Annotated in this window: 38 protein-coding genes and 2 rRNA genes (1 of these 40 cut by a window edge); 29 read left to right on the top strand and 11 right to left on the bottom strand. The window is 52.6% G+C overall.

The annotated features are described in order from the left end of the window. Together JTI85_RS03255 and JTI85_RS03250 are read right to left on the bottom strand one after the other, a co-directional pair. A 23S ribosomal RNA gene (locus tag JTI85_RS03255) occupies positions 1-544 on the bottom strand; it reaches 2,363 nt to the left of the window's first position. A 233-nt stretch (positions 545-777) separates the two neighbouring features. Continuing rightward, a 16S ribosomal RNA gene (locus tag JTI85_RS03250) occupies positions 778-2,319 on the bottom strand. Together the 16S and 23S rRNA genes form the textbook arrangement of a ribosomal RNA operon. Before the next feature lie 613 nt (positions 2,320-2,932). Between JTI85_RS03250 and JTI85_RS03245 the strand changes: the two genes are divergently transcribed. The 5 genes from JTI85_RS03245 to JTI85_RS03225 all read left to right on the top strand — a co-directional run bounded on the left by JTI85_RS03245 (position 2,933) and on the right by JTI85_RS03225 (position 9,897). Next, positions 2,933-4,564 carry a sensor histidine kinase gene (locus tag JTI85_RS03245; protein WP_048213859.1) on the top strand — a complete coding sequence of 544 codons (1,632 nt, stop codon included), beginning with the start codon at positions 2,933-2,935 and terminating at the stop codon, positions 4,562-4,564. After that, a complete protein-coding gene (gene dcuR / locus JTI85_RS03240; protein ID WP_048213860.1) occupies positions 4,561-5,280 on the top strand; it encodes a two-component system response regulator DcuR in 720 nt (239 codons plus the stop codon). The genes JTI85_RS03245 and dcuR overlap by 4 nt, the downstream gene beginning before the upstream one ends. Positions 5,281-6,033: 753 nt before the next feature. Beyond that, entirely contained in the window at positions 6,034-7,374 is a 1,341-nt protein-coding gene (gene dcuB, locus JTI85_RS03235; RefSeq protein WP_048213861.1) for an anaerobic C4-dicarboxylate transporter DcuB, read from the top strand. 96 nt (positions 7,375-7,470) lie between these two features. Continuing rightward, entirely contained in the window at positions 7,471-9,117 is a 1,647-nt protein-coding gene (fumA, locus tag JTI85_RS03230; RefSeq protein WP_061067059.1) for a class I fumarate hydratase FumA, read from the top strand. A gap of 147 nt (positions 9,118-9,264) precedes the next feature. Then, the gene (locus tag JTI85_RS03225; protein WP_048213863.1) at positions 9,265-9,897 is read left to right on the top strand and encodes a DUF2238 domain-containing protein; all 633 of its coding nucleotides are present in this window, start codon (positions 9,265-9,267) and stop codon (positions 9,895-9,897) included. 54 nt (positions 9,898-9,951) lie between these two features. Here JTI85_RS03225 and JTI85_RS03220 read toward each other — a convergent pair whose 3' ends face one another. After that, entirely contained in the window at positions 9,952-11,307 is a 1,356-nt protein-coding gene (locus JTI85_RS03220; protein WP_105242140.1) for an alpha-glucosidase/alpha-galactosidase, read from the bottom strand. Between the two features lie 268 nt (positions 11,308-11,575). Here JTI85_RS03220 and melR point away from each other — a divergent pair, with 268 nt between their 5' ends. The 7 genes from melR to pmrB all read left to right on the top strand — a co-directional run bounded on the left by melR (position 11,576) and on the right by pmrB (position 21,134). Continuing rightward, the gene (gene melR, locus JTI85_RS03215; RefSeq protein ID WP_061067057.1) at positions 11,576-12,508 is read left to right on the top strand and encodes a transcriptional regulator MelR; all 933 of its coding nucleotides are present in this window, start codon (positions 11,576-11,578) and stop codon (positions 12,506-12,508) included. Positions 12,509-12,783: 275 nt separating this feature from the next. After that, positions 12,784-15,051, top strand: coding sequence for an arginine decarboxylase (gene adiA / locus JTI85_RS03210; protein WP_101742870.1), 2,268 nt, complete (start codon positions 12,784-12,786; stop codon positions 15,049-15,051). 315 nt (positions 15,052-15,366) lie between these two features. Beyond that, complete coding sequence (locus JTI85_RS03205) at positions 15,367-16,128, top strand: AraC family transcriptional regulator (RefSeq protein ID WP_048213867.1); 762 nt, start codon at positions 15,367-15,369, stop codon at positions 16,126-16,128. Between the two features lie 127 nt (positions 16,129-16,255). Continuing rightward, on the top strand, positions 16,256-17,593 hold the full coding sequence (gene adiC / locus JTI85_RS03200) for an arginine/agmatine antiporter (RefSeq protein ID WP_219352109.1): 1,338 nt from the start codon (positions 16,256-16,258) through the stop codon (positions 17,591-17,593). A gap of 147 nt (positions 17,594-17,740) precedes the next feature. Next, a complete protein-coding gene (gene eptA, locus JTI85_RS03195; RefSeq protein ID WP_115601122.1) occupies positions 17,741-19,378 on the top strand; it encodes a phosphoethanolamine transferase EptA in 1,638 nt (545 codons plus the stop codon). 4 nt (positions 19,379-19,382) lie between these two features. Next, entirely contained in the window at positions 19,383-20,051 is a 669-nt protein-coding gene (gene pmrA, locus JTI85_RS03190) for a two-component system response regulator PmrA (protein WP_048213870.1), read from the top strand. A 9-nt stretch (positions 20,052-20,060) separates the two neighbouring features. Then, a complete protein-coding gene (gene pmrB / locus JTI85_RS03185) occupies positions 20,061-21,134 on the top strand; it encodes a two-component system sensor histidine kinase PmrB (RefSeq protein ID WP_086523823.1) in 1,074 nt (357 codons plus the stop codon). On the opposite strand, the gene pmrR is transcribed toward pmrB, so the two are convergent. Next, on the bottom strand, positions 21,128-21,217 hold the full coding sequence (gene pmrR / locus JTI85_RS03180) for an LpxT activity modulator PmrR (RefSeq protein ID WP_003826741.1): 90 nt from the start codon (positions 21,215-21,217) through the stop codon (positions 21,128-21,130). The genes pmrB and pmrR overlap by 7 nt on opposite strands. A gap of 156 nt (positions 21,218-21,373) precedes the next feature. Then, positions 21,374-22,876: a glycine betaine/L-proline transporter ProP gene (gene proP / locus JTI85_RS03175; RefSeq protein ID WP_048213872.1), complete on the bottom strand. Its 1,503-nt coding sequence runs from the start codon at positions 22,874-22,876 to the stop codon at positions 21,374-21,376. Between the two features lie 699 nt (positions 22,877-23,575). Here proP and kdgT point away from each other — a divergent pair. Further along, positions 23,576-24,574, top strand: a complete 999-nt coding sequence (gene kdgT, locus JTI85_RS03170; RefSeq protein ID WP_048213873.1) for a 2-keto-3-deoxygluconate transporter — start codon at positions 23,576-23,578, stop codon at positions 24,572-24,574. Positions 24,575-24,598: 24 nt separating this feature from the next. On the opposite strand, the gene JTI85_RS03165 is transcribed toward kdgT, so the two are convergent. Together JTI85_RS03165 and crfC are read right to left on the bottom strand one after the other, a co-directional pair. Beyond that, the gene (locus JTI85_RS03165; RefSeq protein WP_115601123.1) at positions 24,599-25,492 is read right to left on the bottom strand and encodes a diguanylate cyclase regulator RdcB family protein; all 894 of its coding nucleotides are present in this window, start codon (positions 25,490-25,492) and stop codon (positions 24,599-24,601) included. Next, the gene (gene crfC / locus JTI85_RS03160) at positions 25,489-27,846 is read right to left on the bottom strand and encodes a clamp-binding protein CrfC (RefSeq protein ID WP_115644025.1); all 2,358 of its coding nucleotides are present in this window, start codon (positions 27,844-27,846) and stop codon (positions 25,489-25,491) included. The genes JTI85_RS03165 and crfC overlap by 4 nt, the downstream gene beginning before the upstream one ends. Before the next feature lie 542 nt (positions 27,847-28,388). Here crfC and JTI85_RS03155 point away from each other — a divergent pair. The 16 genes from JTI85_RS03155 to phnP all read left to right on the top strand — a co-directional run bounded on the left by JTI85_RS03155 (position 28,389) and on the right by phnP (position 40,299). Then, positions 28,389-28,724: a zinc ribbon domain-containing protein YjdM gene (locus JTI85_RS03155; protein WP_003031835.1), complete on the top strand. Its 336-nt coding sequence runs from the start codon at positions 28,389-28,391 to the stop codon at positions 28,722-28,724. Between the two features lie 140 nt (positions 28,725-28,864). Then, positions 28,865-29,314 (top strand): VOC family metalloprotein YjdN, encoded by a 450-nt coding sequence (gene yjdN / locus JTI85_RS03150; protein ID WP_061067053.1) that lies wholly within the window; start codon positions 28,865-28,867, stop codon positions 29,312-29,314. Between the two features lie 132 nt (positions 29,315-29,446). Then, positions 29,447-30,235 (top strand): phosphonate ABC transporter ATP-binding protein, encoded by a 789-nt coding sequence (phnC, locus tag JTI85_RS03145; protein WP_115644026.1) that lies wholly within the window; start codon positions 29,447-29,449, stop codon positions 30,233-30,235. 155 nt (positions 30,236-30,390) lie between these two features. Next, a complete protein-coding gene (gene phnD / locus JTI85_RS03140) occupies positions 30,391-31,407 on the top strand; it encodes a phosphonate ABC transporter substrate-binding protein (RefSeq protein WP_048213878.1) in 1,017 nt (338 codons plus the stop codon). Positions 31,408-31,511: 104 nt separating this feature from the next. Beyond that, positions 31,512-32,291 carry a phosphonate ABC transporter, permease protein PhnE gene (gene phnE, locus JTI85_RS03135; protein WP_016155398.1) on the top strand — a complete coding sequence of 260 codons (780 nt, stop codon included), beginning with the start codon at positions 31,512-31,514 and terminating at the stop codon, positions 32,289-32,291. 20 nt (positions 32,292-32,311) lie between these two features. Beyond that, positions 32,312-33,037, top strand: coding sequence for a phosphonate metabolism transcriptional regulator PhnF (gene phnF / locus JTI85_RS03130; protein ID WP_199975306.1), 726 nt, complete (start codon positions 32,312-32,314; stop codon positions 33,035-33,037). After that, positions 33,038-33,490: a phosphonate C-P lyase system protein PhnG gene (gene phnG / locus JTI85_RS03125; protein WP_219352107.1), complete on the top strand. Its 453-nt coding sequence runs from the start codon at positions 33,038-33,040 to the stop codon at positions 33,488-33,490. It begins immediately after the preceding gene. Then, a complete protein-coding gene (gene phnH / locus JTI85_RS03120) occupies positions 33,487-34,071 on the top strand; it encodes a phosphonate C-P lyase system protein PhnH (protein ID WP_048213881.1) in 585 nt (194 codons plus the stop codon). Before phnG ends, phnH begins: the two co-directional genes overlap by 4 nt. Beyond that, a complete protein-coding gene (locus JTI85_RS03115) occupies positions 34,071-35,138 on the top strand; it encodes a carbon-phosphorus lyase complex subunit PhnI (protein WP_219352105.1) in 1,068 nt (355 codons plus the stop codon). The genes phnH and JTI85_RS03115 overlap by 1 nt, the downstream gene beginning before the upstream one ends. Positions 35,139-35,184: 46 nt before the next feature. Then, positions 35,185-35,976 (top strand): alpha-D-ribose 1-methylphosphonate 5-phosphate C-P-lyase PhnJ, encoded by a 792-nt coding sequence (gene phnJ, locus JTI85_RS03110; RefSeq protein ID WP_232034721.1) that lies wholly within the window; start codon positions 35,185-35,187, stop codon positions 35,974-35,976. Then, complete coding sequence (gene phnK / locus JTI85_RS03105) at positions 35,973-36,731, top strand: phosphonate C-P lyase system protein PhnK (protein WP_048213884.1); 759 nt, start codon at positions 35,973-35,975, stop codon at positions 36,729-36,731. Before phnJ ends, phnK begins: the two co-directional genes overlap by 4 nt. A 9-nt stretch (positions 36,732-36,740) precedes the next feature. Next, positions 36,741-37,421 (top strand): phosphonate C-P lyase system protein PhnL, encoded by a 681-nt coding sequence (gene phnL / locus JTI85_RS03100; RefSeq protein ID WP_199982601.1) that lies wholly within the window; start codon positions 36,741-36,743, stop codon positions 37,419-37,421. After that, positions 37,418-38,554 (top strand): alpha-D-ribose 1-methylphosphonate 5-triphosphate diphosphatase, encoded by a 1,137-nt coding sequence (gene phnM, locus JTI85_RS03095; protein ID WP_219352104.1) that lies wholly within the window; start codon positions 37,418-37,420, stop codon positions 38,552-38,554. Before phnL ends, phnM begins: the two co-directional genes overlap by 4 nt. Before the next feature lie 2 nt (positions 38,555-38,556). Beyond that, entirely contained in the window at positions 38,557-39,111 is a 555-nt protein-coding gene (gene phnN / locus JTI85_RS03090) for a ribose 1,5-bisphosphokinase (protein WP_124021052.1), read from the top strand. After that, positions 39,098-39,532: an aminoalkylphosphonate N-acetyltransferase gene (phnO, locus tag JTI85_RS03085; RefSeq protein WP_219352103.1), complete on the top strand. Its 435-nt coding sequence runs from the start codon at positions 39,098-39,100 to the stop codon at positions 39,530-39,532. The genes phnN and phnO overlap by 14 nt, the downstream gene beginning before the upstream one ends. Positions 39,533-39,540: 8 nt before the next feature. Next, entirely contained in the window at positions 39,541-40,299 is a 759-nt protein-coding gene (phnP, locus tag JTI85_RS03080) for a phosphonate metabolism protein PhnP (protein ID WP_219352102.1), read from the top strand. 52 nt (positions 40,300-40,351) lie between these two features. On the opposite strand, the gene JTI85_RS03075 is transcribed toward phnP, so the two are convergent. The 4 genes from JTI85_RS03075 to JTI85_RS03060 all read right to left on the bottom strand — a co-directional run. Then, on the bottom strand, positions 40,352-40,693 hold the full coding sequence (locus JTI85_RS03075; RefSeq protein WP_048213890.1) for a HigA family addiction module antitoxin: 342 nt from the start codon (positions 40,691-40,693) through the stop codon (positions 40,352-40,354). 26 nt (positions 40,694-40,719) lie between these two features. Continuing rightward, positions 40,720-41,022 carry a type II toxin-antitoxin system RelE/ParE family toxin gene (locus JTI85_RS03070; RefSeq protein ID WP_142879156.1) on the bottom strand — a complete coding sequence of 101 codons (303 nt, stop codon included), beginning with the start codon at positions 41,020-41,022 and terminating at the stop codon, positions 40,720-40,722. Positions 41,023-41,177: 155 nt separating this feature from the next. Further along, positions 41,178-41,507 carry a DDRRRQL repeat protein YjdP gene (gene yjdP, locus JTI85_RS03065; protein WP_048213892.1) on the bottom strand — a complete coding sequence of 110 codons (330 nt, stop codon included), beginning with the start codon at positions 41,505-41,507 and terminating at the stop codon, positions 41,178-41,180. Between the two features lie 69 nt (positions 41,508-41,576). Then, positions 41,577-43,202: hybrid sensor histidine kinase/response regulator (locus tag JTI85_RS03060; RefSeq protein ID WP_255575062.1), on the bottom strand; the 1,626-nt coding region annotated here is incomplete at its 5' end.

Below are 43,202 nucleotides of genomic sequence, written 5' to 3'. Positions count from 1 at the left end.
AGAGGCTCCCACTGCTTGTACGTACACGGTTTCAGGTTCTTTTTCACTCCCCTCGCCGGGGTTCTTTTCGCCTTTCCCTCACGGTACTGGTTCACTATCGGTCAGTCAGGAGTATTTAGCCTTGGAGGATGGTCCCCCCATATTCAGACAGGATACCACGTGTCCCGCCCTACTCTTCGAGTTCACAACCTGTGCATTTTGGTGTACGGGACTATCACCCTGTACCGTCGGACTTTCCAGACCGTTCCACTAACACACAAGCTGATTCAGACTCTGGGCTGCTCCCCGTTCGCTCGCCGCTACTGGGGGAATCTCGGTTGATTTCTTTTCCTCGGGGTACTTAGATGTTTCAGTTCCCCCGGTTCGCTTCATTACGCTATGGATTCACGTAATGATAGTGTGTCGAAACACACTGGGTTTCCCCATTCGGAAATCGCCGGTTATAACGGTTCATATCACCTTACCGACGCTTATCGCAGATTAGCACGTCCTTCATCGCCTCTGACTGCCAGGGCATCCACCGTGTACGCTTAGTCGCTTAACCTCACAACCCGAAGATGTTTCGTAAAACACCACCGTGTTGCGAAAATTTGAGAGACTCGAACACACCATTTTTCATTTCTTATTACGGAGAAATGAAACAGTGTGTCGTTTCAATTTTCAGCTTGATCCAGATTTTTAAAGAGCAAAACTTCTTAATGCACTCGAAAGTACATTCAGAAGTTCATCATTCATCAGACAATCTGTGTGAGCACTTCAAAGAACGCTTCTTTAAGGTAAGGAGGTGATCCAACCGCAGGTTCCCCTACGGTTACCTTGTTACGACTTCACCCCAGTCATGAATCACAAAGTGGTAAGCGCCCTCCCGAAGGTTAAGCTACCTACTTCTTTTGCAACCCACTCCCATGGTGTGACGGGCGGTGTGTACAAGGCCCGGGAACGTATTCACCGTGGCATTCTGATCCACGATTACTAGCGATTCCGACTTCATGGAGTCGAGTTGCAGACTCCAATCCGGACTACGACGCACTTTATGAGGTCCGCTTGCTCTCGCGAGGTCGCTTCTCTTTGTATGCGCCATTGTAGCACGTGTGTAGCCCTACTCGTAAGGGCCATGATGACTTGACGTCATCCCCACCTTCCTCCAGTTTATCACTGGCAGTCTCCTTTGAGTTCCCGGCCGGACCGCTGGCAACAAAGGATAAGGGTTGCGCTCGTTGCGGGACTTAACCCAACATTTCACAACACGAGCTGACGACAGCCATGCAGCACCTGTCTCACGGTTCCCGAAGGCACCAAGCCATCTCTGGCAAGTTCCGTGGATGTCAAGAGTAGGTAAGGTTCTTCGCGTTGCATCGAATTAAACCACATGCTCCACCGCTTGTGCGGGCCCCCGTCAATTCATTTGAGTTTTAACCTTGCGGCCGTACTCCCCAGGCGGTCGACTTAACGCGTTAGCTCCGGAAGCCACGCCTCAAGGGCACAACCTCCAAGTCGACATCGTTTACGGCGTGGACTACCAGGGTATCTAATCCTGTTTGCTCCCCACGCTTTCGCACCTGAGCGTCAGTCTTTGTCCAGGGGGCCGCCTTCGCCACCGGTATTCCTCCAGATCTCTACGCATTTCACCGCTACACCTGGAATTCTACCCCCCTCTACAAGACTCTAGCCTGCCAGTTTCGGATGCAGTTCCCAGGTTGAGCCCGGGGATTTCACATCCGACTTGACAGACCGCCTGCGTGCGCTTTACGCCCAGTAATTCCGATTAACGCTTGCACCCTCCGTATTACCGCGGCTGCTGGCACGGAGTTAGCCGGTGCTTCTTCTGCGAGTAACGTCAATCACTAAGGTTATTAACCTTAATGCCTTCCTCCTCGCTGAAAGTACTTTACAACCCGAAGGCCTTCTTCATACACGCGGCATGGCTGCATCAGGCTTGCGCCCATTGTGCAATATTCCCCACTGCTGCCTCCCGTAGGAGTCTGGACCGTGTCTCAGTTCCAGTGTGGCTGGTCATCCTCTCAGACCAGCTAGGGATCGTCGCCTAGGTGAGCCGTTACCCCACCTACTAGCTAATCCCATCTGGGCACATCCGATGGCAAGAGGCCCGAAGGTCCCCCTCTTTGGTCTTGCGACGTTATGCGGTATTAGCTACCGTTTCCAGTAGTTATCCCCCTCCATCGGGCAGTTTCCCAGACATTACTCACCCGTCCGCCACTCGTCACCCAAGGAGCAAGCTCCTCTGTGCTACCGTTCGACTTGCATGTGTTAGGCCTGCCGCCAGCGTTCAATCTGAGCCATGATCAAACTCTTCAATTTAAGTTTGATGCTCGTGAATTAAACTTCGTAATGAATTACGTGTTCACTCAGAGACNNNNGTATTCATTTTTCGTCTTGCGACGTTAAGAATCCGTATCTTCGAGTGCCCACACAGATTGTCTGATAAATTGTTAAAGAGCAGTTGCGACGCGCTTTAGCGCTCTGTCGCGAGGTGGCGTATATTACGCTTTCCTCTTTCAGAGTCAACCCTCATTTTCAGGTTTYTCTCTTCAACCGGCCCGGCTGTTTGTGTGAAGTGATTCACATCCGCCGTGTCGATGGAGGCGCATTATAGGGAGTTTCCCTCAGCCCGCAACCCTTAAATGACAGAAAAATGACTGACTGCTGCAWTCCMCAGCARAMCCCCGCCTTATACCYATTTACRCACAGAGTTATCCACAAAGCCGTCAATATTTCCTGCATCACATCCCGGAAAAAGAAGAAACCAACATTGAATCCTCTTTTCTATATAGAAAGAAAATAACGGATGCCCATTTTCTACTACATATATAAGAAGGGATGGCGGCGGGAATGCCCGAATCCCCCTACTACCTTTGAATTACGTACCTCATCGGGCGATAATACCCGCACAAACAGTGATTCCAGGACGGCGATGAGACACCCTCTGCAACGAACGGCTATACGCAAACGCCCGATGAAACTCGGCACAACCGTGATCCTCATGGTCAGCGCGGTCCTCTTCTCTGTGCTGCTCGTCGTTCATTTGATTTACTTCTCGCAAATCAGCAACACGACACGTGATGCCTTAGCAGACAAAGCGCTTGCGGTCGCGCGAACGTTGGCAAACTCTCCTGAAATCCGCGAGGGGCTCAAGAAAAAGCCTGAGGACAGCGGCATCCAGGCAATTGCTCAAGCGGTAAATAAGCGCAACGATTTTTTATTCATCGTTGTCACGGATATGAAAAGCATTCGTTATTCGCACCCTGAAGCACAACGTATCGGCCAACCGTTTAAAGGCGACGATATCCTGTTGGCGTTACAGGGCAAAGAGAACGTTGCCATTAATCGCGGCTTTCTGGCTAAAGCGCTACGCGTTTTCACCCCTATTTATGACGATCATCACCAGCAGATTGGGGTTGTGTCGATCGGTCTCGAGTTAAGCAGGGTCACCGAACAGATCAATAACAGCCGCGGCAGTATCTTTTGGTCTATCTTATTTGGCGTTCTGGTTGGGTTACTAGGTACCTGGGTATTGGTGAAGGTTCTCAAACGCATTCTGTTTGGTCTGGAGCCTTATGAAATATCCAACCTGTTCGAACAGCGCCAGGCGATGCTGCACTCTATAAAGGAGGGGGTCATTGCCGTTGATGATAGTGGTGAAGTCACGCTAATAAACCAGGCCGCCCAGGAGCTATTGGATTACCGAAAGTCGCAGGATGATGCCCAACTCTCCACACTCAGCCATGCATGGTCTCAGGTAGTTGATCTTTCGCAGGTGCTACGTGATGGAACACCACGCCGCGATGAGGAGATCACGGTGAAGGACCGGCTGCTTTTAATCAACACCGTTCCAGTACTCAGCAATGGCAGAATCATCGGGGCAATTTCAACGTTCAGAGACAAGACGGAAGTCCGAAAACTCATGCAACGTCTGGACGGTATGGTTAACTATGCCGATGCACTTCGTGAACGATCCCACGAATTCATGAACAAGTTACACGTGATTCTGGGATTATTGCACCTGAAAAGTTATAAGCAGTTGGAAAATTATATCATTAAGACGGCCAACAATTATCAGGAAGAGATTGGCTCACTGTTAGGCAAAATAAAATCACCGGTGATCGCGGGCTTTTTACTCAGTAAGATTAATCGCACATCTGATTTAGGTCATAGTCTGATCATTAGTAATGAAAGCCAGTTGCCGGAAAATAGTAATGAAGATCAGGTGGCAGTGTTGATCACCGTGCTGGGTAATTTGATTGAAAACGCCCTGGAGGCGCTAGGTCAAGAACCGGGGGGTGAGATCAGCGTATCCTTACATTATCGACACGGCTGGTTGCATTGCGAAGTGAATGACGATGGTCCGGGGATCGCCCCCGAACGCATTGACCACATCTTTGAGAAGGGCGTCTCGTCAAAAGGAACCGAACGAGGCGTCGGTTTAGCACTTGTGAAACAGCAGGTTGAAAACGTTGGCGGCAATATTTCCGTCGAATCCGAACCTGGGGTCTTCACCCAATTTTTTGTACAGTTACCGTGGAATGGTGAGAGGGCCAGCAGATGATCAATGTCTTAATTGTCGATGACGATGCAATGGTAGCGGAGTTAAACCGCCGTTATGTCGCGCAGCTGTCTGGTTTTCATTGCTGCGGAACGGCCTCTACTCTCGAAAAAGCCAAAGAGATCATCTTTCATGGCGAACATCGTATTGACCTGATTCTACTGGATATTTATATGCAGAAAGAAAACGGTCTGGACCTGTTACCCATTCTGCACAGCGAAGGCTGTAAATGTGATGTCATCGTCATCTCCTCCGCCGCCGATGCGACAACCATTAAAGACTCACTCCACTACGGTGTCGTTGATTATCTGATCAAACCATTTCAGGCCTCACGCTTTGAAGAAGCCTTAACCAACTGGCTGCAGAAGAAAACGGATATGGAGAAGCATCAGTACTATGAACAGTCAGAGCTTGACCAACTGATTCATGGTAGCTCTTCCAGCGAGCAGGAAACGCGGCGCTTACCTAAGGGGCTGACACCACAAACGTTACGTACGCTGTGCCAGTGGATTGATGAGCACCAGGACCAGGAATTCTCCACGGATGAACTGGCGAACGAGGTCAATATCTCCCGGGTCTCATGCCGTAAATACCTTATCTGGCTCGTCAATTGTCATATCTTATTTACCAGTATCCATTATGGTGTTACTGGCCGACCAGTTTACCGCTACCGCGTTCAGGCTGAGCATTACTCATTACTTAAACAATACTGCCAATAAAACGCTCCCCCAGGGATTATTCGTTATATAAAAGTAACAATTATTAAAATAATGAAAAATCCCTTTTTATCCCGCTAAAGCAGATAAATAGTGAATTTGCGTTAGATCAAATATATTTGTATCAAACATGTTAAATTCATTATTTTGTTATTGATAAACATCACACTGTTTTTAATTTCAAAATCGCTAACAAAAGTTAATTAAGTATTAACTAACTCACAGAGTGTGTATTTTTACTCCTAAAGGATTAGTCTGAATTTCATCAGACATAAAAATCTAGACTGGTAGCAATGGAGACCATGCTACGTACTATGGACACCGTACATTTTTGTGAGCAAATAAACGTATCCGTACGCCAGACTCATTACCACATGACATGGCGTGACCGCGATCACATAAAGAATACACTCACCTGGTATACCGGTGTTTTACGTAATAGCGGACAATGTAGAACCAACGGTCAGCCCCCGGAAAACCGGTGTAAGCCAGCCCAACTACAGCGTCAGCCGCAGCGCTTCATAACCAGCCCTACTTCCCATCGCCTGAGGATTCTCTCCTCTGATCAATGCCATAGAAAAAAGCTAAATATTTCCAAAAAGTTATAAATACATTCTAGCCAGACATTTAAACATTAATCGCAAATACGGACATATCGAATACTGACCATTTTTTGATGCTTATTCCGGCAAAAAAGAATGTGCCACAGATCCATTTTTCAAAAAATTGACTGGGTTTTTCGCGAGGGTAAATAAAATGTTATTTAGTATACAACTTCTCATAATATTAATATGTTTGTTTTATGGTGCCCGAAAGGGCGGTATCGCGCTGGGTTTGTTAGGCGGTATCGGCCTGGTTATTCTGGTTTTCGTGTTCCATCTCCAGCCGGGTAAACCCCCTGTTGATGTAATGCTGGTTATTATTGCCGTGGTGGCCGCTTCTGCAACCTTGCAAGCCTCCGGCGGTCTTGACGTTATGCTGCAAATTGCTGAAAAGCTGCTGCGTCGTAACCCAAAATACGTTTCTATCGTAGCACCATTTGTTACCTGTACCCTGACTATCCTGTGCGGTACCGGCCACGTGGTGTACACCATTCTGCCGATCATTTATGACGTCGCCATTAAGAACAATATTCGCCCGGAACGCCCAATGGCGGCGAGTTCTATCGGTGCACAGATGGGGATTATCGCCAGTCCGGTTTCTGTAGCCGTTGTCTCGCTGGTTGCGATGCTGGGTAACGTGACATTTGAAGGCAAGCACCTCGAATTCCTCGACCTGCTTGGCATCACCATTCCGTCTACCCTGCTGGGTATCCTGGCTATCGGTATTTTCAGCTGGTTCCGTGGTAAAGATCTGGATAAAGACGAAGAGTTCCAGAAGTTTATTTCCGTACCTGAAAACCATCACTATGTGTATGGCGACACGGCAACACTGTTAGACAAAAAACTGCCGAAAAGTAACTGGCTGGCAATGTGGATCTTCCTCGCTGCCATCGCCGTTGTTGCCGTGCTCGGTGCAGTATCTGAACTGCGCCCTTCTTTTGGTGGCAAACCGCTGTCAATGGTCCTGGTTATCCAGATGTTCATGCTGCTGACTGGCGCATTGATTATCATCTTAACCAAAACGAATCCCGCATCTATCTCAAAAAATGAAGTCTTCCGTTCAGGTATGATCGCGATTGTTGCGGTGTACGGTATTGCCTGGATGGCCGAAACCATGTTCGGTGCGCATATGTCTGAAATTCAGGGCGTACTGGGCGAGATGGTGAAAGAACATCCGTGGGCCTATGCGATCGTCCTGCTGTTAGTCTCCAAGTTTGTAAACTCTCAGGCTGCAGCGCTGGCCGCTATCGTTCCAGTCGCACTGGCTATCGGGGTTGATCCAGCGTACATCGTTGCTTCTGCTCCGGCTTGTTACGGTTACTACATTCTGCCGACCTACCCGAGCGATCTGGCTGCTATTCAGTTTGACCGTTCAGGTACCACCCACATTGGCCGTTTCGTTATCAACCACAGCTTCATTCTGCCTGGTTTGATCGGCGTAAGCGTATCCTGTGTCTTTGGTTGGGTCTTCGCCGCAATGTACGGTTTCCTGTAATCACACTTCGCGTGCCGTCCGCTATGGTGCGGCACGCCACCGTTAAGACGCAGAGAATTTTTAAATTCCTGATAAAAATGAAAAGGCTGGAAGCAAATGTCAAAAGTTGAATTCACTTACCAGGCGGCTTTCCCACTGGGGGAAGACAAAACTGAGTACTACCTGCTGACATCCGATCACGTCAGCGTCGGCGAGTTTGAAGGCGAGTCAATCCTGAAAGTAGCGCCTGAAGCACTTACGCTACTGGCCCAGCAAGCCTTCCACGATGCCTCCTTCATGCTTCGCCCTGAACACCAACAGCAAGTCGCCTCCATACTCCATGATCCTGAAGCCAGCGAAAACGATAAGTATGTTGCGCTGCAATTCCTGAGAAACTCCGAGATTGCCGCCAAAGGCGTATTGCCAACCTGTCAGGATACCGGCACGGCCATTATCATGGGTAAAAAAGGTCAACGTGTCTGGACCGGCGGCGGTGACGAAGCGGCGCTCTCCAGAGGCGTATTTAATACCTATATTGAAGATAACCTGCGCTACTCGCAAAACGCGGCGCTGGATATGTACAAAGAAGTGAATACCGGCACTAACCTGCCTGCGCAAATCGACCTGTACAGCGTGGACGGCGACGAATATAAATTCCTGTGCGTGGCAAAAGGCGGCGGTTCTGCCAACAAAACCTATCTGTATCAGGAAACGAAAGCACTGCTGACTCCCGGCAAACTGAAAAACTTCCTGGTTGAGAAAATGCGTACGCTGGGGACTGCAGCTTGCCCGCCGTACCATATCGCATTTGTAATTGGTGGTACGTCAGCAGAAAGCACCCTCAAAACGGTGAAACTGGCCAGCACACACTACTATGATGCGCTGCCGACTGAAGGTAACGCTCACGGTCAGGCATTTCGAGATCTGCAACTGGAACAAGAACTGCTGGAAGAAGCCCAGAAACTCGGCCTCGGCGCCCAGTTTGGCGGGAAATATTTCGCTCACGACATCCGCGTGATTCGACTGCCTCGCCACGGCGCATCCTGCCCGGTAGGCATGGGCGTTTCCTGCTCCGCAGACCGTAATATTAAGGCCAAGATTAACCGCGAAGGTATCTGGATCGAAAAACTGGAACATAATCCAGGCCAGTACATCCCGGAATCTCTGCGCCAGGCCGGCGAAGGCGAAGTGGTTAAAGTCGACCTTAACCGTCCGATGAAAGAGATCCTTGCCCAGCTTTCTCAGTACCCGGTATCCACCCGTCTGTCGCTGAGCGGTACAATCATTGTGGGTCGCGACATCGCCCACGCGAAGCTGAAAGAACGTATCGAGTCCGGCGAAGGTCTGCCGCAGTACGTGAAAGATCACCCGATCTACTACGCGGGTCCGGCGAAAACGCCGGCAGGTTACCCGTCCGGTTCTTTGGGTCCAACCACTGCGGGTCGTATGGACTCCTATGTTGACCTGCTGCAGTCCCATGGCGGCAGCATGATCATGCTGGCGAAAGGTAACCGCAGCCAACAAGTGACCGACGCCTGCCATAAACACGGCGGCTTCTACTTAGGTAGCATCGGTGGTCCGGCAGCTGTACTGGCGCAACAGAGCATTAAGCATCTGGAATGCGTGGAATACCCAGAGCTGGGAATGGAAGCTATCTGGAAAATCGAAGTTGAAGATTTCCCTGCTTTCATCCTGGTCGATGACAAAGGCAACGATTTCTTCCAGCAAATCGTGAGCAAACAATGCGCTAACTGCGCGAAGTAACCTATTCGGCCCGGCACTGGACTGACACCAAATTTTTGGGGCCAGCCCAGTGATCCCCCCGGGCCAACTTTATCCCCCCATTAACTGGCGTTGAATTTTTGCCGTTCACAGTGAATAGTAATATTTTCCATTACTTGTGAATTCGCCATGCTCCGCACACTGAATCCTGTAATACTGAACACTGGCGCTATAGTGCTGGCGCTGATCCTTATCTACACTGGCTTCTGTGCCACCGAAAAATTGACCTGGCTGATGGAAGTGACGCCGGTCATTATTGTTGTGCCATTGCTGCTCGCCACCATGAAGCGCTACCCGCTGACTCCCATGCTCTACACGCTTATCTTCTTTCATGCCATCATTTTGATGGTTGGCGGCATGTATACCTATGCCAAAGTCCCCATTGGTTTTGAAGTGCAGGCGTGGTTGGATCTCAGTCGCAACCCCTATGACAAACTGGGTCATTTTTTCCAGGGACTGGTGCCAGCGCTGACGGCAAGAGAGATTTTAGTCCGCGGCAATATTGTCCGCGGCCGCAAGATGTTAGCGTTTTTAGTCTGCTGCGTAGCACTGGCAATCAGCGCCACCTATGAGCTCATTGAATGGTGGGCGGCACTGGCGATGGGGCAAGGCGCAGATGACTTCCTGGGTACGCAGGGCGATCCATGGGATACCCAGTCGGATATGTTCTGCGCCCTGCTCGGCGCGCTAACGACAGTGCTTGTACTGGCGCGAGTTCACTGTGCACAGCTGCGTCGCTACGGACTGGTAATCGCCAACTAAATATACATACTGCCGGATGTCGATAACGTTCATCCGGCAGACGCAAGATGGACCTTATTGATGCAACCAGGCCGGCAACCACTCACCGTGCGCGTCAATCAGATCATCCACCAACGCATAAATCTCTTCAATCCCTAATACCGCAGCGGTATGCGGATCCATCATCGCCGCGTGATAAATACGATCGCGATTCTCCGTCAGAATAGCTTCCGTCAGCAGGGTTTGAACATTGATATTCGTTTGCATCATCGCCGCCAAATGAGACGGGAGAGCCCCCACTTTTATCGGCTGAATACCATTGGCATCAACCAAACAAGCCACCTCGACACAACAACCCTGCGGCAGGTTATCGATCAGGTTGTCGTTACGAACATTGCCATACACCACGCTGGGTTCTCCGGTCCAGATAGCGTTCATGATTGTGCTGGCATATTCCCTTGACGGTTTGATATCAATGCGCGCCATCGTTTTGTACTCTTCCAGCTCTTTATGCCAGTTCGCCAGTTGCTCTACACAGCGCTTCGGATATTCATCCAGCGGAATCTTATAGCGCTCAATCAGATCTTCACGACCCGGTTTGATAAACCACGGCGTGTATTCAGCAAAGTGTTCCGACGACTCGGTGACGAAATACCCCAATTTTTTGAACATTTCATAACGCACAATGTTCTGGCAGCGAGTATTGCCGTGGATATTCGGTTTCGGGACCTGGCCTGTTGCATAAGCTGCCAGCAGTTCCGGATAGAGATCGACATAGGTCCCATCAGCCGTTTTACGCTCCAGTTGCAGATAAAACGCCATATGGTTGATCCCGGCGCTGCGATAACGCAAAGAAGCAGGATCAATATCCAGATCCCGCGCCAACTCTTCCGCCGTTCCCTGCACCGAATGACATAACCCAACCTGTTTAATATGCGGATAGCGTGCATACATTGCCCAGGTGTTCATCGCCATGGGATTAACATAATTAAGCAGGGTGGCATGCGGGCAGACGTCGGTCATATCCTCGCAAATCTGCCATAAATGCGGAATCGTACGCAGCGCGCGCATAATGCCACCAGGCCCCAATGTGTCGGCTATCGTTTGTTCCAGACCGTGGCGTTTGCACACGGAAAAATCGGTCACGGTACACGGCTCGTAACCGCCAATCTGGAAAGCGACTATTACAAAATCGGCATCCTGCAATGCCGTTTTTTGATCGGTATAGCAAGTGATCTGGCCGCAAGCGCCAGCCGAGTCCATCAGCTTACGCACCACAATATGCGACTCTTCCAGGCGGGCTGCATCGATATCCATTAAAGCAATATGTGCGGATTTCAGCGCATCGCGGTGAAAGACATCTCCGAGAATATTCTTCACGAAAATCGTCGATCCCGCGCCGATAAAAGTAATTTTGGGTGCAGACATCATGACTCTCCAGAACGTGGGGTGATGACGCCATGGTGGCATGAGGACGCAAGAAAAACGTCCGGCTTCTGTACCGAGTACTCCCAGAAACTCAGTTCGCCTTTTCGTTCGGGCGAAAACTGAGTTTCTGGGATAATTTTTGCCGAAAAGCAGAGTATACGGGTTCAAAAAAGCACACTACCCGGTAATGGTGACCTGATTTGCGCGCCGATTCGCAGTCTTATCCGCTGAAAAATGGCATGATTCTGAACAATCAGGAACTGGAGTTACCATGACCACGCCGCCAATCTCAGCGCTTCCCCCCGATCCGCACATGTGTAACAGCGATGAGAAACAAACCCGTAGCCCACTGTCGCTGTACTCGGAATATCAACGTCTCGATATCGAACTACGCGCACCGCACGCCATGACCACCAGCCACTGGCATGGACAGGTGGAGATTAACGTACCGTTCGACGGCGATGTGGAATACCTGATCAATAACGAAGTGGTGCAGATAAAACAGGGCCATATCACCCTGTTTTGGGCCTGTACGCCGCACCAGTTAATACGACCTGGCGCCTGCCAGAACATGGCTATCTTTAATTTACCCATGCACCTGTTTCTCTCCTGGCCGCTGGACCGTGAGCTGATCAACCACGTCACTCATGGCATGGTCATCAAATCACAGGCCTCTCAGCAGTTGAGCACCTTTGAAGTTCAGCGCTGGCAACAGGAGCTAAGCAGCCCGAACGAACAGATTCGCCAGCTTGCCATCGATGAAATTAGCCTGATGCTCAAGCGGTTTAGCCTCTCCGGCTGGCAGCCCGTCCTGGTCAATAAAACCGCGGGCACGCACAAAAACAGCGTTTCACGTCACGCGCAGTTTTACGTGAGTCAAATGCTCAGTTTTATTGCCGACAACTACGATCAGGCACTCACCATCAACGATGTTGCGGAGCACGTGAAGCTCAACCCCAACTATGCAATGGGGATTTTCCAGCGTGTGATGCAACTCACCATGAAGCAGTACATTACCGCGATGCGTATCAACCACGTTCGCGCATTGCTGAGCGACACTGATAAAACCATTCTGGACGTCGCCCTTACCGCCGGATTTCGCTCCAGCAGTCGTTTTTACGATACTTTCAGCAAATTTGTCGGCATGTCACCACAGCAGTACCGCAAACTGAGCCAGCAACATCGACAATCGATAGCCGGATAAGCGTCGGATGGCGCAAACACATGCCCACTGACAGCACACCCCATTCGGCAATATCAGTATCAGCCAAAAAAATAATTCCCCTGTCGATAAACAATGCTGAAAAACTGCCTTCGATGAATATTAACTATTTGTTTATAAAGGAATAAAAATAAAATACGCTCATTTATCAGCCACTTTACAGCCCAATTTGTCAGGATAATACTTGCCTGCGTCACATTCATACGGTGTGTCTGCAATCCATAAATTGCAACCTCTCCACTACCGGGTAAAAGATGATGAAAGTATTAATTGTTGAAAGTGAGTTTCTGCATCAGGACACCTGGGTTGGTAGCGCTGTTGAGCGTCTGGCTGATGCCTTAAGTCGCCAAAATGTTACCGTCATTAAATCCACCTCATTCGACGATGGTTATGCCATCCTCGCGGCAAATGAAGCCATTGATTGCCTGATGTTCAGCTATCAAATGGAACAACAAGATGAACACCTGAATGTCAGGCAATTGATCGGCAAGCTCCACGAACGCCAGCAAAACGTCCCCGTTTTCCTGCTGGGCGATCGGGAAAAAGCCACCGCATCGCTGGATCGCGATCTGCTGGAGCTTGTCGATGAATTCGCCTGGATTCTTGAAGATACCGCTGACTTTATCGCCGGGCGCGCCGTTGCTGCGATGACCCGTTACCGCCAACAGCTGTTACCACCGCTGTTCAGCGCGCTGATGAAATACAGTGACATTCACGAATATTCCTGGGCAGCCCCTGGTCACCAGGGCGGCGTGGGATTTACTAAAACGCCGGCCGGTCGTTTCTATCATGACTACTACGGTGAAAACCTATTCCGTAGCGACATGGGTATTGAACGCGCATCACTGGGTTCACTGCTTGACCATACTGGCGCGTTTGGTGAAAGCGAAAAATATGCCGCACGTGTCTTCGGCGCTGACCACTCATGGTCCGTGGTAGTCGGTACTTCTGGCTCTAACCGCACCATCATGCAGGCATGCATGACTGATAACGATGTGGTAGTGCTGGACCGTAACTGCCATAAATCCATTGAACAAGGGCTCATTCTTACCGGGGCAAAACCGGTGTACATGGTACCAAGCCGCAACCGCTACGGCATTATCGGGCCTATCTACCCGCAGGAAATGCAGCCCGAAACATTGCAGAGAAAAATCAGCGAAAGCCCACTGACAAAAGACAAAACCGGACAGAAACCGTCATATAGCGTTGTAACCAACTGCACCTATGACGGCGTCTGCTACAACGCAAAAGAGGCGCAAGACCTGCTAGCCCAGACCAGCGATCGCATTCATTTCGATGAAGCCTGGTACGGCTATGCGCGTTTCAACCCGATTTATGCCGATCACTACGCTATGCGTGGTGCACCTGGCGACCATAACGGCCCCACCGTTTTTGCCACCCACTCGACCCATAAGTTGCTGAATGCGCTCTCTCAGGCATCTTACATTCACGTCCGTGAAGGCCGTGGCGCGGTTAATTTCTCCCGCTTTAACCAGGCGTACATGATGCACGCCACCACGTCTCCGCTGTATGCCATCTGTGCATCAAACGACGTGGCAGTTTCCATGATGGACGGTAACAGCGGCCTGTCGCTCACCCAGGAAGTGATCGATGAAGCCGTCGATTTCCGTCAGGCGATGGCACGGTTGTACAAAGAATTCACGGCTGAGGGCGACTGGTTCTTCAAACCGTGGAACAAAGAGGTGGTTACCGATCCGCAGACCGGCAAAACCTATGACTTTGCCGATGCGCCAACCCAACTCCTGACGACCGACCAGAACTGCTGGGTAATGCGCCCCGGTGAATCCTGGCATGGGTTTAAAGACCTGCCAGATAACTGGAGCATGCTGGACCCCATTAAAGTCAGTATTCTGGCGCCAGGTATGGGTGATGATGGTGAACTGGAACAGACCGGTGTTCCGGCGGCGCTGGTTACCGCCTGGCTTAGCCGCCACGGCATCGTACCGACCCGTACCACCGATTTCCAGATTATGTTCTTGTTCTCAATGGGGATCACCCGTGGTAAATGGGGCACGCTGATAAACACACTGTGCTCTTTCAAACACCACTATGATGCCAATACTCCGCTCTCACAGGTGATGCCGGAACTGGTAGAGGAACATCCTGACACTTACGCAAACATGGGTATTCACGATCTGGGCGACACCATGTTCGCCTGGCTGAAAGAAAATAACCCAGGTAGCCGACTCAATGCGGCCTACTCTGGCCTGCCTGTTGCTGAAATGACCCCGCGTGAAGCCTATAACGCGATAGTCAGCGATAACGTTGAGATGGTGGCGATTGAAAATCTGCCGGGTCGTATCGCAGCCAACTCCGTCATTCCTTACCCACCGGGAATTCCAATGCTGCTGTCCGGGGAAAACTTTGGCGATGCCAACAGCCCGCAGATTAGTTATCTACGTTCGTTGCAATCCTGGGATCATCATTTTCCTGGCTTTGAACATGAAACCGAAGGAACGGAAATTATTGACGGTGTGTATCACGTCATGTGCGTGAAAGCCTAATGTCGTTTTTTAGATAGTCTATTTTTTATAAGGTTGACGTGTGATAGTTGAGTAATTCCTGAGTATTGCTGCAAAACAATAACATTGTCATACCTTTTGCGCGGGACCACCCCGCGCTTTTTTTATACGCAAATAGTACGTTGCCACTTGCGTAAAAAATTATGTACATGCCAAGAATCCCTACAGATATTGTAATTACTAAAAATCACGCTATTTTATCGCTTGTCTTGATTCATCATACAATTTTTTTTAGCCGCGATTACTCAGCAGGTGCTGAGTTACGGTATTTGATGTTCATATTCCGGGAGTTTGGGTATGAGGCTTTGCAGCAAAGAAGCTTGTGTTGTTGTATTAACGGAGAAAGATGTTTGGTTAAGGATTAACGGTAAAGAAGCCATCAGTTTAAAAGCTAACCACATGGCTCTGGTGGCGTGTGATAATAATATTATCGATTTTTCTTCACTTAATAACGCACTGGTCGTACATATCAGTCGCGATGTCATTAAAGACTATCTACGATTTTTAAATAAAGATCTTTCACAGTTCCCTCTCTGGCAACGTAGCGCCAATCCGGTGATGACCGCCGTATGCCTGACGCCGGATGTCTTTCGGGTTGCCGCTCAACACAGCGTGATGGAAACGCAAAACGAAGGCGAAAATGAGCGTACCCGTTCGCTACTGTTCACCGTATTATCGCGTTTTCTCGACAGCAAAAAGTTTATCTCCCTACTTATGCATATGTTACGCAATCGCATCAGCGACAGCGTTTACCACATCATTGAGAGCGATATTCATAAAGACTGGAATTTAAGCATGGTCGCCAGTTGCTTATGCCTGAGTCCCAGTTTGTTAAAGAAAAAGCTAAAAAATGAAAATACAAGTTACAGTCAAATAATAACCACGTGTCGTATGCGTTATGCCGTCAATCAATTAATGATGGACGGGAAAAACATTTCACAGGTATCTCAGCTGTGCGGATATAACAGTACTTCATACTTTATCTCCGTCTTCAAAGAGTTCTATGGAATGACGCCACTGCATTATGTCAGTCAACATCGGGAACCCTCCGCTGCCTGATTTTTGATCATTTAGCGATGAGCCATAATAATATCAGCATTGGCGATACCCCTGTTCCGCCATCATAAAATAGTCTTCTGAAGAGGTATGATGTGACGTCATTTATCCTTATCAGGAGTTAAAAAATATGTCGACGGATGCTGATGCTCACAAAGTGGGCTTAATCCCCGTCACCCTTATGGTGTCGGGGAATATTATGGGTTCCGGTGTATTCCTGCTACCCGCAAACCTGGCGTCAACTGGCGGGATTGCAATCTACGGATGGTTGGTCACTATTATCGGTGCGCTGGCACTGTCGATGGTGTACGCCAAAATGTCGTCCTTAGACTCCAGTCCCGGTGGTTCTTACGCTTATGCCCGCCGCTGTTTCGGTCCTTTTTTAGGCTACCAGACCAACGTGCTGTACTGGCTGGCCTGCTGGATTGGTAACATCGCCATGGTCGTTATTGGCGTCGGTTACCTGAGCTACTTCTTCCCTATCTTAAAAGATCCGTTGGTTCTGACGCTCACCTGTGTCGTTGTACTGTGGGTTTTCGTCTTGCTGAATATTGTCGGTCCAAAAATGATCACTCGCGTGCAGGCCGTTGCGACAGTACTGGCACTGGTGCCCATTGTCGGTATTGCCGTCTTCGGCTGGTTCTGGTTCCGCGGTGAAACCTATATGGCGGCCTGGAACATCAGCGGCATGAATACCTTCGGCGCCATCCAAAGCACCTTAAACGTAACCTTATGGTCGTTCATTGGGGTTGAAAGCGCCTCCGTTGCCGCCGGTGTGGTTAAAAACCCGAAACGTAACGTCCCTATCGCCACCATTGGCGGGGTACTGATTGCCGCCGTCTGCTACGTTCTCTCAACTACGGCGATTATGGGCATGATCCCTAACGCTGCGCTGCGGGTGTCAGCCTCACCGTTTGGTGATGCTGCACGCATGGCACTGGGTGATACCGCTGGGGCCATTGTCTCCTTCTGTGCAGCGGCTGGGTGCCTTGGCTCACTGGGTGGTTGGACACTGTTGGCCGGCCAGACCGCAAAAGCGGCAGCCGATGACGGCCTGTTCCCACCGATTTTCGCTCGCGTCAACAAGGCGGGAACACCGGTTGCCGGGCTAATCATCGTCGGGATCCTGATGACCCTCTTCCAGTTCAGCAGCATGTCGCCAAACGCCGCAAAAGAATTTGGTCTGGTCTCTTCGGTCTCCGTTATCTTCACCCTGGTGCCATATCTGTACACCTGCGCGGCATTGCTGCTGCTGGGCCACGGTCACTTTGGTAAAGCGCGTCCGATGTACTTACTGGTGACCTTTGTGGCATTTGTCTACTGCATCTGGGCGGTGGTGGGTTCTGGCGCCAAAGAAGTGATGTGGTCGTTCGTGATGTTGATGGTAATCACCGCACTGTATGCGCTCAATTACAACCGGATCCATAAAAACCCGTATCCTCTGGATGCCCCGACCAACAATAATTAATGCCTGTAAGCGTCGTTGCCCGATGACATAAGCGCATCGGGCCTACGCATCACACACCCCACCAGTACCTGCTAACATTAAGAACTTAATGTTGGCTTAATTTTACTTTGAGAGGATCCGCTCCACTTAGTCGATGGAACCCCCTTAATGTTAAAGCTCCTGTTTAAAAGACCGACTCTCGGGCAAATCAGCTGGCTATTGCTGATCTCATTTTATCTTGCGACCTTCCTGAACATCGCGTTCTACAAACAGGTACTGCAAGACCTTCCGCTGGATTCCCTGCGCAATATCCTGGTGTTCTTATCGATGCCGGTTGTCGCGTTCAGCGTCATGAATATCGTGCTCACGCTGGCCTCTTTCCTGTGGCTTAACCGCCTGGTCGCGTGCATTTTCATTTTGGTCGGAGCATCCGCCCAGTATTTCATCATGACCTACGGCATCATCATCGACCGCTCGATGATCGCCAACATGATGGATACCACACCGGCTGAAACCTTCGCCCTCATGACGCCGCAAATGCTCCTGACGCTGGGGCTGAGCGGCATTCTGGCCGCCATCGTTGCCTGCTGGATAAGAATCAAACCCATTACGCCAGTGCTGCGCAGCGTGTTGTATCGCGCTGCGAATATCCTGATATCGGCACTGCTTATCGTGCTGGTCGCCGCCTTCTTCTATAAAGATTACGCATCGCTGTTTCGTAATAACAAAGAGCTGGTTAAGTCCCTCAGCCCGTCCAACAGCATCGTGGCAACGTCATCCTGGTATTCACACCAGAGACTGGCCAACCTGCCGCTGGTGCGTATTGGCGAAGATGCGCACCGTAATCCAGAAATGGTGAAAGGAAAACGTAAGAACCTCACTATTGTGGTGCTCGGTGAAACGTCACGCGGCGACAACTTCTCTCTGTCAGGTTATTCACGTCAGACCAATCCGTTGCTGGAAAAAGATGATGTCGTTTATTTCCCGCATACAACGTCCTGCGGTACGGCGACAGCCGTTTCCGTTCCCTGCATGTTCTCCGACATGCCACGAGCGCATTACGATGAAGAGCTGGCTCACCACCAGGAAGGCGTACTCGATATCATCCAACGGGCGGGAATTAACGTTCTGTGGAATGATAACGACGGCGGCTGTAAAGGTGCCTGTGACCGCGTACCGCATCAGGATATGACTGCGCTGAACTTACCAGGACAGTGTATTAACGGTGAATGCTACGATGAAGTCCTGTTCCACGGGCTGGAAGAGTACATTAATAACCTGAAGGGCGACGGCGTGATCGTGCTGCACACCATCGGCAGCCATGGTCCAACCTATTACAACCGTTATCCGCCACAGTTTAAGAAATTTACCCCAACCTGCGATACCAACGAAATTCAAACCTGTTCGCAGCAGCAACTGGTGAATACCTACGACAATACCATCCTGTACATTGACTATATTGTTGATAAAGCGATCAATATACTGAAAGCGCATCAGGACAATTTCACCACCAGCCTGGTTTATCTTTCCGATCACGGTGAATCCTTAGGAGAAAACGGCGTCTACTTGCACGGTCTGCCGTATTCGATTGCACCTGACACACAAAAACATGTACCGATGCTGTTGTGGCTCTCAGAAGATTATCAGCAACGCTATCAGGTCTCTCAGACATGTTTACAAAAACGGGCCAGCTCAGAAGATTTCTCACAGGATAATCTGTTCTCAACCCTGCTGGGATTAACGGGCGTGCAAACACAGAAATACCAAGCGGCAGATGATATTCTGCAACCCTGCCGGGGAGGCTAACCGAATGAAAATTCTGATTGTTGAAGACGATACGCTGTTACTACAGGGGCTGATACTTGCCGCACAAACGGAAGGCTACGCCTGCGATGGCGTATCCACGGCCCGTGCCGCCGAGCATTGCCTGGAAACGGGGCATTACAGCCTTGTCGTTCTGGATTTAGGTTTACCGGATGAGGATGGCCTGCATTTTCTGACCCGCATCAGGCAGAAAAAATACACCGTGCCGGTACTCATCCTGACCGCCCGCGACACCGTGAAAGACCGCATCACTGGACTGGATGTCGGCGCTGATGACTATCTGGTCAAACCGTTCGCGCTGGAAGAACTGCATGCCCGCATTCGGGCGCTGTTACGTCGGCATAACAATCAGGGTGAAAGTGAGATTATCATTGGCAACCTGACATTGAATATCGGCCGCCGCCAGGTGTGGATGGATGGACAAGAAATTGTCTTAACGCCAAAAGAGTACGCGCTATTGTCGCGGCTGATGCTCAAAGCGGGAAGCCCGGTACACCGGGAGATTCTGTATAACGACATCTACAGCTGGGACAACGAGCCGTCGACCAATACGCTGGAAGTCCACATCCACAACCTGCGCGATAAAGTGGGAAAATCACGCATTCGCACGGTTCGAGGTTTTGGCTACATGCTGGCCGCTACTGAGGAAAGCTAAGTGAATTTGATGCGTTTTCTAAAACAACCGCTCCCGCTTCGCCAGCGTTTAATGCTGACGATCGGCCTGATTCTGCTGGTCTTCCAGCTGATTAGCACCTTCTGGTTGTGGCACGAAAGCACCGAGCAAATACAGCTGTTCGAACAGGCGTTACGCGAAAACCGTAACAACGATCGCCATATCATGCATGAGATCCGCGAGGCTATCGCCAGCCTGATCGTCCCCGGCATTTTTATGGTCAGCCTGACGCTCATTATTTGCTATCAGGCGGTACGGCGCATTACCCGTCCTCTTGCCGATCTCCAACAGGAGTTAGAAACTCGCACAGCGGATAATCTGGCTCCCATTAATATCCGTAGCTCCACCATTGAGATACAGGCGGTGGTGACGGCGCTCAATCAGTTGGTTACGCGGCTAACAACCACTATCGACAACGAGCGTCTGTTTACTGCCGACGTTGCCCATGAGCTACGAACGCCACTATCCGGCGTTCGTCTGCATCTGGAATTGCTGTCAAAAACCCACAATGTTGACGTTACGCCGCTCATCACCCGTCTCGACCAAATGATGGACAGCGTGTCGCAGCTGTTGCAACTCGCCCGTGTGGGTCAGTCGTTTTCGGCCGGAAGCTACCAGCACGTCAAACTACTGGAGGACGTGATTCTGCCCTCTTACGATGAACTCAGCACGATGCTGGACCAGCGCCAGCAAACGTTGCTCCTACCGGCAAGCGCAGAGGATGTCATCGTACGCGGCGACGCCACGCTATTGCGGATGCTGCTGAGAAATCTGGTGGAGAACGCCCATCGCTACAGCCCGGAAGGCACCCATATTACGATTAGCCTGAATACAGAGCATGATGCCGTCATGGCCGTCGAAGATGAAGGGCCAGGCATTGATGAAAGTAAATGTGGGGAACTGAGCAAAGCGTTTGTGCGTATGGATAGCCGTTTTGGCGGGATTGGGCTGGGGCTGAGCATTGTCAGTCGAATTACCCAGTTACATCACGGGCAGTTCTTTTTGCAAAACCGCCCAGGAGCCAGTGGCACTCGCGCCTGGGTGGTGCTGGAGAAAGATCAGTAAGAGCTCACCCACACGTACAAAAAACTGCTCACAATCAGTACGCTGCAAACGGTGGTCAAACTTTCATAAATACGGGTTTTCATGACACTCTCCTCCGATACTATGGAGGAGAGTTTGCCTGAAGGATATTAAGCCAACCTTAAGTCCACGCGCCGGATGGCGGCTGACGCCTTATCCGGCCTACAAAGTACAATGCTACCCGTAGGCCTAAAAGCTCGCGCCATCAGGCAATGACACGATTACTCATCAATACGCGGATGCTGCTGCACCAGGCGCGAACGCTTAAGCTGCAGCTCTGCAATTTCCTGATCGATGTCTTCGATTTTCTGCTCAATATTGTCGTAGTGCTCGCCGAGGATCTCTTTCGCTTCCTGAATATCCGAAGCGGCAGGTGTCGCCCCTTTCAGCGGCTGATTGGCGGTTTCTTTCATGGTCACGCCGGTAATTAAACCTATCACCGCAATCACCATCAGATAATAAGCTGGCATCATCAGGTTCTGCGAGCTTTCCACCAGCCAGGCGGCCAGCGTCGGGGTCAGACCAGCTACCAGGACCGAGATATTAAACGCGGCGGCCAGCGCACTGTAGCGAATATGGGTCGGGAACATCGCCGGTAACGTTGATGCCATCACCCCGGTGAAGCAGTTAAGGATCACCGCCAGCATCAGCAACCCGGCGAAAATCAGGCCGATAACGTTACTGTTAATCAGGATAAATGCCGGAATGGCCAGCACAAACAGCGCAATACTGCCCATAATCACAAACGGACGGCGTCCGAAGCGGTCACTCAGCAGCCCCATAATCGGCTGCACAAACAGCATACCAATCATAATGGCGATAATAATCAGCACACCGTGATCTTCAGAGTAGTGCAGGTTATGCGACAGGTAGCTCGGCATATAGGTGAGCAGCATGTAGTAGGTGACGTTGGTCGCAATCACCAGACCGATGCACGCCAGCAGGCTACGCCAGTGTTTAGTCGCAATTTCTTTAAACGAAATCTTCGGTCCTTCCTGCAGACCCTGACGATCGCCCTGCTCCAGCTTGTCGACATGCTGCTGAAATGCAGGTGTTTCTTCCAGAGCATGACGCAGATACAGGCCAATCAGCCCTAACGGTAGCGCCAGGAAGAACGGAATACGCCAGCCCCACTCAAGGAAGTTGTCTTCGCCGACGACAGTTGAGATCAGGACCACCACGCCCGCACCCAGCACAAACCCGGCAATCGAGCCGAAGTCCAGCCAACTGCCCATAAATCCACGCTTACGGTCCGGGGAATACTCTGCGACAAAAATCGACGCGCCGGTATACTCGCCGCCGACCGAAAAGCCCTGTGCCATCTTACACAGCAACAGCAGGATCGGTGCCCAGATACCAATAGACGCATACGAAGGGATCAACCCAATACAGAAGGTACTGATCGACATAATCACAATCGTGATAGCCAGGATCTTTTGGCGACCGTATTTATCGCCAAGCATACCGAAGAACAATCCGCCAAGCGGTCGAATCAGAAAGGGAACGGAGAAGGTAGCGAGTGCAGCAACCATCTGCACGCTGGGGTCAGCCCCCGGGAAGAACACTTTACCTAATGCGTAAGCAACAAACCCATAAACACCAAAATCAAACCACTCCATTGCATTACCGAGTGACGCGGCGGTAATGGCTTTTCGCAGTTTTCCGTCATCAATAATGGTGACGTCGCGAAGCGTAATTGGCTTTATTTTTTTCCTTTTTAGCATACCAGTCCTCATAGACTTAGCCCTGTCGCGCTACAGTTCGAGTCTCCCAACGCCGTATGCGCTAAGGTCATCGCCGAGCGGGGATTGCACAGGCGCAATCCCTGTAACAAGCGTAGCAGGTTTACTTACACTGACTGAAAATGAGCAGTACAACCGAACCTGTTGACGCCTGATTGGGCGGTTAATGACCTCTTTACCCTAACAGTGTTTAAATGTGTGATCAACTTCACACATAGTTTTTCATTTCGTCAACCTGCGTAAATAAGGTCATTCTGAGTCAGCTTTTTTACATGGCACGCTTGCGATTTACTGAAAATTAAATACAAGAATAAATCACCTGGCTCCATCAACAATCACAGCAGTCACTATTATTCTGCTAGCAAAAAAACACCTAATCCCTTCACAAAAAGATCACAGGTTTTTTAATAATCGGAGCGACCGGGATCTTTTGCTCGGAATATGTGATAAAGATAACTAAAACATCGTTTTATTTTGATTGAATCAATGTTCCTGTGAATGCAAACTAATTCCAGACGCAATATCCCTGGGAGCAGAAACATGCTCAACGTATGCCGCGTTAGATTTTATAAAACAAAGAGATAGCCGTTTTCTCTGTTAAAAAACACAAGTAACATTTTGAATTTATTAATTTTTACTTTCTTGCGCGTTTATAACCTGCGACAAGACATGAGGACGTTTATGAAAATTAAAGCCACGATTGAACGCATCCCCGGCGGAATGATGTTGATTCCTCTGTTATTAGGCGCAGTGTTAAATACGTTAGCTCCCGATACGGGCGCGTATTTCGGTTCATTTACCAAAGGTATGATCAGCGGGACAGTTCCGATTCTGGCAGTATGGTTTTTTTGTATCGGTGCATCAATTGATTTGCGAGCAACCGGTACGGTATTACGCAAGTCAGGTACATTGGTATTAACCAAAATAGCCGTAGCCTGGGCAGTGGCAATGATTGCCGCTTCATTTATTCCTGATACAGGCATTCAAACCGGGTTCTTTGCAGGTCTTTCCGTACTGGCAATTGTCTCAGCAATGGACATGACCAACGGGGGTTTGTACGCCAGCCTGATGAACCAGTACGGTACGAAAGAAGAGTCTGGCGCATTTGTGTTAATGTCTCTAGAATCCGGTCCGTTAATGACCATGGTCATTCTGGGCTCTGCCGGTCTGGCCTCTTTCGAGCCGCACCATTTCATCGGCGCGGTCCTGCCGTTCCTGATCGGCTTTACACTGGGCAACCTGGATCACGACCTGCGTGCCTTCTTTAGCAAAGCGACACCGGTACTGATTCCGTTCTTCGGCTTCGCACTGGGTAACACCATTAACCTGAGCGTCATCGTTGATACCGGTCTGCTGGGTATCCTGCTGGGTGTGGCCGTCATCGTTATCACCGGTATCCCGCTGATTATTGCTGACCGCGTCATTGGTGGCGGGAACGGTACGGCGGGCGTAGCAGCCTCTTCTGCCGCTGGTGCCGCGGTGGCTAACCCAGTCATCATCGCCCAGATTAACCCGGCATTTGAACCGGTTGCCGCTTCGGCAACTGCTCTGGTCGCTGCCAGCGTGATTGTCACCGCCATTCTGGTGCCGATTATCACCGCGTTGTATGCCAAACGTTTTAATAAAAATCAGGTCGCCAACGAGACGGTGGCGACCCCGGCAGACTCACTGCACCACTAAGCCTGCCTTTGCCTCCCCCCCAGCTCAACTGATAAGCTGGGGGGGTGCGAAAATCTCCTCAACCATCGCATCAACCAGTCGCTTTGCCGAACACAGTCTCGGCATCCCTAACGCCACATTCTGCCAACGCTGCGTCACCGACCAGCTCACCGGATGGCGCTGTGCATCGCACCAGTCACCCAGCCAACTCAGCAGATCGTTATGTTCGCTCGCCCCCCCAACTGCAGGTGAGTTCAGCCATTGATGATAATAATGGCGCGTAGTAGGTGCCGCATTCACGCTATGCGCCAGCGTCTGGGCAGCCATCGTGCGTAAATTGTCTTTTAGCATCGACACTACATCGGCATTCGCCAGCCGACAGGCATCACCAAAGGCGCCCCAGCGCAGTTCCTCCAGCGCAACAAAGCAGCGTCCGGGTAATGACCAGCCGTCATACGCGCCAGCCCGCCAGCGAGTAAAAATCTGTTCACTGTGTTCGCCTGCCTGCACGGTCAGCCCACGTTGCGTCAACGCTTTCTCTTTATATGCGCTACGTTGGGCAAACCCGTCAGCCAGTGAAATTAATTGCTGCATCACGCCGGGAGTTGATTGTCCGCGTGGCTGTTCAGTTTGTTGTAAGAACACCAGTCGCTCGGCAATACGTACCAGCGCCAGGTGACCAGGATCGATAGTACCCGCCAGTTTTTCCACCAGCTTAAGGCGCATCACCAGGTGTTCGCTGGAAACCCCCGCCATCACCCACGCCCGCAGTTGCGTCTGGGATAACACTTCCTGCGTCAGGCGCGCACGCAACCGCTGCTGCTGCTGCAGAAAACCGCCGGAACGTTTGGTTTCATCTCCCTGAACCAGATCGACCATAAACTTCGGGTAGACGCACTCCAGCGTCCGCCCAGGGCCTTCCAGTAACACGTTAGTCATGTATGCTCGGTTGCAAAAAGGGTGTGGATATCGTCACGCAGCAAGCGGGAATCTTCATAAATCCATGCCGCCGTCGTAATACGATGCTGCAATTGTTCATTCATTGCATTCACCGCCGATTCATTTTGCTGGCGCAGGGTCAGACTCTCGCGCAGGCTCGCCTGCAATTGCGTCAGACACAGTGAAAAATCAGCAAAAAACGTGGCCATGCCTGCCGTAACGGAAATATCGACCTGAGCAACTAAAGCTTTACGAATTTGTTGGCAAAACTGAGTGACATAATGGACAAGATTCTTGTGCAACGCGCCCATATCAATGAGGTAACGCGTTTTTGTTTCGACATAATCATTCCATCCCCAGTTGGGCTGATTCAACCAACGTGAGAACGTGTCACGCACAACACCACCGGTGGACGGGGTATTATCAGCAGGGATATCCTGTTCAATAGCCTCGTTAAACAACTGGCGGGTATTGAAATTAAACATCGCCGCATGAAAGGCTGGAAAACGGATCCGCGCCCGAAATCCGGCATGATTCAGATCGTCTTTCACCCGCTGCTCAATAGGCCGCATAGCGTCATTCAGCGCCCGGGATAACGTCGATTCAAGCGCCTCAAAACGCAGCGCTAGGTCCCGGCTGATACTCTCCTGCGCCGCCAGCAGGACAACCTCACAGGAGGAGCGAATTTTATCTAACACAATTTTCGCTTGCCCCTCGTCATGCAACACCAGCATATCACCGGCCATTTCCGCCGTTGCAATGGCAGCTCCCATGCCATGTTGTGACATCATCAGCACGTTTTCTTTAACAAAGAACGTATTGATGCCGCACAGAATCTCGGTCTGTTGCTCACTGAGATAGGCCGCAGCAGCCTCCAGCGCCAGCTCAACCTCGTGACTGACCTCGTCGCCCACCCGCGCCTGGCTTCTCTGCAACTGTTGCATATCATCTTCAATATGCGCGATATTCATCTGCAACTGCTCATAGGCTACGGTTAAGCCGTGGGCGCGAAACTCCAGATATTCGTGTGCGCTTTGCGAATAGTTCAATAACTTGTGTGATGCCGAGCGAAGCGCATACAGCGAAGCATTGGCGTGAGCGGCGTGAATGACTTTCTGGATCGGCTGCTCAAACAACGAATCCTCCCACAGCAGATCGGCGGCATGGCGAATATGTTCTTTATCCTCAAGATCGGTGGTACGCCAGCGCCTGCCGAGTGCCGCTTCGGCAAAGTCCTGGACCCAGCGCTGCTCCTGATGATCCGGCAAGCGCCCATTATTCATGAGTTCATGACGTGCCCTGTTGGCCAGATATCCCCACATTGAGGAGACCGGATAAATACGTTCAGGCGTAATACCACCTTTCATCAACGTGCCGGAAATTAACGCCCGCACCTGCTCTTCATCATCACTGTTGCGGTCTTTCTGATCGAATTTGTTAACCAGCGCATACAGCGGTACTGACTTTCCAACCGCCATAATGGCCTGACGGACTTCCTCATCCGAAATCGACTTCAGTTGGGTATAATCCATCACCGCCAGTACCGCTGAAGCCCGCGCCAGCTGTTCATTGAGCATTTGTTGTAAGTGTGGCTGCCCGGCTTCATTCGGCCCGGGCGTATCCAGCAGCGTCAATTGTCCCGGATAACTTGCCAGCCCGGCCAGATGCACGAACTCAACCTCAATAACCGGAATATGCTCAATTGCAGCATAGGCGACAAACGGAAACTCCACCTCCAGCGCTTTAGACAAACGCACCAGATCGTTCAGGCTCTTGAGAAAATGGAAAATAGGCTGTGCGCCAAGGTAATAGCGTTCAAATGCCACGCCGTTTTCAATATGTTGAAGCAGGGCATTCATATCCTTATCTATTTCCAGCGTCTGAGCCAGACGCTGACGATCGCATTCCCGCACGCGCTGCTGTAATACTTTCATTAAGGCGTCAATTGGCGCGACATGCGAAAAATGCAGCACCGGCTCTTTCTGTCCCGGTGTATGGCGGATAAGGGTCGGTAACGCCGTCATCGGGCGATTACGATTAGGTAAAACCTCAGTTCCGACAATCGCGTTAATCGTTGTCGACTTTCCCGCCTTCATCGTACCGACGATCGCCAGAACCATTTCCAGACGGGTAATCTTTCGCAGTTCATTGTTGAGCGTTGCCTGCTGGACATCCATGCCACGCGCGCTGAAATGCAGGGGCTGAACAACCTGTCCACTATGCTCTCCTTTTTTCAGCATGACATCATTCGCCGAGGTCATTGGCAATTTCTGCAATTGCCTGAGATGTTCAAGAGAGAGCATCAGTAAGCGTTCAGCTTCCTGACTTAATTCATAAATTGTCTGTGTGTACATGGAAAATCTTTCCTTAACGCAAATAGCATTACTTTTATTTAGCCAAATCGTTTTATTTATAGATTTTCGGCTTTTATAATTACGTGTGGAAATAATTAAAATTAAAACAACCAGCTGATATTATTAAAATAAAATTTATCGTATGACTGCTGGCCTGATGCCTCTCACTTACTATATTAAGTAAGAAAGATAAACAGAGTAGTTCAGTTTTAAAAAATGCCAGCTTAATTCCCCTACCAAATTTAAGGGGGTCACAAAGTATTCACTCACAATGACTTAGCTAGTCTGTAAGCCATGCTACCTATGAATATCGGGTGTTTCGCCTCACCTTATCTTAAATAGCTAAACGTAGCAATTTCCCTTAAAAAATATTCCTTCTGGTTTTCATAGACGTGAAAGCAACCTGACGCCACAACAGATAGTTGGGCATAATTGGCCTGTAGCCCCGACAAAAGCAGGGATTTTATGTATAATTGCGGCCTTTTTCGGCAATCTGCCAATTTTGGGCGCTTTTGCCCCTGCTGACTTTTGAGGAAATCCACATGTCATTACCACACTGCCCACAATGCAACTCCGAATACACTTACGAAGATAACGGCATGTTCATCTGCCCGGAATGCGCTCACGAATGGAACGACGCTGAACCCGCTCAGGACAGCGACGAACTGATCGTTAAAGATGCTAATGGCAACCTGCTCGCCGATGGCGACAGCGTTACCGTAGTAAAAGATCTGAAGGTAAAAGGTAGCTCTTCCATGCTGAAGATCGGTACCAAAGTGAAGAATATCCGCCTGGTTGAAGGCGACCACAACATCGATTGCAAAATCGATGGCTTTGGCCCAATGAAGCTGAAATCTGAGTTTGTGAAAAAGAACTGATGCAAATTGCCTGACGGCGCTACGCTCATCAGGTCTACACCAGCTCATCTGCCAGGCGGGAAGCCCATACTTCCCGCCTGGTTTATTTATACAGACGATAACTACACTTAACTGGCTTCTCTTACTCTGAGGTAAAGATTATGCCGTTAAGTCCCTATATCTCCTTTGCAGGCAACTGCGCTGACGCTATCGCCTTCTACCAAAAAACGTTAGGCGCTGAGCTGCTCTACAAAATCAACTTCGGTGAAATGCCCAAATCGGCGCAGGACAGTGAAGAAGGTTGCCCTTCTGGCATGAAATTCCCCGATACCGCTATTGCCCACGCCAACCTGCGCGTTGCGGGCAGCGATATCATGATGAGCGATAGCGCCCCCGACGGAAATGCGCACTACTCTGGCTTTACGCTGGTGCTCGACACACAAAACGTCGACGAAGGTAAACGCTGGTTTGATAACCTGGCAGTAAACGGAAAAATCGAAATGGACTGGCAGGAAACCTTCTGGGCCCACGGTTTCGGTAAAGTGAGCGACCAGTATGGCGTGCCGTGGATGATCAACGTCGTCAAACAGCAGCAGCCGCCAACCGAGTAATCAAACGGGAGGCAACCCCTCCCGTACTGTCATCAAATATCGCTCAACTCTTCATCGCCAAGTAACCTTCCTTTAACGAAAACGTCACATTGATCCGCCACGATGGGGCCACTTTTTTAGGGAGGCCGCATCATGCAAACGGTTATTCGCGTCGAGAAACTCTCCAAATCCTTCAATCAACATCAGGCGCTTAATGCGGTTGATCTGAATATCTGTGCCGGTGAGATGGTGGCTCTGCTTGGGCCGTCCGGCTCCGGCAAATCCACCCTTTTACGTCATTTAAGCGGTTTGATCGTCGGTGATAAATCACCTGGTAGCCACATCGAGCTGCTGGGCCGCACCGTTCAACATGAAGGCCGCCTGGCGCGCGATATCCGCAAAAGCCGCGCCCACACCGGCTATATCTTCCAGCAGTTCAATCTGGTGAACCGCCTGACGGTGCTGGAGAACGTCCTGATTGGCGCGCTCGGCAGCACGCCGTTCTGGCGCACCTGTTTTAGCTGGTTTAGCCAGGAACAAAAACAGCGTGCATTACAGGCGCTGACCCGCGTGGGCATGGCGCACTTTGCATATCAACGTGTTTCCACGCTCTCCGGCGGGCAGCAGCAGCGCGTCGCGATTGCCCGCGCGCTGATGCAGCAGGCCAAAGTCATCCTTGCCGACGAGCCGATTGCCTCGCTGGATCCGGAATCCGCGCGCATCGTGATGGACACCCTGCGCGACATCAACCAGACCGACGGCATCACCGTGGTCGTCACGCTGCATCAGGTGGATTACGCCCTGCGCTACTGCGAACGCATTGTCGCGCTGCGCCAGGGCAACGTCTTCTTTGATGGCAGCAGCCAGCATTTTGACAACGACCGTTTTGACCATCTCTACCGCAGCATGAACCGCGTCGAACAGAACGCGCAGGCTGCATAGTTCTAAAAAACCAGGCGTTATTGGCGCAGCCAGGCTGGAGACGGCCAGCGCGGAAAAACCGGAGCGTACACGCAGTACGTGAGGATTTTGAGCACTGCCCGGATTCAGGCTGGCAAGTGAAATAGCCTGGAACAATGACTAATTAAGGAAACGACATGAGCTATAAGACAGTTGCCGCGCTGGCTTTCACCAGCATGTTTAGCGTCAGTACCTTGTTAAGCCCGGCCCATGCCGAGGAGCAAGAAAAAGCGCTGAACTTTGGCATTATTTCGACCGAATCACAGCAAAACCTGAAGCCACAGTGGGAACCGTTCCTGAAGGACATGGAAAAATCGCTGGGCGTGAAAGTAAACGCCTTCTTCGCTCCGGACTACGCCGGGATCATCCAGGGCATGCGCTTTAACAAAGTGGATATCGCCTGGTACGGCAACCTCTCAGCAATGGAAGCGGTGGATCGCGCTAACGGACAAGTGTTTGCCCAGACCGTAGCCGCCGACGGATCCCCGGGTTACTGGAGCGTGTTGATCGTTAACAAAGACAGCCCGATCAACAACCTGAACGATCTGATCGCCAAACGTAAGGATCTGACCTTCGGCAACGGCGATCCCAACTCTACGTCAGGTTTCCTCGTCCCCGGTTATTACGTCTTCGCCAAAAACAACATCTCCGCCAGCGACTTCAAACGCACCGTTAACGCCGGGCACGAAACTAACGCCCTGGCCGTCGCCAACAAACAGGTGGATGTGGCTACCAACAACACCGAAAACCTCGACAAGCTGAAAACGTCCGCACCGGACAAGCTGAAAGAGTTGAAGGTTATCTGGAAGTCACCGCTGATCCCAGGCGATCCGATCGTCTGGCGTAAGAACCTCTCTGAAGCCACCAAGGACAAGGTGTACGACTTCTTCATGAACTACGGCAAAACGCCGGAGCAGAAAACCGTCCTGGAACGCCTGGGTTGGGCGCCGTTCCGTGCCTCCAGCGATCTGCAACTGGTGCCGATTCGCCAACTGGCGCTGTTTAAAGAGATGCAGGGCGTGAAGGACAACAAAGGGCTGAACGAGGAAGAGAAAACCAGCAAAACCTCGGCGCTGAAAGCACAGCTTGATGATCTCGACCGCCTGACCGCCGCCCTGGGTGCCATGACCAGCGTCACCAAAGCGGTGCAATAACCCTGATGCCCGGTGGCGCTTCGCTTACCGGGCCTACGATGTTTTGTAGGCCGGATAAGGCGCCTGCGCCGCCATCCGGCAATAACCGATGCACGGAGTCAAACATGCAAACCATCACCGTTGCCCCGCCCAAGCGTAGCTGGTTCTCGCTGCTGAGCTGGGCCATTCTTCTCGCCGTGCTGGTGGTCTCGTGGAAAGGCGCCGAAATGGCCCCGCTCACGCTGATCCAGGATTCCGGCAATATGGCAACCTTCGCTGCCGACTTCTTTCCACCTGACTTCAGTCAGTGGCAGGACTATCTCGGTGAAATGGCCGTCACGCTGCAAATCGCCGTCTGGGGTACCGCCCTCGCCGTGGTGTTGTCGATTCCCTTCGGTCTGATGTGCGCCGATAACCTGGTGCCGTGGTGGATTTACCAGCCGATGCGTCGCCTGATGGATGCCTGTCGCGCCATCAACGAAATGGTCTTCGCCATGCTGTTCGTGGTCGCCGTCGGGTTAGGGCCATTCGCCGGGGTGATGGCGCTGTTTATCCATACCACCGGGGTACTCTCCAAGCTGCTTTCCGAAGCGGTAGAAGCCATTGAGCCGGGTCCGGTAGAAGGTATTCGCGCCACCGGAGCCAACAAAATTGAAGAGATTCTGTACGGCGTTCTGCCACAGGTCATGCCGCTGCTTATCTCCTACTCGCTGTATCGCTTTGAATCCAATGTTCGCTCGGCCACGGTAGTCGGCATGGTGGGCGCCGGTGGTATCGGCGTGACCTTATGGGAGGCGATTCGCGGCTTTCAGTTCCAGCAAACCTGCGCCCTGATGGTGTTAATCATCGTCACCGTCAGCCTGCTGGATTTCCTTTCCCAGCGTTTGCGTAAGCACTTTATCTGATTAGCGAGGCATTGATTGCTATGCACTTGTCTACACATCCGACCAGTTATCCAACGCGTTATCAGGAAATTGCCGCGAGACTTGAGCAGGAGCTTCGTCAACATTATCGCTGCGGTGACTATCTGCCCGCCGAGCATCAGCTTGCCGCGCGCTTCGAGGTAAACCGCCACACCCTGCGCCGTGCCATTGACCAGTTGGTTGAACGCGGCTGGGTGCAGCGTCGTCAGGGCGTGGGGGTTCTGGTGCTGATGCGCCCGTTCGACTACCCGCTGAATGCCCAGGCGCGCTTTAGTCAGAACCTGCTGGACCAGGGCAGCCACCCCACCAGCGAAAAACTGCTGGCGGTGCTGCGTCCGGCCTCCGGCCACATTGCCGATGCGCTCAGCATAAACGAGGGCGATAACGTGATTCACCTGCGCACCCTGCGCCGGGTTAACGGGATCGCACTGTGCCAGATCGACCACTATTTTTCCGACCTCTCGCTGTGGCCGCTGCTGCAAGGCTTCAACAGCGGCTCACTACACGACTACCTGCGCGAACAATCCGGTCTGACGCTGCTGCGCACGCAAACGCGCATCAGCGCCCGCCGCGCGCAGGCCAAAGAGAGCAAGGTGCTGGAAATCCCCAACATGGCGCCGCTGCTGTGCGTGCGCACTCTGAACCACCGTGAAGGCGAAGAACAGGCGGCGGAATATTCCGTCAGCCTGACCCGCGCCGACATGATCGAATTCACCATGGAGCACTGAATGCATTTCGATACCGCCACTCGCCAGCGTTGGATGCGCGCGCTGGCTTACAGCAATGCCGATGCCCTGAATGCGCGTATCAAGGCGCTCAAACTAACGCCGGACTATGAGCTTATCCGCGCCCCGGAAAGCGGACTGATGCAGATCCAGGCCCGTATGGGCGGCACCGGTAATCGCTTCTTTGCTGGCGACACCACGCTTACCCGCGCGGTTATTCGCCTGAAAAGCGGGACGCTGGGCTACAGCTACCTGCTGGGTCGCAATAAACAACACGCCGAGCAGTGTGCGGTCATTGACGCATTGCTGCAGGAACAAACGCATTTCCAGAACCTCATGGAAACCTTAATTGCCCCGCTGGAAGCGGAACACGAGGCGCTGATTAGCGCCCGCCGTGCCGAAGTCAACGCCAGCCGGGTCGACTTCTTCACGCTGGTACGCGGAGATAACGCATGACCTTACAGACCGCATTTAATTTACCCGTTCAGGATGCTCAGCAGAGCTTTCGTCGCCTGCTGAAAGCCATGAGCGAACCGGGCGTAATCGTCGCCCTGCATCAACTGAAACACGGCTGGCAGCCGCTGGGTCTGGCGACCACCAGCGTGCTGCTGACTCTGGTCGACGGCGACACGCCGGTCTGGCTGGCGCCGTCGATGGATAACGATATCGCCCGGCAGAACCTGCGTTTTCACACCAACGCGCCGCTGGTGGATCAGCCGCAGCTGGCGGCCTTTGCCGTCACCGACGAACGTATCAGCAGCGAACAGCTAAATGCCCTCTCAGCCGGTTCCGCCGTCGCACCTGAAACCAGCGCCACGCTGATTGTGCAAGTTTCTGGCTTAAGCGGTGGACGCATGCTGCGTCTGACCGGCGCGGGCATCGCCGAAGAACGCATGATCGCACCACAGCTGCCGGAATGCCTGATCCACGAGCTCACCGAACGCCCGCATCCGTTCCCGCTGGGGGTCGATCTGATCCTCACCTGCGGCGAACGCCTGCTGGCTATTCCGCGAACCACCCATGTGGAGGTGTGCTGATGTACGTCGCCGTCAAAGGGGGCGAAAAGGCGATAGCCAACGCCCACGCCCTGCAGGAAAACCGACGCCGGGGCGATGAGGCCATTGCTGAACTGAGCGTGGCGCAAATCGAACAGCAGATGAACCTGGCCGTCGACCGGGTGATGACCGAAGGCGGCATCGCCGATCGCGAACTGGCGGCACTGGCGCTCAAACAGGCCAGCGGGGATAACGTCGAAGCCATCTTTTTGCTCCGCGCTTACCGCACTACGCTGGCAAAGGTCGCTGTCAGCGAACCGGTTAACAGCGCAGAAATGCGCCTTGAGCGCAGAATCTCCGCGGTCTACAAGGATATTCCCGGCGGGCAGTTGTTGGGTCCAACCTACGACTACACCCATCGTCTGCTGGATTTTACCCTGCTGGCGAACGGTGAAGCGCCGCCCCTGCGCACCGCTGAGAGCGAACAAGATGCCTCCCCGCACGTCTTCTCCCTGCTGGCGAATCAGGGACTGGCAAAGCGTGAAGAGGATAACGGCGCTCAGCCCGATGACATCACCCGCACGCCGCCGGTTTACCCCTGCTCACGCGCTTCACGTCTGCAACAGCTGATGCGTGGTGACGAGGGATATTTGCTGGCGCTGGCCTACTCCACCCAGCGCGGCTACGGGCGCAACCACCCGTTTGCCGCCGAAATCCGCAGCGGCTATGTGGCACTGGAAACCGTACCGGAAGAGCTGGGATTTGCGGTGAACGTCGGCGAACTGCTGATGACGGAATGTGAAATGGTCAACGGTTTTGTCGCGCCAGAAAATGAATCCCCCCATTTTACCCGCGGCTACGGGCTGGTGTTCGGTATGAGCGAACGTAAAGCGATGGCGATGGCGCTGGTGGACCGCGCCCTACAGGCAGCCGAATACGATGAAACGGTCACAGGACCGGCGCAGGACGAAGAGTTCGTGCTGGCGCATGCGGATAACGTCGAGGCGGCGGGTTTTGTTTCGCACCTCAAACTTCCCCATTACGTCGATTTCCAGGCCGAACTGGAACTGCTCAAACGCCTGCAACAGGAGGCCACCCGTGACCACTAACCTCTCCGGCTACAACTTTGCCTATCTTGATGAGCAGACCAAACGCATGATCCGCCGCGCAATTCTGAAAGCGGTAGCGATCCCCGGTTACCAGGTACCGTTTGGCGGACGAGAAATGCCGATGCCCTACGGATGGGGAACCGGCGGCATTCAACTTACCGCCAGCGTGATTGGCGAGCCGGACGTGCTGAAGGTGATTGACCAGGGCGCGGACGACACCACTAACGCCGTATCGATTCGTAATTTCTTCAAGCGCGTAACCGGCGTTAACACCACCGAACGTACGGAAGACGCCACGCTGATCCAGACCCGCCACCGCATCCCGGAAACGCCGCTAACAGAAGATCAGATAATCATCTTCCAGGTACCGATCCCCGAGCCGCTGCGCTTTATCGAACCGCGCGAAACGGAAACCCGCACCATGCACGCGCTGGAAGAGTACGGCATCATGCAGGTGAAACTGTATGAAGATATCGCCCGCTTCGGTCATATCGCCACCACTTACGCCTACCCGGTAAAGGTCAACGACCGCTACGTCATGGACCCGTCGCCCATCCCGAAATTCGACAATCCGAAGATGGACATGATGCCGGCCCTGCAACTGTTTGGCGCAGGCCGCGAAAAGCGCATCTATGCCGTGCCACCTTACACCCGCGTGGAAAGTCTCGATTTCGACGATCACCCGTTTACCGTGCAGAGCTGGGATGAGCCTTGTGCCATCTGCGGCTCAACCCACAGCTATCTTGATGAAGTGGTGCTCGATGACACCGGCAAACGCATGTTTGTCTGCTCCGACACCGACTACTGCCGCCAACAGAGCGAGGCCCTCAGCCAATGACGCAACCGCTGCTTTCAGTCAATAACCTGACCCATCTCTACGCGCCGGGCAAAGGCTTCAGCGATGTCTCTTTTGACCTGTGGCCTGGCGAAGTGTTGGGTATCGTCGGCGAGTCCGGTTCTGGCAAAACCACGCTGCTGAAATCGATCTCTTCACGGCTGACGCCGCAGAGCGGTGAGATCTTATATCAGAACCGTTCGCTGTACGGCATGAACGAGGCCGACCGTCGCCGTCTGCTGCGCACCGAATGGGGCGTGGTGCATCAGCATCCGCTGGATGGCCTGCGCCGTCAGGTCTCCGCCGGCGGCAATATCGGCGAACGCCTGATGGCCACCGGCGCGCGTCATTACGGCGAGATCCGCGCCACCGCACAGCGCTGGCTGGAGGAGGTGGAGATCCCTGCCTCGCGTATCGACGACCTGCCAACCACCTTTTCCGGCGGTATGCAGCAGCGCCTGCAGATCGCCCGCAACCTCGTCACCCATCCCAAGCTGGTGTTTATGGACGAACCCACCGGCGGGCTGGACGTTTCGGTACAGGCCAAACTGCTGGACCTGCTGCGCGGCCTGGTGGTGGAACTGGATCTGGCGGTGGTGATTGTCACCCACGATCTGGGTGTGGCGCGTCTGCTGGCAGACCGTTTGCTGGTGATGAAACAGGGTCAGGTGGTGGAAAGTGGGTTAACCGACCGCGTGCTCGACGACCCGCACCATCCGTACACCCAGTTGCTGGTGTCGTCCGTTTTGCAGAACTAAGAGGCTCAAATGATCCGCGTTGAAAACGTCAGTAAAACTTTTGTGCTGCATCAGCAAAGCGGCGTGCGTCTGCCGGTGCTGCAAAACGCCACGCTGGAAGTGAAAAGCGGCGAATGCGTCGTGCTGCACGGTCACTCCGGCAGCGGAAAATCCACGCTGCTGCGCTCGCTGTACGCCAACTACCTGCCGGATGAAGGACACATCCACATTCGTCACAGCGATGAATGGGTGGATCTGGTGCAGGCTCCGGCGCGCAAAGTGCTGGAAGTTCGCCGTTCAACCATCGGTTGGGTAAGCCAGTTTCTGCGCGTGATCCCAAGGATTTCCGCGCTGGATGTGGTGATGCAACCGCTGCTGGATCTGGGCGTCCCCCGTGAGGCGTGCGCCGCCAAAGCGGCCAATCTTCTTACCCGCCTGAACGTACCAGAACGACTGTGGCATCTCGCGCCGTCGACCTTTTCCGGTGGCGAACAACAGCGCGTCAACATCGCCCGCGGGTTTATCGTCGATTACCCAATTTTGCTGCTCGATGAACCCACCGCCTCGCTGGACGCCAAAAACAGCGCCGCCGTCGTCGCATTGATTGAAGAAGCGAAAGCGCGCGGCGCAGCAATTGTCGGAATTTTTCACGATCAAACCGTGCGCGACCGCGTAGCGGATCGTCTGCATCTGATGGGAACAACAGCATGATTATCAATAATGTAAAGCTGGTACTGGAAGATGACGTGGTGCAAGGATCGCTGGAAATCGAGGGCGGGATTATCCGCGCCTTTGCTGAGAGTCAGAGCCGTTTACCAGAGGCGCTGGACGGCGAAGGCGGCTGGCTGCTGCCAGGGCTTATCGAGCTGCATACCGACAATCTCGACAAGTTTTTCACCCCGCGCCCGAAGGTAGACTGGCCTGCCCACTCGGCGATGAGTAGCCACGACGCGCTGATGGTCGCCAGCGGTATTACCACCGTGCTGGACGCGGTGGCGATTGGCGATGTGCGCGACGGTGGTGACCGTCTGGAAAATCTGGAGAAGATGATCAACGCGGTGGAAGAGACGCAAAAGCGTGGGGTCAATCGCGCCGAGCACCGTCTGCATCTGCGCTGCGAGCTGCCGCATCACACTACCCTGCCGCTGTTTGAAAAACTGGTCGGTCGTGAGCCGGTGACGCTGGTGTCGCTGATGGATCATTCCCCCGGCCAGCGTCAGTTTGCCAATCGAGAGAAGTACCGCGAGTATTATCAGGGCAAGTATTCGCTCACCGACGAGCAGATGGCCCGTTATGAAGAAGAACAGTTAGCGCTGGCTGCGCGTTGGTCACAGCCCAACCGCACGGCGATTGCCCAGATGTGCCGTGATCGCCAGATTGCGCTGGCGAGCCATGATGACGCCACCCACGATCATGTCCTTGAATCGCATCAACTTGGCAGCGTGATCGCCGAATTTCCCACAACTTTCGAAGCCGCCTATGCCTCACGCCAGCATGGCATGAACGTGCTGATGGGCGCACCTAACATCGTGCGCGGCGGTTCTCACTCCGGCAACGTGGCGGCACATAGGCTGGCTGAGCTGGGGCTGCTGGATATTCTCTCCTCCGACTACTACCCCGCCAGCCTGCTCGATGCGGCATTTCGCGTAGCGGATGACGATGCTAACCGCTTTACGCTGCCGCAGGCTATTCGTCTGGTGACCCGCAATCCGGCGCGGGCATTAAATCTTGACGATCGCGGCGTTATTGCCGAAGGGAAACGCGCGGATCTGGTGCTGGCACACCGCAAAGGCGGCAACATCCATATCGACCACGTCTGGCGTCAGGGCAAAAGGGTATTCTGACTATGGGTAAACTGATCTGGCTGATGGGACCATCCGGCTCCGGTAAGGACAGTCTGCTGGCAGAACTTCGCCAGCAGGAACCTGCACAACTACTGGTGGCACATCGTTACATCACCCGCGCCGCCAACGCCGGGAATGAAAATCATATTGCGCTGAGCGAACCAGAGTTTTTTACCCGCGCCGGGCAGAACCTGCTGGCGCTGAGCTGGCATGCTAATGGTTTGTACTATGGCGTCGGCGTGGAGATTGACCTCTGGCTGCACGCCGGGTTTGATGTGGTGGTCAACGGTTCACGCGCACATCTGCCGCAGGCGCAGAGTCGTTATGGCACTTCTCTACTCCCCATTTGCTTACAGGTTTCCCCGGAGATTTTACGCCAGCGCCTGCAGGCTCGTGGGCGGGAGAGCGAAACGGAAATCGCCGCCCGTCTTGAACGCGCAGCCCGCTACGCCCCGTATGACTGCCACGTCCTGAATAACGATGGTAGTTTGCAACAGTCTGTCGCTACACTACTCACACTGATGGGACGCAAGGAGAAGAAACATGTCTGTCTGTGAATTACGCCGCGCCACGCTCTACGATACCGATGCGGTTTACGCGCTCATCTGCGAGTTAAAGCAGGGTCAATTCGACCTGCAGGCTTTTAGCGCTGGCTACGCCGCCAATCTGCAGGATCCAAATATGCACTACCAGCTGGCGCTGCTCGACGGACAGGTCATCGGATTGATCGGCCTGCATTTGCAGTTTCATCTGCACCACGCTAACTGGATTGGTGAGATTCAGGAACTGGTAGTGATGCCACAGGCACGAGGGCTAAGCGTTGGCAGCCAGCTGCTGGCCTGGGCCGAAGCCACTGCGCGCAAAGCGGGGGCGGAAATGACCGAGCTTTCCACCAGCACCCAACGCCTTGACGCACACCGTTTTTACCAGCGTGAAGGCTATACCATGAGCCATTTTCGCTTCACCAAACCGTTGTAGGGGGAGCCATGAGTCTGACCATTACGCTAACGGGAACGGGCGGCGCACAGCTGGTGCCGGCATTTGGCTGTGACTGCGCGGCCTGCCAACGAGCACGCTTACAGGCGCAATATCGTCGACGCCCTTGTAGCGGGGTGGTCAAATTCAACAATGCGGTGACGCTGCTGGACGCGGGGATCCCCCATCTGATGGACGACTGGCCGGCAGGCAGTTTCCAGCAGTTCCTGCTCACTCATTACCATATGGATCATGTACAGGGACTGTTTCCGCTGCGCTGGGGGGTGGGAAAAACGATCCCGGTGTACGGCCCACCGGATGAACAGGGCTGCGACGATCTGTTTAAGCATCCCGGCATTCTTGATTTTAGCCAGACCGTCGCGCCGTTTGTGGTGTTCGATTTACAGGGATTGCAGGTGACCCCTTTACCGCTCAACCACTCTAAGCTGACGTTTGGCTATCTGCTGGAGACCGCGCACAGCCGCGTGGCGTGGCTCTCTGATACCGCCGGACTGCCCGACAAAACGCTGAAGTTTCTGCACAATAACCAGCCGCAGGTGATTATCATCGACTGCAGCCACGCCCCGCGTAGCGAGCCACCGCGCAATCACTGTGATTTAAATACCGTTATCGCGTTGAACGACGTTATCCGCTGTCCACGGGTGATCCTGACGCATATCAGCCATCAGTTCGACCTGTGGATGATGGAAAACCAGCTTCCCGCAGGGTTTGAGGCAGGATATGACGGAATGGAGATTATGCTGGAGTAAGGAAATTTGCCGGATGCGATGAAAACATCTTATCCGGCCGACAAGACGACAGTCAGGCGACTTTTTTAGACTCGCTATTTCGCTGAGCGATAAAATCTTTAACCGAAACAATGCGGTTCAGTTCTTCTTGCGCCCGCATGTCATTTTCAACTTCCCACAGGTCAACCGCCGCCTGTAAGTTACGCCAGAAATCAACGGAGGTATCGAACGCTTTGGCCAAACGAAACGCCATATCCGTTGTTAATTTGCGATTATTGTTGACCAGTGCGCTCACCGTATTGCGATGAACATGCAGTATTTCAGCCAGATCGTTAATTTTCAGTTCGAGCGGCTCCAGGTATTCATATTGCAGGATATCACCCACAGTTGTTGGTTTTCTGGTTGCCTGTTTCATATCGTTACCTTAGATTTTCTCTAGTTCTAGTAGATGTGTGGATCTAAGTACACATCTTCGGCCTTACCGTTAACCCATTTAAATATTAATCGGTACTGCTTGTTTACTCTGATTGAAGAATATTCCTGTAATTTTCCGGTTAACTCTTCATACCTGTTACCGGGTGGCGGGCGCAAATCCCGATGCGAAACAGCCGCATTAATGATATCCAGCTTTCTGGCTAATGCAGTATGAATATCCGCTGGTATTTTTCTGTGCGATGTCGCCCGCTCAAAAAAATCTTCAAGCCATGTATCCCGAAAGCTCCTGATATTTAATGATTTAGACATTCCATTGCCGGCTCCTTTTCCATAAGCATAGAGAGATTATAATGCATATATGCACTGTGCTCAAGTGCATGCATTGACATAAAATGGCGAGATGTTGAGCTGACAGCTAAATCCCTTACAGGGGATAAAATATTCTTACATTTAGATAGTTACAGTTAACGATCGTAATCTTCTTCCATTCTGCGTTCTTCGTCTTCTAACTGACGCCGTTCTTGATCAAGCTGGCGCTGACGGTCATCCAGTTGTCGACGTCGGTCTTCAAACTGACGTCGCCTGTCATCATACTGCCTGCGCCGATCGTCACTCATCTGGCGTTCCCAGCCATTGTCGCGGGCGTCGTCGTAATCCCGCCCGTTATCGGGTTTGTATGCGTCGTTAATCGCCTGCTGAATATTGCCGATGGCTTCATCGATAATATCGGCCTGCGCCGAAACGGTGGTCACCATTAGCAGACTGAAAAGAAAGAATGTCAGGGAGCGTTGCATCAAACCCGCCTCATCAAGAAACACACCCCACGGTAATCAAAGCGTATTTGCGCGGGTAGCGGAGGAATCTCAATTACGTGCGAGTCGCAGCGCCTGCGCCAGTTCTCCTCGGGTAAACGGTTTACGCAATAGCGCCACATCCGGCAGCGCCGGGTTATGCGCCGGACGTAAATCCTGACCGCTAATCAGCAGAATGGTGAGCTGGGGGTAGTGCTTCAGCGCATGGTTGACGACATCCACCCCACTTAACCCTCCAGGCAGCATTAAGTCGCTGATAAAAATATCAATCTCGGAGGAAGCCGCCAGCATATGCAGCGCCTGTTCGCCGTTGGCGGCCTCCAGCGTCAGATAGCCCAGCAGATGCAACTGCTCACACAACGTCTGGCGCACGTCGGCCTCATCTTCGAGCACCAGTACCAGCTTTTCACCGCTGTTCGCCGCATGTTCCGCTATCGGTTCTGCCTGAATCTGTACCGGCACAACGGCACGGGGAAGCTGTAACCGGACCGTGGTTCCCTGCCCGGGGGCGCTTTCAATCTCCACCCGACCACCGGATTGACGCACAAAGCCGTACACCATCGATAATCCCAGACCGCTGCCGCTGCCGGTCTGTTTGGTGGTGAAAAATGGCTCGAAGACCTGCGCTTTCACTTCCTGCGACATCCCACTTCCCTGGTCGGCTACCTCCAGCATCACCATGTCCTGCTTACGCCCATCGCTGCGCGTAACCCGCTGATTCCAGGTACGGATTTTAATCGTGCCCGTCTGCCCGTCCATGGCGTCACGGGCGTTCATCACCAGATTGATAATGGCGTTTTCCAGTTGGCTGACGTCAATCCACGCGGGCCAGGCCGGAGACTGGGCTTCAATTTCCAGCGTCAGCGTGGACGGGAGCGAATGGCGCATCAGTTCGCCCAGGTTTTCCAGCAAGGTTTTCAGCTCAACGGCATGCGGATGCAAAGACTGTTTGCGCGAAAAAGCCAGCAGCCGCTGGGTCAGCAGCGCCCCGCGCTCGGCGGCTTTAAGCGCCCGATTGACCCGTGGCGCGTCGGGAGAATCCGGATCCACCAGATCCAGACTGCCGATAATCACCGCCAGCAGGTTATTAAAATCATGCGCTAATCCGCCCGTCAGCTGTCCTACCGCCTTCAGTTTCTGACTGTGCAGCAGCGCTTCCTCCAGCCCCTGACGCTCGGTGCGGTCGATTTCCATCTGCGTGGTTTTTTCTTTCAGCAGCCGGGTGGTGTGTTCGAGCGACGCCGTATTGCGGGCAAAGACGCTAAAGGCACGCGCCAGCTCGCCCAGCTCATCGCGCCGTTGCAGGGCCGGGACGCTGACGTCTGATTCCCCATGCGCCAGCCGGGTCATCGCCCGTGAAATGGCCGTCAGGTTGGAACCGAGATTGCGGTAGATATACCACCCGGCAAAACCGGTGATCACCACCGCCAGCAGCGCAAACGCCAAAATAAACAACGCGCCGGATTGCAGTTCCCGATGACTTTGCGCCACCCGCTGTTCGGAGATAATCGCCACCTGCGAGGCATACTGGTTGATATCGCTGTTGAGGATCGCCACCAACGCTTTGATGTGGAACATATACCAATTGATGGCCAAATCACTTTGCTCCAGCGCGGAAGAGAGCGGCTCCAGCTTATGCAGCTCCTGGTTGAAGTCGTTGAGGATACCGCTAATCAG

Source organism: Citrobacter sp. Colony219, from assembly GCF_019382635.1.
In the GTDB taxonomy this organism is placed as follows: domain Bacteria; phylum Pseudomonadota; class Gammaproteobacteria; order Enterobacterales; family Enterobacteriaceae; genus Citrobacter; species Citrobacter youngae.
Note: the sequence above shows the minus strand (reverse complement) of the source record. Positions and strands in the feature narration are given on the sequence as shown.

Excerpts from the sequence above, each read along its gene's own strand:
- JTI85_RS03245 (WP_048213859.1), top strand. The coding sequence starts at position 2,933 with ATGAGACACCCTCTGCAACGAACGGCTATACGCAAACGCCCGATGAAA.
- dcuR (WP_048213860.1), top strand. The coding sequence starts at position 4,561 with ATGATCAATGTCTTAATTGTCGATGACGATGCAATGGTAGCGGAGTTA.
- dcuB (WP_048213861.1), top strand. The coding sequence starts at position 6,034 with ATGTTATTTAGTATACAACTTCTCATAATATTAATATGTTTGTTTTAT.
- fumA (WP_061067059.1), top strand. The coding sequence starts at position 7,471 with ATGTCAAAAGTTGAATTCACTTACCAGGCGGCTTTCCCACTGGGGGAA.
- JTI85_RS03225 (WP_048213863.1), top strand. The coding sequence starts at position 9,265 with ATGCTCCGCACACTGAATCCTGTAATACTGAACACTGGCGCTATAGTG.
- JTI85_RS03220 (WP_105242140.1), bottom strand. The coding sequence starts at position 11,307 with ATGATGTCTGCACCCAAAATTACTTTTATCGGCGCGGGATCGACGATT.
- melR (WP_061067057.1), top strand. The coding sequence starts at position 11,576 with ATGACCACGCCGCCAATCTCAGCGCTTCCCCCCGATCCGCACATGTGT.
- adiA (WP_101742870.1), top strand. The coding sequence starts at position 12,784 with ATGAAAGTATTAATTGTTGAAAGTGAGTTTCTGCATCAGGACACCTGG.
- JTI85_RS03205 (WP_048213867.1), top strand. The coding sequence starts at position 15,367 with ATGAGGCTTTGCAGCAAAGAAGCTTGTGTTGTTGTATTAACGGAGAAA.
- adiC (WP_219352109.1), top strand. The coding sequence starts at position 16,256 with ATGTCGACGGATGCTGATGCTCACAAAGTGGGCTTAATCCCCGTCACC.
- eptA (WP_115601122.1), top strand. The coding sequence starts at position 17,741 with ATGTTAAAGCTCCTGTTTAAAAGACCGACTCTCGGGCAAATCAGCTGG.
- pmrA (WP_048213870.1), top strand. The coding sequence starts at position 19,383 with ATGAAAATTCTGATTGTTGAAGACGATACGCTGTTACTACAGGGGCTG.
- pmrB (WP_086523823.1), top strand. The coding sequence starts at position 20,061 with ATGCGTTTTCTAAAACAACCGCTCCCGCTTCGCCAGCGTTTAATGCTG.
- pmrR (WP_003826741.1), bottom strand. The coding sequence starts at position 21,217 with ATGAAAACCCGTATTTATGAAAGTTTGACCACCGTTTGCAGCGTACTG.
- proP (WP_048213872.1), bottom strand. The coding sequence starts at position 22,876 with ATGCTAAAAAGGAAAAAAATAAAGCCAATTACGCTTCGCGACGTCACC.
- kdgT (WP_048213873.1), top strand. The coding sequence starts at position 23,576 with ATGAAAATTAAAGCCACGATTGAACGCATCCCCGGCGGAATGATGTTG.
- JTI85_RS03165 (WP_115601123.1), bottom strand. The coding sequence starts at position 25,492 with ATGACTAACGTGTTACTGGAAGGCCCTGGGCGGACGCTGGAGTGCGTC.
- crfC (WP_115644025.1), bottom strand. The coding sequence starts at position 27,846 with ATGTACACACAGACAATTTATGAATTAAGTCAGGAAGCTGAACGCTTA.
- JTI85_RS03155 (WP_003031835.1), top strand. The coding sequence starts at position 28,389 with ATGTCATTACCACACTGCCCACAATGCAACTCCGAATACACTTACGAA.
- yjdN (WP_061067053.1), top strand. The coding sequence starts at position 28,865 with ATGCCGTTAAGTCCCTATATCTCCTTTGCAGGCAACTGCGCTGACGCT.
- phnC (WP_115644026.1), top strand. The coding sequence starts at position 29,447 with ATGCAAACGGTTATTCGCGTCGAGAAACTCTCCAAATCCTTCAATCAA.
- phnD (WP_048213878.1), top strand. The coding sequence starts at position 30,391 with ATGAGCTATAAGACAGTTGCCGCGCTGGCTTTCACCAGCATGTTTAGC.
- phnE (WP_016155398.1), top strand. The coding sequence starts at position 31,512 with ATGCAAACCATCACCGTTGCCCCGCCCAAGCGTAGCTGGTTCTCGCTG.
- phnF (WP_199975306.1), top strand. The coding sequence starts at position 32,312 with ATGCACTTGTCTACACATCCGACCAGTTATCCAACGCGTTATCAGGAA.
- phnG (WP_219352107.1), top strand. The coding sequence starts at position 33,038 with ATGCATTTCGATACCGCCACTCGCCAGCGTTGGATGCGCGCGCTGGCT.
- phnH (WP_048213881.1), top strand. The coding sequence starts at position 33,487 with ATGACCTTACAGACCGCATTTAATTTACCCGTTCAGGATGCTCAGCAG.
- JTI85_RS03115 (WP_219352105.1), top strand. The coding sequence starts at position 34,071 with ATGTACGTCGCCGTCAAAGGGGGCGAAAAGGCGATAGCCAACGCCCAC.
- phnJ (WP_232034721.1), top strand. The coding sequence starts at position 35,185 with ATGATCCGCCGCGCAATTCTGAAAGCGGTAGCGATCCCCGGTTACCAG.
- phnK (WP_048213884.1), top strand. The coding sequence starts at position 35,973 with ATGACGCAACCGCTGCTTTCAGTCAATAACCTGACCCATCTCTACGCG.
- phnL (WP_199982601.1), top strand. The coding sequence starts at position 36,741 with ATGATCCGCGTTGAAAACGTCAGTAAAACTTTTGTGCTGCATCAGCAA.
- phnM (WP_219352104.1), top strand. The coding sequence starts at position 37,418 with ATGATTATCAATAATGTAAAGCTGGTACTGGAAGATGACGTGGTGCAA.
- phnN (WP_124021052.1), top strand. The coding sequence starts at position 38,557 with ATGGGTAAACTGATCTGGCTGATGGGACCATCCGGCTCCGGTAAGGAC.
- phnO (WP_219352103.1), top strand. The coding sequence starts at position 39,098 with ATGTCTGTCTGTGAATTACGCCGCGCCACGCTCTACGATACCGATGCG.
- phnP (WP_219352102.1), top strand. The coding sequence starts at position 39,541 with ATGAGTCTGACCATTACGCTAACGGGAACGGGCGGCGCACAGCTGGTG.
- JTI85_RS03075 (WP_048213890.1), bottom strand. The coding sequence starts at position 40,693 with ATGAAACAGGCAACCAGAAAACCAACAACTGTGGGTGATATCCTGCAA.
- JTI85_RS03070 (WP_142879156.1), bottom strand. The coding sequence starts at position 41,022 with ATGTCTAAATCATTAAATATCAGGAGCTTTCGGGATACATGGCTTGAA.
- yjdP (WP_048213892.1), bottom strand. The coding sequence starts at position 41,507 with ATGCAACGCTCCCTGACATTCTTTCTTTTCAGTCTGCTAATGGTGACC.